Origin of the sequence: Streptomyces sp. NPDC047061 (genome assembly GCF_040643955.1) — a bacterium.
Lineage (GTDB): Bacteria > Actinomycetota > Actinomycetes > Streptomycetales > Streptomycetaceae > Streptomyces.
Genome location: NZ_JBEYVI010000019.1, coordinates 115344 through 171650, shown reverse-complemented (window position 1 = coordinate 171650; position 56307 = coordinate 115344). Strand labels below are relative to the sequence as shown.

Genomic DNA, 56307 nt, shown 5'->3' with positions numbered 1-56307 from the left:
CCTGCGCCAGCCAGGCCGCCCGCGGCAGCCAGCGGCACTGGGTGCAGTACTCGATCTCGACGCGTCGGCTCTCACTCACCCGGGCATCGTAACCGAACGTGATCACCCGGCGAGTTCACCGGCGAAGTGGCAGGCGGCCCGCTGTCCGGCCGGTGTGAGCACGAGCTGCGGGTCGGTCTCCGCGCAGACCGTGCGCTCCGGGTGCGCGAGCGGGCCGATCGGGCAGCGGGTGCGGAACCGGCAGCCGGAAGGCGGGTTCGCCGGGCTCGGCAGGTCGCCCCGCAGCACGATGCGCTCCCGCTCGGGTGCCGCGAGGTCCGCCGCCGGTGACGACGACAGCAGCGCGGCGGTGTACGGGTGCTGCGGGTTGCCGTAGACGTCGGCGACGTCGCCGTACTCGACGATCCTGCCGAGGTACATCACCGCCACCGTGTCGCTGAGGTGCCGTACCACCGACAGGTCGTGCGCGATGAACAGGTAGCCGAGGCCGAGTTCGCCCTGCAGCCGTTGCAGCAGGTTGATGATCTGGGCCTGGACCGACATGTCCAGTGCGGAGACCGGCTCGTCGAGGACGAGGGTGCGCGGGCGGCGGGCCAGGGCCCGGGCGATGCCGATCCGCTGGCGCTGACCGCCCGAGAAGGCGTGCGGATAGCGGTCGAGGTGCTCCGGGCGCAGCCCGACCTGCTCCACCAGCGCCCGCGCCTCCGCTTCGAGTTCCGCTCCGCCGATGCCCCGCAGGCCGAGGGCCTCGGTGAGGGACTGCCGGATGGTGCGGCGCGGGTTCAGGGAGGCGTAGGGGTCCTGGAACACGTATTGCACGGAGGAGCGGACCCGGGCTAGGTCCGCCTCGCGCATGGCGCTGACGTCGGTGCCGTCGACGAGGACCGATCCGCCGGCGACGGGGTTGATGCCGACGACACTCCTCGACAGCGTGGACTTGCCGCAGCCGCTCTCGCCGACCAGCCCCAGGGTGCGGCCCGCGTGCACGGTCAGGCTGACCGAGTCGACGGCGTAGACAGGGGGTTCTCGGTGGAACAGCCCGCGGCGCCGCGATCCGACGTCGACCCGCAGGTCGCGGATCTCCAGGACGGGTACGTCCGTCTCCGGGGCGACGGGGCGGGGTCCGGGGGCTGCCGGGTGCTGGGTGCGGGCCGCGGTGACGTCGACTCCGCGCTGGGACACGAAGCAAGCGGCCGTCTGGCCCGAGTTCCCGATCTGCAGGAGGTCGGGGGGCGCCTGGGTGCACGCGTCCTCGGCGAACGGGCAGCGCGGGGCGAACGCGCAGCCGGGCGGGAGGGCGGCCGGGTCGGGCGGGCTGCCGGGGATCGCGGGCAGCGGCGCGCCGTCGCGGGCGTCGTCGATGCGGGGCATGGCCGCGAGCAGGGCCGCCGTGTACGGGTGGCGGGGACGGGTGAAGACCTGCTCGACGGTGCCCTTCTCGACCGTGCGGCCGCTGTACATCACGACGACGTCCGTGCAGAGTTCGGCGACCACGCCCATGTCGTGGGTGATGATCGCGACGGCGATGCCGAGCTCGGTGCGCAGACGGGCGAGCAGCCGCAGGATCTGGGCCTGGATGGTGACGTCGAGGGCGGTGGTGGGCTCGTCGGCGATGAGCAGGGCCGGGTCGTTGGCGAGGGCGATCGCGATGACGACGCGCTGGCGCATGCCGCCGGAGAACTGGTGCGGATAGTGGCCGAGCTTGGTCCGGACGTCCGGGATGCCGACCTGTTCGAGGAGTTCGGCCGCCCGCCTGCGCGCCGTCTTCCTGTCGACGCCGTGGACGGTCATGGCCTCGACGATCTGGTCGCCGACCTTCATCGCCGGGTTGAGGGCGGCCTGCGGGTCCTGGAAGACCATCGCCACCCTGCTGCCGCGCCGCCGCCGCATCTCGCGTTCGGGCAGCGCGAGCAGGTCCTCGCCGTCGAACCGCACGCTGCCCGCGACGGTCTCGCCGGGCGGGCGCAGCATCCGCATGATCGAGCGGGCGGTGACCGACTTGCCGGAGCCGGACTCCCCCACGATGCCGAGGACGTCACCGGGGAAGATGTCGAAGCTGACGTCGTCGACGGCCTTGACGGCCCCGCTCCGCAGCCGGAACTCGGTGCCCAGGCCCTCGACGCGGAGCAGCGGGACGCGCTCGGCGGTGCCGGGTGCCGGTGGCTCGGTCACGTGTGGGTCGGTCGTCGGGGTCATCGGCGATTCACCGCCTCGTTGAGTGCGTCCGACATCAGGCTGACACCCACCGCCAGGAGGAGGAGCAGCAGGGCAGGGCCGATGATGTAGGTCGGGGACTGGGACACGAACCGCAGGCCGTTGTTGAGGAGCACGCCGAGCGACGGCGTCGGCGGCTGGACGCCGAGGCCCACGATGGACAGGCCGGCCTCGATGTAGACGCCGATGACCATCCAGACGGCGCCGTTGACGACGATGGCGTCCATGGCGTTGGGCAGGACGTGCCGGACGAGGAGCTGCCGGCGCGAGACGCCGAGCACCCGGGCGGCCAGCACGTACTCCCGGTTCTGCTGGGCGAGCCAGGCGCCGCGGGCCAGCCGCCCGGCGCTGGGCAGGCCGCCGATCAGGATGGTCAGGAACAGCGCGAACCAGCCGGCGCCGAGGACGGCCACCATGCAGACGCCGAGGATCAGCCCGGGGAAGCCGATGATCACGTCAAGCAGCCGCTGCACGCCCGCGCCGAGCCACTCCGAGAGCGCGCCCGAGAGCCCGAGCAGGGTGCCGATCGCCATGCTCAGCGGTACGGCGGTGAGGACGAGGCTCAGGTCGACACGGAGCCCGTAGACGCTGCGGGCGAAGATGTCCCGGCCGAACTCGTCGGTGCCGAAGAGGTGCCCGGCCGAGGGCCCGGCGAAGGTGTCCGCCCCCTGCTGGTCGAAGCCGCCCGGGAAGAGGACGGGCGCGAGCAGCGCGGCGAGCACCATCAGGACGAGGATCGCCAGCCCGATGACGCCCCGCGGGGTGCGGAACGCCGTCAGATAGCGGGCCAGTGTCGGGTTCAGCCTGCGCCGTACGGCCACGGGCGGCGACAGGGGTACGTCGGTCATGGTCAGTCTCCCAACCGGATCTTGGGGTCGAGCGCCGCGAGGACCAGCTCGGTGACGATCTGGCAGACCACCGCCACGCAGACCACGCCGAGGATCAGCACCTGCAGGACGGTGAAGTCGCGTGAGGTCACGCTGGAGACGGCGAGCTGGCCGAGGCCGTTGCGGTTGAACACCGACTCGATGACCACGGCTCCGGCGAGCAGGGTGCCGACCTCCAGGCCGATCGCGACGACCGCGGTGCCGAAGCTGTTGCGCAGCACGTGGCGCAGCGTGATCCGGGTCGGCGAGGCCCCCTTGGCGAGGGCCAGGTCGACGTAGTCCTCGTTGCGGACCCGGGCCATCTCCGTCTGGAGCAGCCGGGCCACGCTGCCGGCGGGCGACAGCGCGAGCGCCACCGCCGGCAGCACCAGGTACTGGATCCCGATCGCCGGATCGTGCACCACGCTGACCTCGCCGCTGACCGGCAGCCAGCGGTGGTACACGCCGAAGACGAGGATCAGGGCGAGCGCGATCAGGAACGACGGGGTGGCGACCAGGATGCTGTTGCCCAGGTCGAGGACGGTCCGGGCCCAGCGGTGCCGGGTCGAGCCGGCGAGCACCCCGAGCAGCGTCCCGACGGCGACGGCGAGCAGGGTGGCGAACACGGCCAGTTCGACCGTGCTCTCCAGCCGGTCGCCGATGAGGCTCGCGACGCTGCGGTTGAGGAGATAGGACCTGCCGAGGTCGCCGTGGAACAGGCCGGAGATCCAGTCCCAGTACTGCACCACGGGCGACCGGTCCAGGCCCAGCTGCCGGCGGACGGCCGCGATGTTCGCGGCCGTCGCGTCGGGTCCCGCGATGCTGACCGCGACGTCCCCCGGGGCGAGCCGGGGCAGGGCGAAGGCGACGACCGAGCTGGCGAACAGCACGAACACCACCGACGGCACCTTGCGCAACAGGAAGCGGATCATTTCGACAGCCACGTCGTTCCGAGCTCGATGAATCCCGCCTGGGTGGACCGGATCCCGCCCACGGACGTCGTCCGGACCGTCAGGGTCGGGCGTGTGACCAGCGGGACCGTGAACGCCTGGTCGAGCAGGTAGTCGTTGTAGTCGTGCGTCGCGGCCTTCTGGTCGGCGGTCGAGGTGGCCGCGGACACCTTCTGGACGAGCGCCGTGTACTGCGGGCTGCTGAACTTCAGCAGGTTGCCGTTCGCCAGGTACTCGGGCCGGCTGACCACCTGGGACGCGGGCGACTGGGCGTTGCTGCTCATCACCAGGAGTCCGGGGGCGCCCAGGTTCCGCGCGGCGATCTTCCCGTCGTACTCGGTCGGGCTGAGCAGGTCCGCCTTGGCGGTGATGCCGACGGCGGCGAGGTTGTTCTTGACGATCTGGAAGATGCCGGTGGACTCGGGGGTGTTCAGGGTGACGACGTCCAGCGTCGCGTTCTTCACGCCCGCCTGGGCGAGCAGCTTCTTGGCCTTGTCCGGCTGGTAGGTGTAGTGCTTCGCCTGGGTGGCGTCGTAGCCGACGCTGGAGGTCCGCCACGGCAGGTCGGTCGCCTGGGCCTGACCGCCCTCGACCTGCTGGACGATGCGGTCGCGGTCGATCGCGTACTGGATCGCCTGGCGCACGGTCCTGTCGTCGAACGGCTTCTGCGTGACGTCGAGGGCGAGCGAGATGGCCGATCCGCCGGAGGTCACCAGGGCGTAGCCGGACTGCTTGCTCAGGCTGCGGGCGTCGAGGGCGGCGACCCCCACGCCGTACTGGACGCGACCGCTGCGGATGGCCGAGACGATGGCGGTCGGGTCGGTGATGACGTTGATCTCGATCTTGTCGAGGTGGGTGTCCTTGGCGTCCCGGTACTTCGCGTACTTGGTGAGCACGACCTTGCCGCCGGGCGTCCAGGAGGTCCACTGGAAGCGGCCGGTGCCGTCGACGACCTTGCCGGCGGAGTTGCCGGCGTAGGTCGCGGGGTTGACGATCGGCATCGTCTCGAAGAGGTCGAAGATGTTCGGGGTCGCCTTCGAGAAGGTCAGTCTGAGCTCGTGGTCGCCCTCGGCCTTCATCGTCCTGATCTGGGCGGCGATCGGCTGGTTGGCCGCGCCCGTCGCCGGGTCCTGCACCTTCTTCAGTGTGAAGATCACGTCGTCCGCGGTCAGTTTGCGGCCGCTGTGGAACGTGACGTCGTCGCGGAGCGTGATGTCCATGCTCCTGGCGTCGGCGGAGAGCTGCCACGACTTGGCGAGGACGCCGGTCGGTTTGCCGGTCGAGGGGCTGATGAGCGTCAGCGTCTCGAAGACCTGGTACTCGGCGAGCAGGTTGCCGAACGAGGTCTTGAGGAAGCCGCCGGGGTCGACGTCGGTCGCCTGGGCGACGGCGAGGGTGCCGCCGTCGCTGACCGGGCCGGCGGTCGCGGAGCTCGCGGCGGTGGGCTGGGTGGCCGCGCTGCAGGCGGCGGAGGCGAGCAGCGCCGCGCCCACGGTGGCGCCTGCTGTCAGCCGGCGGAATCGGGCCGGCAGGGTGAGTGACATCGGTGCTCCTTGCGGGAGTGCGAGCCGGGGAGGGCTCGGATGAGGGTTGTTGCGTGCACCGTGGGGGGAGGGGGCGTGGTCGTACGGGTCAGCGGTCGGCGTGCATGTCGAGCGCGATCTTGCCCCAGGGGTGACCGGACTCGACCACGCGGAGGGCGGCCCCGGCGTCCTCGAACCCGAAGACCTCGCGGACCTGGGGGTCGAGCCGTCCCTCGGCCACCCGCCGGGCCAGTTCGGCGAGGGTTTCGGTCGAGCTCCGGCGGGACAGGGGGCGGGCTCCGAAGCGGGCCGCGGTCTCGGGGTCGGCGACCGTGAGGATGCGGTCGCCGGGCGGGAGCACCGTCGAGACGGTCTGCAGCGCCTCGCCGCCGACGAGGTCGAAGACGGTGTCGGCGCCCTTCGGCAGGGCCGACCGGAGCTGTTCGGCGAGGTCGGCGCCGTCGTAGGCGACCGGGGTGGCGCCGAGCGACTCGACGAACTCCCGTTTGGCCGCGGCGGCGGTGCCGGCGACGTCCACTCCGGCGGCCCGGGCGAGCTGTGCGGCGGCCGCGCCGACACCGCCGCCGATCCCGAGGATCAGGAGGGTCTCGCCGGGCTCGGGGGCGAGCTGGGCCAGGCCGTCGTGGGCGGTGCCGGCCGCCACCGGCAGCACGGCCGCGTCGGTCCAGGAGACGGCGGCGGGCTTGCGTGCCGTCTGGCTCGCGGTCAGCAGAGCGAAGTGCGCGTAGCCGCCGCAGCCGCGGGCGCTGGTGCCGAACACCGGGTCGCCGACCGCGAACCCGTCGACGCCCGGGCCGACTCCGACGACGACGCCCGCGGCCTCGCGGCCGAGGGCGGCCGGCAGGTCGAGGTGGAGGAAGGCACGGTGCATGCCGGCCCGGACCTTCCAGTCCACCGGGTTGACCCCGGCCGCGTACACCTCGACGAGGAGTTCGTCCGGCCCCGGCACGGGCATGGGCAGCTCCAGGAAGCGCTGCGTCTCCGGTCCGCCGTAGGCGGTGAAGCCATAGGCGGTGAAGCCCTGAGCGGTGAATCCATGGGCCGTGGGCACGGTGGGTCTCCTGACGGGTGTCGGGGTGTTCAGTGGGGCTGCCGGGCCCATTCGCCGCAGAGCCGGACGCTCTCCTCGGGCGTCGCCTGGGCGCCCTTGTCGACCTCGATGACGAGCCAGCCGTCGAAGGCGTCCGGCAGGGCGGCGAGGGTGGCGGGGATGTCCACGGAGGCGTGGCCGGGCTCCGCCCACAGGCCGGCGAGCACGGTCTGCTGGTAGGTCCAGCCCTCGGTCCGGCCGCGTTCGGCCACGTCGGCGTGGAAGTCCTTGACGTGCATCGCGGCGACCCGGTCCGCGTAGTCGCGGATCAGGCCGATGACGTCGGCGCCGGTCCAGCCGAGGTGGCCGATGTCCGGGCCGAAGGACAGCACGTCCGCCGGGATCGTGTCGAGGATGAAGCGGGTCTCCGCCTCGGTCTCCGCCCAGGTGCCGACGTGCGGGTGGAAGGCGGCGGCGACGCCGTTGGCCCGCGTGGTCTCCCCCATCCTGGCGAACACGTCCCGGACCCGCTCCAGCCGCTCGGGCGTGCCGTCCGCGCCCACCGCGGGACGGTGCACCCGCGGGGCCTGCTTGTTCATGCCGGTGGCCACGAAGACGGTGGGCAGGCCGAGTTCGGCCATCTGCGCGCTGATCCGGTCGGTCTTGTCGAGCAGTTCGCGCAGGCTCGCCTCGTCCTCGGGGAGCGGTCCTGAGATGTAGCCGGGCGCGGGCAGCAGACCGTGGTCGGCGAGGAGCCGGCCGTACTCGGCGGCGGTGAGGTCCGCCGGTACCTCGGCGTGCACGGAGCGGATGCCCACCTCCTGGATGACCTTGAGGCGGTCGGCGAGCGGCGGGGCGAGGGTGGGGTCGATCCAGCCGTCGTCGGTGGCGATCCACTGCAGCGGGTTGATCGCGATCTTCTCGGGGCTGATGGTCACGGGGGTCCTTTCGGGGGTGTGGCCGGCGTCAGGCGGAGTAGCGGGGTTCGGGGCGTTCGCAGGTGGTGTCCAGGTGCGCCGTCCGGCCGGACCGGGCGGCGTCCTCGACCGCGCAGAGCGCTTCGAGCACGTGCAGGGCGAAGGTGGCGTTGGCGCGGTGGGGGCCGCCCTCGACGGCGTTCGCGAGGTCGCGTACGCCGAGCCCGCGGCGGGCCTGTTCGCGGGTGCCGACGGCGCCGAAGAGCTCGACGGCCGGTTCCAGCACGGTCCAGTCGGCGTCGCCGTGCCGCCGCAGGCGTACGTCGCCGTCGAAGTGGTTGGGATTGGGCAGGGAGAGGGTGCCTTCGGTGCCGTAGATCTCCACGGCGGGCAGGTCGGTGTCCCAGACGTCGAAGCTCATCTGGGTGGTGCCGATGACGCCCGAGGCGAAAGTGAGGACGGCCGCGGCATGGGTGGGGACGGTGACCTCGATGGTGTCGACGGTCCGCTCGGGCGCGGTGACCGTCCGCCGGGGCGCGCCGATCCGGCTGGCGGCGGCCACCGACCGGACCGGGCCGAGGGCGTTGACGAGGATCGCGACGTAGTACGGGCCCATGTCCATCACCGGGCCACCGCCCTCCTGGAACAGGAAGGCCGGGTTCGGGTGCCAGGTCTCGGCCTTGCTGTGGCCGATGAAGGCGGAGGCGCCGATCGGATCGCCGATCGCCCCGGAGTCGACCGCCTTGCGGAGCGTCTGGCTCGCGCTGCCGAGGAAGGTGTCCGGTGCGGAACCGAGCAGGCGCCCCGTGCGGGCCGCCGCCGCCAGCGTGCCGCGGCCCTCCTCGACGGTGGTGGCCAGGGGCTTCTCGACGTAGACGTGCTTGCCGGCTTCGAGGGCGGTCACCACGGTGCGGGCGTGGTGCACGGGCGGTGTGAGGTTGACGAGGATGTCCACGGTGTCGTCCGCGTAGAGCTCGGCGTCGTCGCCCCAGGCCGGGACGGAGTGCTCCTCGGCCGCCTGTTTGGCACGGTCCACGTCGATGTCACCGACGCGGACGATCCGCAGCTCCGGGAAGCGGGCGAGGCCGGTGACGTACCGGCCGAAGATGTTGCCGCTGCCCAGGATGCCGATGCGATGCGTCTGCTTGGCCATGCCGTGGTTCCTCTCCGAAGGGCGATGGGGATGCGGGGGTGCGGCGCGGCGGAGGGCCGCGTCGGCAGGGTGCTCAATGGGTCCGGACCGGTGCTCCACGGGGACCGGTCCGGTGATCCGGTGGTCCGGGTCCGGTGGTCCGCGGTGGTACCGGCCGTTCAGGCCGGACCCGTTGGCCGGTTCCGGCGGGGTTGCCCGGTAGTGAACTGCCGTGCCGGGCGGGGAGACGAGGACCGCGGTCCGGTGAGCAGAACACCGGGAGTCACGTCATCGAATCGTGATAATTGCGGCTGACGGGGTGTTGGACAGCCCGTGTCGGGGCTCGTCGACGAAGGGTGTACGCCCGGTCGACCGACGGGTCGACAGGTGCGCGCGAGGAGGTGAAAGCCCAGGTCAAGTGGGCACCCGAGAGAGACTCCCGGGGTGTGTGACGGCCCCGCAGAGAACCACGGGGACGGTGTGCCGGCCTGCCGCCGGGAAGGGGTGGGCGCACACCCTGACACGGCCCTGCCGGCCGGAGCGCGGTCCATGGAGCGATCCGATCTCATTGCCTCGGATGCCTCCTCCGGATACTCTGAGCGATTTTTTCGAGCCGTCCGGAGGTCGTGGTCTGCGGTCGTCGAATCGGCCACGGCGTGAACGCCGGGTTGCCCCACACGATCGGTTGGTTCGCACAGAAGGGACAAGATGCCGCTTTTAATTTTCTGTGCGCACTAAAGCCGGTCGAATTCGGGCCGCCGTCCCGACCTGACCTGCCTGTTGACGCGCGGCCCCCGAGCACCGGATGGTGATCGGTGTAAGGAGGCGGGATCAAGACCGTGACCGTACATAAAGAGGCCGTCCCAGCTCACAAATACGGGCTGTATCCGCCGGTGCCGGCCGCTCTGCTGCCCGCCGTCCCCCTGGGGCTGCGCGCGGTCCTGGACCTCGTGGTCTCGGGCGAGGCGACCAGCAGGGCCGAGATCGCCCGGCGCACCGGACTGGCCCGCTCGACGGTCGGCCAGCACGTCGGCCATCTCGTCGGGCACGGCATCCTGGAGGAGATCGAGTCCGGCGAGTCGGTGCGCGGCCGGCCGCCGCGCGTGCTGACGCTCTCCCCGCGCGCGGGCACCGTCGCCGTCGCGGACATCGACACCTCCGGAGCACGGGTGGCGATCGCGGACCTCACGGGGCGGATGCTCGCCCAGGAGACCGTGCCCGTCCGTATCGAGGCCGGGCCGGACGTCGTGCTGGAGGCCGTGTCGGAGCGGATCCTCGGCCTGCTGGAAGAGGCCGGCCGCGACCCGCGCCGGGTCCGCGAGGTGGTGATCGCCCTGCCGGGTCCCGTCGACGTCGGGCGCGGCTGCGCCGTACGGCCGACGGGGATGCCCGGCTGGGACGGCCACCCCGCCGCCGCGCTGCTGGGCGCCCGCTTCCGTGCCCCCGCCCGGGTGGACAACGACGCCAATCTCATGGCCCTGGGCGAGGCGAGCCGACGGGAGGCCGACACCCCTCTGCTCTGTCTCAAGATCGGGGCCGGGATGGGAGCCGGGCTCGTCACCGCCTCCGGCGACATCTACCGGGGGGCGGACGGAGCCGAGGGCGATGTCGGCCACATCCCGGCCGTCGAGGGCAGCGACACCCTGTGCACCTGCGGCAACGTCGGCTGTGTACGCGCCGTCGCCTCGCACCGCGCCGTCCTGCGCGCCCTGGACATCCCGGAGACGACGGACGACGACCCCCGCCACGGCGAGCGCGAACTGGCCGAACGCATCGCCGACAGCGACCCGTTGGCGGTCCGCGCCCTGCGTGAGGCCGCCACGGCGATCGGCGAGGTCGCGGCCATGCTGGTCCTCATCTACAACCCGCGCACCCTGGTCCTCGGCGGCCCGCTCAACGACCTCAGCGACGACCTCCTGTCGGGTGTGCGGGCCGTCGTGTACCGCCGTGCCCTGCCCCTGACGACCCGGGCACTGGTCATCACCACGACCCTGCCCGACAGCACCTCGACGCTGCAGGGCGGCATCGTCCTCGCCCTGCGGGACGTGTTCAGCGAGCAGGGCATCGCCCGGCTGCTGGTGGACAACGCCGGGACGGACTGACGGCACGACTGCCTGACGGCGGCGGCCGGTCAGCCGAGGTGGACCGACCAGTCCTGCTCGGCCGCGGGCTTGCCGTGCAGGTCGGGAACCCGCTTCAGCCAGGCCGGCCGGCCCTGCTGGGTCCTGGCCGCACGGGTGGCCTCCTCGGCCGCGAGCTGGTCGCGGCCCGGGAAGTCGGTGGGCAGCCACTCGGCGGAGGCCCGCACCCGGGCCAGCAGGTAGCCGACGTAGGCCTCGCGCATCTCGTCGGGCGAGCCGAAGTCGGTGAGCCAGGCGTCCGGGACCTCGGCGAGGACGTCCCGGAGCAGTTTCTCGGTCACCCTGGGCGCGAGTTCGGCGTCGGCGGCCCGGGTGTCGGGGCCGTACCGGCCGAGGGCGTGATGGCGGAAGTCGTACGCCTTACCGGGGGCCGAGGTGTCCCAGCGGTGGTGGAAGACGAGGGCGGCGCCGTGGTCGATGAGCCACAGGCGCGGGGGCGCGATGCCCAGGGTCGGCCACACCATGAGGTTGGAACTGTGCACCGTGCGGTCGACGTTGACGGTGAGCGCGTCCAGCCAGACGATCCGGCCCGCCTCCAGCGGGTCCACCGGGAAGACCTCGGCGATCTGCGGGGTGAAGTCCTCGGCCCCGGGCAGGAAGTCCATCCCGAGGTTGACTCCGCCGCTGGCCGCGTGCAGGTCGCGTACCTCCTGGTGCGGTTCGTCCCCGGCGATCGCCGGGTCGAAGTGCACCAGGACCAGCTCGGGGAACCGCAGCCCGAGGGCCCGCGCCAGCTCCCCCACGATCACCTCGGCGACCAGCGCCTTGTGCCCCTGCGCGGACCCGGTGAACTTCACGACGTACGTCCCGAGGTCGTCGGCCTCGACGACAGCGGGCACGGAACCACCGGCCCTCAGGGGTGCGATGTAGCTGGTGGCGGTGACCTCTCTCAGCATCTTCCCAGGCCCCACGGATCACTTACCTTGCATTCAACGACTGGGGAGTCTCGATCGGCATCCTCGTCTCCCAGTCTCTCCGGCGGTCGTTCCATGACGGTACGGCCCTCACTGCCGGCCTCCGGCATGAAGTGAGCATAGTGACGGGACGTGACTGCCGAAGCCCGCACCCGGAGTCCTCGTCCGCTACGACGTGCCCGGTTACGACGCGCTCGGTTACGACGCGCTCGGTTCCGCCACCGGGCCCGTGCCGCGCAGTTGCCGGATCGTGCCGCCGAGTCTGTCGCGGAACCCCTCCAGCATCTGGGGCTGGGCGCTGACGATCCACTCGGTGCCGACCAGGTACTTGCCGCCGTAGCCGGAGGCGGAGTCCAGCCAGGTCTCCTTGAGTTCGTCGCTGGGGAAGGTGGTGATGAGGTAGTCGACCTTCCTGGTGTGGCACACGCCCTGGCGCAGTTCCGTCGCGTCGATGCGGATCTCGGGCGTGCAGCCGGTCAGGCCGGCGATCACCTCGACCTTCGCCGGGGCCACGACACCCTTCGCGGGGGCGTCCGACACGGAGACTCCCGACCGCTTGCGCTTGGTGTCGGCATCGTCGTCACCACCGCCGCAGGCCGCGGTCAACGGGACGATCGCCAGGCTCGCGGCCAGGGCTGCGCCGCGCATCAGGCGGCCGGTGTGCTGGGCTCGTGGCTGCTGTGGCACGTTGCCTCTCCGTTTCGGGGTGGTCCTGCCCGCGACCGGCGGTCGGCGGCCAGGCGTACGACAAGGGGTACGGGTGAGCATCAGGGGCCGTTCACCCCGTATGTCACGGTGAGCCCGTGGGGCGGCAGGGACCCCGCCCCACGGGCCGGACTCATGCCCGGGCGTCGGCGTCAGCATCGGCATCCAAGGCCGCACTACTTCTGCACAAGGGCTTCCTACGCTCCCGTGGCATCGTCCACCGAGCGCAGGGAGTCGTCCGTGACACTGATCGTCGCCGCCGCATCGCCGTTCCACGGCCATGTCCAGCCAGTCCTCACCGTCGCATCGGACCTGGTGCGGCGCGGGCACGAGGTCGTCGTGCTGACCGGGAGCCGGTTCGCCGAGGACGTACGGGCCGCCGGTGCCCTTCATGTGTCGTTGCCGCCCGCCGCGGACTTCGACGACCGGCAGCTGGACCTGTACTTCCCCGACCGTGCGGCCTTCCCGCCGGGACCGGCGCAGTTGGAGTACGACATGAAACACGTCTTCGGTGATCCGACCGCCGCCCAGTACCGTGCCCTGCGGACCCTGCTGGCCCGTCGGTTCCCGGCGTCCGTGGTCATCAGCGATCCGCTGTTCCTGGGGGCGACGGCCCTCAGCCTGTCCGCTCCGCCCGGCCGCCGGCCGGTCACCATCGGCCTCGGCATCACCATGCCGACCCTGCTGAGCGAGGACGCGCCGCCCATCGGGCTCGCGATGCCGCCCCTGGTCGGGGAGGGCGCGAAGAAGCGGCACCGGGCCATGAACGACCAGGTCAGGGAGGTCTTTTCCGGTGCCCAGCGGCATATCGAGGAGAACTTCGGGGAGAGCGGCACCGAGTTGCCCGGGTTCGTCCTCGACTGCCTGGTGACCGCGCCGGACCACTATCTCCAGCTGACCGTCCCGGAGTTCGAGTACCCGCGCGGCGACCTGCCGGCGTCCTTCCGGTTCGTCGGTCCGCTGCCGGCCGTGCCGCGCCCGCCGCGGCCGCTGCCGGACTGGTGGGCGGAGGTGGAGCACGCGGAACGGCCGGTGGTCGTGGTCACCCAGGGGTCGTTCGACAATCGCGATCTCGGCAGGCTCGTGCGGCCGGCCGTCGACGCCCTGGCCGGCGAGGACGTCCTCGTGGTGGCCGCGACGGGGCGCCCGGACGGTCCGGCCGTGGTCGAGGCCGCCGGAGCCGTACCGGCGAACGCGCGCATCGGCGGGTACGTGCCCTTCGACGCCCTCCTCCCCCACGCGTCCGTGCTGGTGACCAACGGTGGGTACGGCGGTGTGCACGAGGCGCTGCGGCACGGGGTACCGCTCGTCGTGGGCGGCGACGGAGAGGACAAGCCGGAGGTGGCGGCCCGCGTCCAGTGGAGCGGGGCCGGGGTCGATCTGCGCACCGGGGATCCCTCGCCTGCGGAGGTCCGCGACGCGGTGCTCGCCGTGCTCGCCGGACCCGGCCACCGCAAGCGCGCACAGGCCCTGCGGGCCGCGTTCGAGCGCCATGACGCGCTGGAAGCCGTCGCGGAGGTGGTCGAGGCGGCCTAGGGGCCGCTCCCCCACGGCGTCGGCCTCGTAACCGCCCCCCGACGACGGCCGCCCAGCCGCTTCCCACCGCCCGTCCCGCCGCGGACGCCCCGTGCCACGCCCGGAATGTCCAGCCCCGTGAGTGCCGACCCGCTGCTGCCTAGCATGAGGATCCGGCAGGGGGAGGACGGGGCGATGACACCGATGCCACTGCGGTTCGCGGTACTCGGGGAGTTACGGGTCTGGCGGGACGGGACCGAGGTGGCACCGGGACCGCCACTGCGCCGTACCCTCCTCGCCCTGCTGCTGGCCCGGGCGGGCTCCCCGGTGCCGTTGCCGGACATCGTCGACGCGCTGTGGGCGGACCGGCCTCCGGCGCGCGCGGTGAACATGGTGCACCGCCATGTGGGCGAGCTGCGGCGGATGCTGGAGCCGGGGCTGCCGCGGCGGGCCGAGGGCAGGCTGCTGCTGCGCGGCGGGGGAGGCTACCGGCTGCTGGCTCCGTCCGACTCCGTGGACCTGCTGCTGTTCCGCCGGCTCGTGGCGAGGGCCAGGGAGCACCGCGAGGTGCGGCAGGCCGTCGGGGTGTACGCCGACGCGCTCGCCCTGCGGCGCGGCCGGACCGCCGGATGTCCTGCGCAGGCGCCCGAGCATCCCGTCTTCACGGAGCTGGACCGCGAGTACGACGCCGTGGTGCGCGAAGCGGCCGAGGTGGCGCTGCGCGGTGGCCGTGCGGAGCACGTCCTGCCCGCCCTCTCCGAGAGCGCGGCCCGTCACCCGCTCGACGAGGGGCTCCAGGCCCTGCTCGTCCGCGCGCTCGCGGCCACCGGCCGCCGGGCCGAGGCGCTGGACGTGTTCCGTTCGACGGCCGGCCGGCTCGCGGACGAGCTCGGCGTCGATCCCGGCCCGGAACTGGTCGCCGCACAGCGGCGGGCGGTCGCCGGGCCGGAGCCCGGGGACTCCTCGTGGCGCGCGCAGGCCGAGCCGGCGATCCCGGAGCCGGCGGCCGTTCACCCCGGCAGCCCGGACCTCCCGTCCGTCGCACCTGCCCAACTGCCGCCCGCCCTCCCGGTCTTCGTCGGCCGAGCCGCGCAGCTGAACCGCCTGCGCGCCCTGCTTGACGAGGCCTCCGCCGAGGGCGGTGGAGCCGCGCCCGCGGTCGTGCTCAGCACCATCACCGGCCCGGCGGGCGTCGGCAAGACCGCGCTCGCCGTACGTCTGGCGCACGAGGCGGCCGATCGCTTCCCGGACGGGCAGTTGTACGTCGACCTGCGGGGTTTCGAGCCCGCCGGACGGCCCACGCGACCGCAGGACGCCCTGCGGGGATTCCTGGACGCCCTCGGCACCCCGGCCTGCCGGACACCCGAGGGGCTCGACGCCCGAGCCGCCCTGTACCGCAGCCTGACGGCGGGGCGCAGACTGCTCGTCCTGCTCGACAACGCGCGGGACGCCGCCCAGGTCCGGCCCCTGCTGCCCGGCACACCCGGCTGCCTGGTGCTCGTCACCAGCCGCAACCGGCTCGGCGGCCTGGTCTCCGCCGACGGCGCCCGCCCGCTCACCCTGGGCACGCTCACGCCGGCCGAGGCGCGCTCGGCGCTGGCCCTGCGGATCGGCGCCGCCAGGGTGGCGGCCGAGCCCCGGGCGACGGAGGAGATCGTCCGGCTCACGGCGCGGCTGCCCCTCGCGCTGGCCGTCGTCGCCGCCCGCGCCGCGGACCGGCCGACGTTCCCGCTGGCGACGCTGGCCGCACAGCTGCGGGCCGCGCACGGCGGGCTGGAGGCGTTCCGGGACGCCGACCCCGCGCTCGACGTGCGGGCGGTGTTCTCGTGGTCGTACGACGCGCTCGGGGCCGGCGCGGCCCGCATGTTCCGGCTGCTCTCCCTGCGTCCCGGGCCGGAGCTGACCGTCGAGGACGGCGCCGCCCTCGCGGGTGTGCCGGTCTCCCGGGCCCGGGCCCTGCTCGTCGAGCTGGCCGACGCGCACCTCGTCACCGAGCGCACGCCCGGCCGGTACACCTGCCACGGCCTGCTCCGCACGTACGCCGCCGAACTGGTCCGCGCCACCGAGAGCGAGGACGAACGCCGGGCGAGCCTGCGCCGGTTGCTCGACCACTCGCCCTGCGGGCTCATACGGCACCCGGTCACAAGCCAGGCACACTTCGTCCACTGCCCCCTGCCTACGCTCCCGCAACCACCCACACCCTTCCATCGGGAGCGAATCAAGTGACGTACACGGTGATCAACGGCAACCGGCTGTTCCACACCGACGAGGGGCCGGGCGCGGACGGCACCGGCGGCGAGACGCTGCTGCTGGTGCACGGCGGGACCTGCGACTCGCACGACTGGTCGGCGCAGATCGGGGCGTTCTCGGCACGGCACCGGGTGATCGCCCCGGACCTGCGCGGCCACGGCCGGTCCACCGGGCTGTCGGGCGGGATGCGCCCCCGTGAACTGGCCGCGGACCTCGCGGAGCTGCTCGACGGCATCGGCGCCGGTCCGGTGGTCGTCGTGGGGCACTCGATGGGTGCCGTGGTCGCCTCCGTCCTGGCCGTCGAGTACCCGTCGCTGGTGCGGGCCGTCGTCGCGGTCGAGCCCGGCTACGGGTTCGAGGCGGAGTTCGCGCCGCAGCTCGCCGCCGCCTTCCGCGTCCCCGACCCGGTCGGTACCGCCGCCGCGGTCCTGGGCGGGCTGGAGAACCCGGCCGCGACCGGCCCCGAGGCGGACGCGCTGCGGGTCTGGCACCGCCGGCGGATCCTCGCCATGGACCCGATGACCGTGCGGGACGTATTCCACGGCCTGTTCGACGAGGCGGCCGCCCCGCTGACCGTACGGCCCGGCGTCGAGAGCTACCTGGCTCGCCGGAGCTGCCCGGTGCTTTCGGTCTCGGCGGCCGCCTCGCTGAAGGCGAAGGGGATCGACGGGGACTGGGAGGCGGTCCTGAGCCCGCACCCCCACAGCGCGTCGGCCGTCCTCGAAGGGGTCGGGCACTGGCTGTTCCAGGAGCGGCCGGCCGAGTTCAACGCGCTGGTCCTGGGCTGGCTGGAAGGGCTGCCGACCGCCTGACAGCGGGCGGGCCGGGGCGCCGGGGGGGCGGAACACACGGGGATGCGGGACACGGTGACCACGAGGGTGACGATGCGGTTCGAGGTGCTGGGACCGGTGCGGGTCTGGCGCGACGGCCATGAGGTGGGGCTCGGCGCGGCCCAGCAACGGCTGCTGCTGGCCCAGTTGATGGCCCACGCGGGTCTGCCCGTCGCCATGGAGGAGTTGCAGCACGCCCTCTGGGGCGAGTCGCCGCCGGGCTCGCCCGCCAACGCGGTCTACCGGCACGTCGGTGTGCTGCGCCGGCTGCTGGAACCCGGGCTGCCGGTCCGCGCCCCGGGCCGGTGGCTGGCACGGGACGCCGGCGGGTACCGGCTGCACGCGACGCCCGAGACCCTGGACCTGCTGCGGTTCCGGGAACTCGTGCGGCGGGCACGGCAGAGCGGGACCCGGGACACGGAGGCGGCTGTACCGCTGCTGCTGGAGGCGCTGGACCTGCGCACCGGGCCGGTCGCCGGCGGCGTGCCGGTGGAGGCGCGGTCCCACCCCGCGTTCAACGCCCTGGAGCTCGAACACCTGGCGGTGGTGAAGGAGACGGCCGACGTGGCACTGGCCACGGCCCAGGCCGGGCGGCTGCTCGCCGTCCTGCACCGCGCCGCGGCCGAGCACGCGCTCGACGAACCGCTGCAGGCCCGCCTCGTGCGCGCGCTCGCGGCCACCGGGCAGCGGGCGGCGGCGCTCCGGACCTGGCAGCTCGTCCGGGCCCGGCTCGCCGACGAACTGGGCGTCGAGCCCGGCTCCGAACTGCGGGCCGCGCAGCAGGAGGTGCTGCGCGAGGACACCCGCACGAAGCCGTCCGAGCCGGACCGGGGCGCGCGAAGCGCATCCGAGCCGGGCCGCGGCGCGCGGAGCGCACCGGTCCGGCTGACCGTGGTGCCGGATGCTCCGGCGACCGTCGCCGCCCAGCCGGGCGCGCCCGGTCCGGCCACTCCGCGTCCGACAACTCCCCATCCGGCCGCCCCTTTCGTCCGGCCCGCCCAACTGCCCGCCGACCTCGCCGCGTTCGCGGGCCGGCGGTTCGAACTCGCGCACGTGGCGGAGCTGTCGGCGAGGGACGCGTCGGGCACCCGGATCGCCGTGATCAGCGGGATGGGCGGCATCGGCAAGACCACGCTGGCCGTGCGGTGGGCGCACCGCGCCGCCCACCGCTTCCCCGACGGGCAGCTGTACACCAACCTGCGGGGCTTCGACCCGGGCGGGGTCCCGGCGGATCCGGCGCAGGTGCTGCGCGGGTTCCTGGAGGCCCTCGGCGTACCCCCGCAGCGGACACCCGCCGGGGCGGACGCCCAGGCGGGTCTCTACCGCAGCCTCCTGGCCCGGCGCCGGGTGCTGATCCTGCTCGACAACGCGCGGGACGCCGAACAGGTGCGCCCCCTGCTGCCGGGCAGCCCCGGCTGTCTCGTGGTCGTCACCAGCCGCGACCGCCTCCTCGGCCTGGTCACGGCCGAGGCCGCGCTCCCCCTGGCCCTGGACCGGCTCTCGGCCGCCGAGGCCCGCGAGTCGCTGACCCGCCGCCTCGGCGCCGACCGCGTCCTGGCGGACCCGGGGGCCGTCGACGAGATCGTCACCCGCTGCGGGGGACTCCCCCTGGCCCTGGCAGTCGTCGCCACCCGGGCCGCCGCCCACCCGCACTTCCCGCTGGCCGCGATGGCGGACGAACTGCGGACGACCCGCGGCAGCCTCGACGCGTTCACCGACGCGGACCCGGCCGGGGACGTACGGGCGGTGTTCTCCTGGTCCTACCGTGCGCTCGGCCCCGCAGCGGCCCGCCTGCTGCGGCTGCTGTCCCTGCACCCGGGTCCCGACGTCACGCTGCCCGCGGCGGCGGCCGTCGCGGGCGACGACCCGGCCGCGGTCCGCTGCCTGCTCGCCGAGCTCACCCGCGCCCATCTGCTCACCGAGCACGCGCCCGGCCGGTACGCCTGCCACGACCTGCTGCGTACCTACGCGGCGGAACGCGCGGCGGAGCACGAGGATGCGGGCGAACGGGAAGCCGCCGTACGCCGTCTCCTCGACCACTACCTGCACACCGCGCACGCCGCCGGCGGCGTCTACTCGCCCTTCTGGCGGCTCGGTCCGCTGCCCGCCGCCGCGCCCGGGGCGGGGCCCGGGTCCTTCGCCGACGACACCCGGGCCCTGCGCTGGTTCACGGCCGAGGCACGGGTGCTCTCCGCCGTCGCCGAAAGGGCGGCCGCACGCGGGGACCACGCCCATGTCTGGGGCCTGGCCTGGGCGTTGGAGCGGTTCATGGACCGGCAGGGTCACTGGCACGACTCCGCGGCCCTGCAGCGGCTCGGCCTCGACGCGGCCGTCCGCGACGGCCACCGCACGGCCGAGGCCCATCTGCACCGCGGCCTGGCCCGGGCCTCGGCCCGCCTGGAACGGTACGACGACGCCCGCACCCACATCCGGCACTCCCTCGGCCTGTTCGCCGCACTCGGTGACCGGCTCGGCCTCGCCCACGCCCACCGCAGCCACGGCTGGCTCCTCGACCGCCTCGGCGACCACGACGGCGCCCTCGACGCGGCCGACCGGGCGCTCGCCCTCTACCGGGCCCTCGGCGACCGTGCCGCGGAGACCAGCGCCCTGCACGCGCTGGGCTGGACCCACGTCCTGCGGGGCGAACACCAGCGGGCCGCCGCCTACTTCGAGGAGGCGCTCGGCGGCCTCGCCGGACTCGACGGCACCCGGTACGGCGAGGCCGGGACCTGGGACAGCCTCGGTGTCGCCCGCCACCACCTCGGGGAGCACCGGCGGGCCGTCGCCGCGTACCAGTGCGCGCTGCGGCTCTACCGCGAGGTCGGCGACCTGTTCAGCGAGGCCGGCACACTCCGTCACCTCGGCGACACCTACCTCGCCACCGGCGACCCCGGCGCGGCCCGCACGGTCTGGGAGCGCGCGTTGCGGCTGCTGACCCGGACCGACCCGACCGCGGCCGACGAGATCCGTACGCGTCTGCTGGCCCTCGGGGACGAGGTGCCGGCGCCGCGGATCGCCCTCGTGTCCGCGTCCCCCGAGAACCTGGCCGGGACCGCCGGGACCCGACCCGAGTGACGTGCCCCTTGCGGGCCCGGGCGCCGTACCGGCCTCGGCGCAGTACCGGCCTCGGCCGGTCGCCGGCCGGCCCTAGTCGGCGGCCAGTTTCCGCAGCGCCCAGGACGCGACCGGCGTGGGCAGGGTGCGCAGCGTGCGGACCAGCGTCGCCGTGGGCCACGGGAAGTACGCCTGCGCCGGTTCGTTCTCCAGGGCCCGTACGACGTGCCGGGCCGCCCGCTCCGTACTGATCTGGAACGGCTTGGGCAGCCCGTCCCCGCTGATGCGGTCGGTGGCGACGAAGCCCGGGTGCAGGGAGGTGAACCTGATTCCCTGGGGCTCCAGTTCGACGCGTGCGGCGTCGATGAGCGTGCGGGCGGCCGCCTTCGCCGCCGAGTACGGCCCCTGACGGGGGAGGCCCATCAGCCCCGCCAGGGAATTGGTGTGCGCGATCAGGCCCCCGCCGGGCTGACCGCGCAGCTGGTGGATCAGCGGGACCAGGTAGTTGACCACGACGTCGTAGTTCAGCGCCATGATCCGTGACACGTCCGCGACGTCCACCCGGTCCATGCGCATGTCCGGTCCCTGGCCGGCGTTCAGGAGCGCGACGTCGACCGAGCCGTACTCCTCGACGGCGGCCGCCACCACGGCGGCGGCCGCCCGTGGGTCCAGTGCGTCCGCCGGGATGTCCAGGCAGGCGCTGCCCGCGGCCCGGATGTCCTTCGCCACGGTGGCGAGTTCGGCCTCGCGCCGTGCCGTGATCACGAATCGGTTGGCACCGCGGGCGAGCAGGCGTGCCACCTCCGCGCCGATCCCCGACGAGGCGCCGACTATCAGAACCGTCCGGTCGGTGATGCGTGCCATGCCGTTCCTCCACTCGGTGGTGTCAGCGTAGGCAGGGTAAGTGGACGGAATGTGCGGAGGCGCACCTGCTTGCGTGGTGCGGGGCAGGCCCGGGCCTGTGCCGGGTCGCGTGAGAGCATGAATGCATGCGCCTGACCGCCGATGGGACGACGCCGGTCTCGCGGTCCGTCCTGGCGAACGAGCTGAGGACGGACGACGGTTACGTCTTCGAGCTGAGGGACCCGCTGTTGCTGCTGGCGGGCGACCGGATCGCGTTCGAGGACACCGTGCCGGTCGTCACGCGGGCTTCCGGAGAGCGGGTGACGCCTGCCGGCGACTGGTCCACGCGCTGCTCGGTCGTCCGGCCGGCCGGATGACCACGCCTGCGACTGCTCTCGCCGTCGACCAGGACCGTGATCAGCTCGGGGGCCACGATCGACCCCCGCCGTGGCCGGACCGACTCCCTTGCAAACAGCCGACGTCGAGGGTCGCAGCCGCGCCCCGGAGCAGGCCTGCGGGCCGGTCCAGGACATCGCGCGCCGGCCGTGTCCCGCTGGCCCCTGCCTCGCCGAATCCCCCTGATCCGGGCGAGCGGACCGCACCCGGCGAGCGCCTCGCCGTCCGCACCGAGCGGCCGGTCACCGTCGCCTAGGTCTTTTTCGATACCGCCGGCACGCACCGCCATGCGAGGCCCGCGGCGGCCAGGTAGGCGAGCGCGCCGATGGCCATGCTGGTGCGCAGCCCGGTGGTGTAGTCGGTGGCGGTGGCGAGCAGGCTGCCGCCGAGCGCGACGCCGGTGGCGCTGCCGATCTGGCGGGTGGTGTTGAACAGGGCGGAGGCGGCGCCCGAGTACGCCGCGGGTGCCGCACCCATGACGGTGGCGGTCGAACCGGTGAGGGCGAAGGAGGTACCGAACCCCGCGGCCATCATCGGCGCCACCAGCACCGGGTAGGCGGGGTCGGCGCCCGCCGCGGCCCACCCGGCCAGGCCCAGGGCCGCGAGGAGCATGCCGGAGACCACCAGCGGACGATGGCCGGTGCGGCGGGCCAGCCGCCCGGACAGCACGGAGGCGAACATGGTCATCGCCACCGCCGGGAACAGCGCCAGCCCGGTGCCGAGGGCGCTGAAGCCGCGCCCGCGCTGGAACTCCAGGCTGGCGGTGAACACCATGCCGTAGAAGGCGAAGTTGAACAGCAGGCCGATGACGGCTCCACCGCTCATCGCACGAGACCGCAGCAGGCTCGGCGGAAGGACCGGAGAGCGGGCCAGCCGCTCGCGCACGGCGAACGCCGCGGCGGCCAGCACGGCCAGACCCACCCCGGCGAGCACGGCCGGATCGGACCAGCCCCGGCGTCCGGCCTCGTTGAGCGCCGCGGTCAGCAGCGCCGCGGCCGCCACCACCGCGCACTGCGCCGGCCAGTCCAGTGCCCGGTCGGCGCGCCGGGGCGAGCACGCCACATGGCGCAGCGTCAGCACCAGACAGGCCACACCGACGGGCAGGTTGACGAGGAACACCCAGCGCCAGCCCAGCGTGGAGACGAGCAGCCCGCCCAGCAGCGGACCGGCGGCGGCCGCGATGCCCGCCATCGATCCCCACAGTCCGAAGGCCCGCGAGCGGGCGGCCGGCGTCGGGTAGGCCTGCTGAAGCAGGGCCAGCGAACCGGGCACGATCAGCGCCGCGCCGAGCCCCTCCACCAGCCGGGCCACGACCAGGAACGGGGCGCTCACCGCGAGCGCGCACGCGGCCGAGGACAGCGTGAACACCGCCACGCCTGCGCAGAAGACCCGGCGGTTGCCCACCCGGTCCCCCAGTGCGCCACCGGTCAGCAGGAACCCGGCGAAGACCAGGGTGTACCCGTCGGTGATCCACTGGATCCCGGTGAGCGAGGCCGACAGCTCGCGGCCGATCACCGGCACGGCGACGTTGATGGCCGTCACGTCCAGGATCACCATGAAGTACCCGGCGCACACCGCCAGCAGCGGCGCCCAGGCCCGCCGCGCGGACTCCGGAGCCGGCTCGGGAGAGGACACCGGCTCACCACCACCGGCCGACTCCGCGAACGCCACGGCACCGACTCCATCCCGTTCAACGGCATATGAAATATGACGTATGGCAGCAGAAGCCACCATCATGCACATATGTGGAGCTGTTCGGGCCGTTTCGCGTGTGACGTCCCGTCGTGCCCGCCGTCGGTCCGGCCCGCGATGTCAGGCCAGGGGATTCGGCAGCGGCAGATAGCGCGCGTCGGCGCCGTCCGCGCCGGTCCAGCGCAGCAGCAGGTTCGTCTTGCCCGGGAGGGTCGGGGACGTCAGCAGGTCGGTGACCTCCGGGAGCTCATGCCGGGCCAGCTCCCGTCGCGCCGCGGGCCACGGATCGAACCCGGGGTGGTGCTCTGCGAGCGCGGCGGCCACCTCGGTCAGGTGGTTGACGACCAGGCAGTACACCAGCCGCTCCCACCCGGCGGCCCGCTCCACGTCGGCCAGCAGCTTGACCCCTTCGGCGTCCCGGTACAGCGCCTGCACCGGAACGCCGTCCCCGTCGACGGCAACCAGGGTGTTCTGCAGATGCGCCTCGATGACGACGCCGTGCTCGGCGAACGCGGTGAGGGCCGGGGGTACGACCGCCCGCAGATACGCCTCCCACCAGGCACCCGGGTCCAAAGCCGCGGCCAGCGGGTCGCCGTCGAAGCCCTCCACCAGGCCCGCGGCGAGCAACGGGGTGGCCCCCGGCAGCAGCGCCCCGCGCAGCCCGTCCCGGACCAGCACGGCGAGCTCCTCGAAGGCGAAGCGGGCGGTGCGGTAGCCGCGGTCGCCGAGCCAGCCGGCGGGCCCGCCCATCGCCGTGAACGCGGCGGTCGCGGCCGCGTTGGTGCGGCGCAGTCTCCGCAGGTCGTGGGCCCACAGGCGGCGGATGTCATTGGTGATCCGGACGTCCAGGCTGAACTTCAGGAAGAGATCCCGCTCCGGCTCGTACACCGTGCGGATCGCGGCCGTCGGCCAGGTAGTGAACCCGGTCCCGCCGAGGCGCAGCAGCCGCCCGTCCGCGAAGGCCGGGGCGAGGTCACTGGCGACCAGGTCCAGCTGCCAGGGGTGGGCGGGCAGCAGCCGGTAGCCCCGCGGTACGGCGCCCGAGGCGTCCAGGGCGTCCAGCGCGGCGGTGTCGCCCTCCTCCACCACCTGGTCCTCGCGGACCGCGAGCAGCACCAGCGGGAACCGGGCGTGCGCCTCGGGGGCGTACGGCAACCAGGCGGCGACCGGGCCGCCGCCGCGCGCCTTGGGGGCGGGGTGGTAGGGATGGCCGGTGATGAGGGACTGTTCCGAACGCAGATACGGGTCGTCGGGCGCCGTCGCCCGGGCGCGTGCCGTGAGCAGCGCGGCGACCGCGTCCCGGCTGTCGATCATCTCGGTCGGCAGGTCGCCGTTGGACAGCCCGGTGTGGCCGCGCAGTTCCTCGGCGACGAGTTTCACCAGCTCGGCGTGGCCGACGTGGTGCCAGGTGCCGTCCGCGTACACCTCGGGCGCGGCCGGCCGGCGTTCGCCGCGCACCCGCAGCAGCCGACCGCCGCCGGGCAGCCGGTAGACCCGCGACCGCCCTTCCCCGGCGTCCGGGAGCGGCTGGGCCACCTCCCGCAGCAGGCAGTTGAGCAGGGGTGCGGCAGCGTACGCGTCGGCGCGCTCGCCGACGGCGTCGCTGGAGGGCATGAGGTCCACTCGTTCCATTCGTTCTCTGCGTCTCGTTCTCTGCGTCCACAGAGTCCGATCGTGATCAGTATGTCGCTCGTCACCGGTCATCATGACCCCCGTACCCGTCACCGAGGAGCCCTCCCGTGCACCCTCCCTCCCCCATCGAGACCCGGCTCGCCGCGGAGCTGACCGAGGTGCGGCCGGATCTCGTCGACCGGTACGAGGCGGAGCTGCCCGGTGCGCGGGCGGCGGTGCTGACCCGGCTGTGGCGGGCGCTGGCCCACGAGCCGCTGCCGTGGGTGACGCGCCGGGTGCACGGGGCGCACAGCCTCGCCCTGCGGCTGGCCGACGGGCGGGCGCTGCACGGCCCGCGGGCGGACCCGTACGCCACCGACGGGTATGTGACCGCCGTGCGCCTGGACGGGGTGGCGTACGACGACCCGGCGCGGCTGACGACGGATCTGGGGTGGCCGCACTCGGGTGGGTTCGCGGCCGAACTCGGGCACAGTGCCGCGTCGCTGGCGCTCTCGCGGGCCGACCGGGAGTTTCCCTCGAAGGAGTGGCCGGACCGTGACTGGGAGTGGGAGCAGCGGGTCGTCGACGGGCACCCCTTCCACCCCAACTGCCGTTCCCGGCCCGGTTTCTCGGTGGCGGAGCAGCTCGCGTACGGGCCGGAGCACCGGCCGGCCGTACGGCTGGAGGCGGTCCCGGCCGCGGTCGGGGACTGCCTGCTGACCGGCGACTGGCCGGACGAACTCCGGGACGGCGGGCGGCTGTTGATCCCGGTGCATCCGTGGCAGAGCGCCCATGTCCTGAAGGGTGGCTCCGCCGGGCACTGGCGGGACGCGCATCCGCTGATGTCCCTGCGCACGCTCGCGCTCCCCGGCGGGCCGCATGTGAAGACCGCGCTCAGTGCCCGGCTGACCTCGTCCGTGCGGGACATCTCGGCGTACTCGGTCGGCACGGCGGCGACGTTGTCGTCGTTCGCGGCGGACCTGGCGGCCCGCACGGACGGCCTCCTGCACGTCACCCGCACCCTGGGCGCGGTGACCGCGGGCTCCCCCGACCTCGCGGCGCTGCTGCGCGAGTCGCCGGAGGTGTACTCGGCGCCCGGCGAGCGGGTCCTCCCGGTGGCCGCGCTGGCCACCACCGCCCTCCCCGGATCGCCGTCCTGGCTGGCCGAGTTCACCCGGCTCGCCCTCACGGTGGGGCTGCGGCTGCTGGACCTGGGCGTGGCCCTGGAGGCGCACGGCCAGAACCTCCTGGTGGTGCTCTCCGGGACCGGGGCACCCCTCCGGCTGGTCTACCGCGACCTGGCCGACATCCGCCTCAGCCCGGCCCGCCTCAGCCGTCACGGCATCACCCCGCCCGACCTGACGGGCCGCCTGGTCACGGACGACGAAACGATGCTGCGCCGCAAGCTGTTCGGCTCCCTGGTCGCGGGCGCGCTGGCGGGCACGGCGGGTTCGGGACCGGCCCTGGCGGCGGCCCTGCAGGCGGCCGTACGGCACCTGCCCGCCTCCCCCGACCTGACGGCCCTGCTCGAAGGCCCCCTGCCGGCCAAGGCGTTGACCCTGATGCGGCTGTCGCCGGAAGTGCCCGGGGACCAGTGGGCAGCACTGCCGAACCCGCTCGCCGACGTGCGGTGAACGCAGACGCCACGTGAACGCAGACGCCCAGTGAGCGCCGCCGCCCGGTGAATGCGGTCGCCCGCCGACCGCCCGACCCCGGCGGGTGAGCGCACCGGCCCGCCCGCCGCACTCCGTTGGCCTGCCGGTCACTCCGGTTTCGGGCTCCGGACCCCGTTTTGGAGCCCGGCACCATTGATCAATAGGATCCGCCGATGATCAGAACACATCGGCCGGCGGCAGGGATCTGCGCCCTGCTCGCCGCCCTGGCGGCCGGGATCGCGTTCCCCGGCCAAGCGGTCGCCGACGAGACCACACAGGCCGCCCCCAAGGTGGAACTCGTGCTGGACGTCAGCGGCTCCATGCGGACGGCGGACATCGACGGCGGGACGCGGATGGCCGCGGCCAAGCAGGCGTTCAACGAGGTGCTGGACGCCACCCCCGAGGGGGTCCAGCTCGGCATCCGCACACTGGGCGCCGACTACCGCGGCAACGACCGCAAGGAGGGCTGCAAGGACACCGCGCAGCTGTACCCGGTCGGCACGCTGGACCGCACCGAGGCGAAGACCGCCGTCGCCACGCTCTCGCCGACCGGGTGGACCCCGATCGGCCCCGCGCTGCTCAAGGCGGCCGACGACCTCCAGGGCGGTGACGGGACCCGCCGTATCGTCCTGATCAGCGACGGCGAGGACACCTGCCAGCCGCTGGACCCGTGCGAGGTGGCCCGCGAGATCGCCGCCAAGGGCGTCGGGCTGACCATCGACACGCTCGGCCTCGTCCCGGACGCCAAGACCCGCGACCAGCTCAGCTGCATCGCGGACGCGACCGGCGGCACGTACACCTCCGTCCAGCACAAGGAGGAACTGACCGACCGGGTGGGCCAGTTGGTGGACCGGGCGGCGGACCCCGTGGTCACGCCGGTGGCCACCGAGGGGACGGACCAGTGCTCGTCCGCGCCCACGTTGAAGTCGGGGCTGTACACCGACCGTGAGGAGTTCGGGCAGCAGCGCTGGTACAAGGTCGACGTCAACCCCGGCCAGGAGCTGCGGGCTTCGGTGAGCGTCGCGGCCGACCGGGCCGTCAACGCCGACTACGGGGTGCTGCTGCGCGCGGTGACCGTGCACGGGCGGGAGATCGTCCGCGGCGAGGCGTCGGGCCTCGGCCGTACGGACGTCATCTCGACCGGGCTGCGGTACCCGAAGGCCGAGAGCGACGACGAGGACACCACCCCGGAGACCGTCTGCCTCCAGGTGACCAACTCCTTCTCCGCCGCGGCCGGGGTGAAGACCAGCCCCGGTCTGCCGGTCGAGCTGACGGTCGACGTGGTGGACGGGCCGTCGAAGGCGAGCGACGTGGCCTCCTTCGGTCTCGGCCGCGGCTGGTGGCTGCTCGGCGCACTGGTGCTGACCGGCTTCCTCGCGGGTCTGGTGTGGGGCTGGGTGTCCCGCTGGCGGGTCGCGGTCTGGAGGACCAACTGATGTCGATCACACGTGTGTTGAGCACCGCCCTGCTGGCGGTGGGCCTCGCGGCGGGTCCCGCGGTCGCCGACTCCTCGCCCTCGCCGAGCGCCTCTTCGGACAGCGACGCGCCCACCCAGGCGGGCACGTCCTTCCGTACGGCGACCGAGATCGACCAGGGTCAGCAGGCGACGGCCAGCGGTTCCACCGGCGACTACCTGTACTGGTCCTTCCCGGCCGACGCCGGCCAGCGTCCGGACGTCAAGGCGAGGGTGAAACTGCCCGACTCGCACGCGGCGCAGACCTGGCAGATAGACGTGTACGACGGGCTGCGGCGCCGGCAGGCCTGCCAGTACGGCGCGCAGACCCGCACGGCCGCGCAGGGCACCGCGACGGTGGAGCTGGCCTGTGTGATGCGCACCGTCCGGGCCTGGTCGGAGCCGTGGGCCGACGACCCGCTGCCCGGCACGTACTACATCCGGCTGACGGTGGTGAACCTGACCTCGGCGGACCTCGGCCAGCCGGTGGGCGCCGAGGTGAAGGTGGACTCCAAGGACATCGGCGGCTCGGCGGCGGTGGACGGCTCGCTGGCCAAGCCGCTGGTGCCGGGGATCGCCATCAAGTCCGACTCGGACGAGGACAGTTCCTCGTCGACGAAGTCGGCGGTGCTGTCCTCCATCGAGCCCGACGACGGCTGGTCCTCCGGCTGGTGGACCGACCGCTGGGTGTGGACCGGGATCGGCGGGGTGCTGGCCGCGCTGGCGGGCATCGGCGGGTACGCGCTGACGCGGGGGGCGGGGCGGCCGTCACGAGTGCCGCCGGGCATGTGATCCGATTCCGACCCTGATGACTGGGCCCCGTTCGCGGCGGCCCAGTCGTCGTCTCAGGCCTCTCGCAGCTCCTTGGCCAGGGCGCCGTCCCCGGTCACCGTCACCCGGCCGGTCCGTACCGCCTCCGGCAGGCCCAGTTCGCCGCGGGCCAGGGCCGTACCCGTCCCGGTGTCGAGGACGAGTCGTGCGTCGGGCTCCGCCGGGGCGGGGCCGTCGCCGTACACCGGGCCGCCCTCGGCGCCGACGTGGAGGTGGAAGTGCCCCTCTCCCAGCCGGACTTCGACGAGCCCCTCGCCCTCCAGGCCCGCCAGGCCCCGCAGCAGCGGCAGCGCGAACCAGTGGGCGCGTACCGCGTCGGTCGGCCGGCGCTCGCCCAGTTCGGGTTCGCCCCACTTCCCCAGCGCCTGCAGCACTGGGAGCAACTCCCGCCCGCGCTCGGTGAGTTCGTAGACGTACGCCGCGGCCGGCGGGGGCAGCCGGCGCCGGGTGGCGACCCCGTCACGCTCCATGTCCTTCAACCGGGAGGCCAGGACGTCCGTGCTGACCCCCGGCAGATCCGCGTGCAGGTCCGTGTAGCGGCGGGGACCGGCGAGCAGCTCCCGGACGATCAGCAGGGTCCAGCGGTCGCCGACGACGTCGAGGGCGCGGGCTGCGGAACAGTACTGGTCGTAGCTTCGGCGAGGTGACATGCGACGCAGTCTAGACAAGATGTTGGACTTTCCAAGCTCATACTTGGTAAAACCAAGCAACACGAGTTTCCGGAGGGGCGCATGGAGTTCCGGCAGTCCAACAAGCTCAGCGAGGTCTGTTACGAGATCCGCGGACCGGTGATCGAGCACGCCAACGCGCTGGAGGAGGCGGGCCACAGCGTGCTGCGCCTGAACACCGGCAACCCCGCGCTGTTCGGCTTCGAGGCGCCGGAGGAGATCCTCCAGGACATGATCCGGATGCTCCCGCAGGCACACGGCTACACGGACTCGCGCGGCATCCTCTCCGCCCGCCGGGCCGTGGCGGGGCGCTACCAGACGCTCGGCCTGGAGGTCGGCGTCGACGACGTCTTCCTCGGCAACGGCGTCTCCGAGCTGGTGTCCATGGCCGTCCAGGCCCTCGTCGAGGACGGCGACGAGATCCTCGTCCCGGCCCCCGACTTCCCCCTCTGGACCGCCGTGACCACCCTCGCCGGCGGCAAGGCGGTGCACTACCTCTGCGACGAACAGGCCGACTGGTACCCGGACCTGGCCGACATGGAGTCGAAGATCACGGACCGCACCAAGGCCGTGGTCATCATCAACCCGAACAACCCGACCGGCGCGGTGTACCCCAAGGAGATCCTGGAGGGCATCCTCGACCTGGCCCGCCGGCACGGCCTGATGGTCTTCGCGGACGAGATCTACGACCAGATCCTGTACGACGACGCCGTCCACCACTCGGTCGCCGCCCTCGCCCCCGACCTGGTGGTCCTGACCTTCTGCGGCCTGTCGAAGACGTACCGGGTGGCCGGCTTCCGCTCGGGCTGGATGGTCGTCACCGGCCCGAAGCAGCACGCCAGGGACTACCTGGAGGGCCTCACCATGCTGGCCTCCATGCGGCTGTGCGCCAACGCCCCCGCCCAGTACGCCATCCAGGCCGCGCTCGGCGGCCGCCAGTCCATCCGCGAACTCGTCACCCCCGGCGGCAGGCTGTACGAGCAGCGCATCGTGGCCTGGGAGAAGCTCAACGAGATCCCCGGCGTCTCGTGCGTCAAGCCGAAGGGCGCCCTCTACGCCTTCGCGCGCATCGACCCCAAGGTGCACCCGATCCACGACGACGAGAAGTTCGTCCTGGACCTGCTGCTCCAGGAGAAGATCCAGGTCGTCCAGGGCACCGGCTTCAACTGGCCCGCCCCCGACCACTTCCGCATCCTGACCCTCCCCCACGCGGAGACCCTGGAGACCGCGATCGGACGGATCGGACGGTTCCTCAGCGGCTATCGGCAGTAGGGGACCAGCAGTGGACCGCGGGGGCCGTCCGGGTAGGTCCTCCCCATGACCCAGCCCATGACGCAGCGGCCGCTGCTCCTCCTCGACGTCGACGGCCCCCTGAACCCCTTCCGGGCCCGGTTCCTGCGGCACCGCGGGTACGTGACCCGCAGGCTGCACCCCGCCAACTGGTCTGCCCGCCAGCGGCCCGGCTCCCGCAGGCTGCGCCGGGGGCTGCGGGTACGGCTGCATCCGGAGCACGGGGCCCGGCTGCTCGCACTGCCGTACGAGCTGGCCTGGGCCACCACCTGGATGCACGAGGCCAACGAGATGATCGGGCCGGTCGTCGGGCTGCCCGAGCTGCCCGTCATCGAGTGGCCGGAGCTGTTCGCGAAGGATCCGGACGGCCTGTACTGGAAGACGCGGACCGTCGTGGCGTGGGCGGCCGGGCGGCCGTTCGTGTGGGTGGACGACTTGGTCACCGAACTCGACGTCCGCCATGTCGCCGAGCACCACGACGGCCCCGCACTGCTCCTTCCGGTGGACCCACGGCACGGCCTGCGGGCGCGTGAGTTCGCCGAACTGGAACGCTGGGCTCATAGCCTCTGACGTATGGCTGATGTCTTTCTCGTCCGGCACGGTGAGACCGAGTGGTCGCGGTCCGGACGGCATACCGGGTGGACCGACGTGCCGCTCACCGAGCACGGCAGGGACGAGGCGCGGCGGCTGGTGCCGCTGATCCGCTCGCACCGCATCGGTGCCGCCTTCGTCAGCCCGCTCCGGCGGGCCCGCGAGACCGCCGAGCTGATCGGGGTGCCCGACGCCCGGGTCGACGCCGACCTGCGGGAGTGGGACTACGGCGGCTACGAGGGCGTGACCACCGTGGAGATCCAGCGCACCCGGCCCGGCTGGTTCCTGTTCACGGACGGGGTGGCGCCCGGTCCGCCGGAGCATCCCGGGGAGAGCCCGGAGCAGGTCGGGAAGCGGGCCGACCGGATGCTGGCCAAGGTCGAGGCGGCCCTCGCCGACACGGAGGGAGTCGTACTGCTCGTCGCCCACGGGCACTTCCTGCGCGTCCTGACCGCCCGCCGCCTCGGCCTGCCGCCGTCCGCCGGCGCCCTCTTCCAGCTGGCGACCGGGACGCTGTGCCGGCTGGGCACGGAGCACGAGCGGCCGGTGATCGCGGGCTGGAACATCCGGCCCGGCGGATAGCGGGACCGCGTTGTCGGTGCCCGGCCGTAACCTTCGGAGAAGGGATCAGGACCGCGCTCGACGCCGGGGAGGTGTGCACCGTGACCCGACCGCCCACCGCCGCGCAGCGGCGGGTCATCGACGCCGCCGACCCGGTCACCGGACGGCTGCGCGGCACGGAGGCGCAACTGGCGGCGCTGGTCGGGCGCGGGCTCGCCTTCCGGCACCCGCGCCCGCCGCACGACCACTTCCTGACACCGGCCGGGCACCGGATACGGGAGGCTCCGGAGCCCTCGACCACGACGGAACCCCGGGCCACAACGGATGCCGAGCCGACCGGGGGCTTCGCCGCGCGGGTCGGCGGGGAGGACGCGGCCGACGCCGGGCCCGCCCGCGCCCGCGAGGTCCACAGCGCCTGGCAGGGGCTGCTCGAACTGCGCCGGATGACCAATCCCGACGGCGCCACGGACCGGCCGTGCGGCTGGGAGCGTACGCATCTGGTGCGGGCCGCCGCACTCGCCCTGGAGGCGGCCGGGCAGCCGCCCGAGGGGCCGGACACCCCCGGGTACCGGGTGCGGGCCACCCCGCAGCCGGAGGCGGTCGCGGTGTACGCGCCGGCCGGCGAGCCGCTGCGGGCGTGCGCGGCCGCCCTGGAGCGGGCGGGCTGGCAGGCCGGTGAATACACCGAGCCCCGGAGCAGACAGCGCTATCTGCTGGCATCGCCGCGCCGGGTGTGACCCTCGTGTCAGGATGCCGTCAAAGGATCAGTGTGTCGTACACGAGAAGGGGCAGTCGTGAGCGAACCGTATTCCGTCCGCGTCACAGTCCGTGGCTACGAGACCGATGTGCAGGGCCATGTGAACCAGGCGGTGTACATCAACTACGCCGAGCACGCCCGCTGGTCGCTGCTCCAGGCGGCCGGGGTCACGCAGGCCGAGCTGATCGGGCGGGGCGTGGGCCCGGTGGGACTGGAGACGACCATCCGTTACAAACGGGAGCTGCTCGCCGGTGACGAGGTCGACGTGACCTGCGCGTTCGAGTGGAGCGGCGGCAAGACGTTCCGGGTGGTCCAGAAGATCACCAAGGCGGACGGCACGCTGGCCGCCGAGGTCGACGCGGTCGGCGGGCTGCTGGACCTGAAGGCCCGGAAGCTGGTCGCCGACCCGCGTGAGGTCTTCAAGGAACTCACCTCGGACCCGGAGCTGTTCGGGTTCTGAGAGCCGGCGGGCCCGTCGGTTCCGATCCGTCTACGCGTCGAGCAGTTCGGGCTGGTGCTCGGCGTCGTAGGCCGCCCGCGCCTCCGCGATGTACCCGCGGTTGCGCTCGGCCCAGTCGGTCAGCCGCAGCAGGGTCTCGTGCAACTCCAGCGCCACCGGGGTGAGTGCGTACTCCACCCGTGGCGGCACGGTCGGGTACACGGTGCGGGTCACCAGCCCGTCGCGCTCCAGGTTGCGCAGGGTGAGGGTCAGCATCCGGCGGCTGATGCCCTCGATGCCGCGCTCCAGTTCGGTGAAGCGGATGGGCCCGTGCGAGGCCGCGACCAGGATCTGGACGCTCCATTTGCCGGCCACCCTGTCAAGAACCTCACGGACCGGGCAGGCGTGCGCGTTCACGACCTGGACGGTTACATCGGTGTTCCTCCGGGACATCCGACTGCCTCCTTACGCCGACTCCCATGGTCACCCACGATGTCCTCCGTTACAAGTCGTGCACCAAGGGACCGATACCCGGCTCCGCCGGAGAACACGGAGGCCACAGCGCCATGACGGCTGCCACCACGTCACCGACGCGCACACGGCATCGAACGTACCCCCGCCGGGCAGCTCTCGCCATCCTGTGCGCGGGGGCCCTCATGACGATTCTGGACGGCACCATCGTGACCGTCGCGCTGCCCGCGATCCAGACCGACCTGGGCTTCTCCGGGGCGGGGCTCGCCTGGGTGGTGAACGCGTATCTGATCCCGTTCGGCGGACTGCTTCTCCTGGTGGGCCGAATGGGTGATCTGCTGGGCCGCAAGCGGATGTTCACGGCCGGGCTCGCCGTGTTCACCGTGGCCTCCGTGCTGTGCGGGCTGGCCACCGGCCAGGGGCTGCTGATCGCCGCGCGGGCCGTACAGGGCGTCGGCGGGGCGATGGCCTCGGCGGTCGTGCTCGGCATGCTGGTCGCGCTCTTTCCCGAGCCGCGCGAACAGGCCCGTGCCATCGCGGTGTTCAGCGCGGTCGGGTCGCTGGGCGCCACGCTGGGCACGTTCCTCGGCGGGGCGCTGACCCAGGCGCTGAGCTGGCACTGGATCTTCCTGATCAATCTGCCGATCGGCGTCGTCGCCTGGGCGGCGGCGGTCCGGGTGCTGTCCCCGGAGCGCGGCGCCGGGCTCCGCGACGGCGCCGACTACCCGGGCGCGGCGCTGGTCACCGGTGCGCTGATGCTCACCGTGTACGTCGTCGTGGGCTCCGCCGACCGCGGCACGGCCATGACCCTGCTGCTGACGGCGCTCACCGTCGCCCTGTTCACGGCGTTCACCGTCCGCCAGACGCGCGCCCGACGCCCGCTGCTGCGCCCCCGCCTGTTCCGCTCCCGGACGCTGACCGGCGCGAACGCCGTGCAGGTCCTGATGATCGCGACGATGTACGGCTTCCAGTTCATCGGCGCGCTCTACCTCCAACGGGTCCTGGGTTTCGACGAGTTGGCCACCGGCCTGGCCTTCCTCCCGGCGCCGGTGGCGATCGGGGTGCTGATGACGACCCTCTCCGCGCGGGCGATCGGCCGCTTCGGGGCGTACCGGGTACTGCTCGCCGGGCTGGTGCTGATCAGCGGCGGCATGGCGCTGCTGAGCCGGGCCCCCGCCGACGGCTCGTACGCCGCCGATGTGCTGCCGCCCATGCTGCTGATGGCGGCCGGGTTCGCGGCCGCCATGCCCCCGCTGACCGGTCTCGCCATGTCGGGCGCCGCCGAGGAGGACGCCGGGCTTGCCTCGGGGCTGTTCAACACCACGCAGGTGGTGGGCGGTTCGCTGGGGCTCGCGGTGCTGAGCACGCTGGCGGCGAGCCGCACCGGCGGACTGCTCGACCGGGGCGCGGAGCTGGTCCCGGCCACCGCGGAGGGCTACCGGCTGGCGTTTCGGGTGGCGACCGGGCTCGCGGTGGCCGCCCTGGTGCCGGCGGGGGCGGTACTGCGGCCGCGGAGCCGGTGAGGCGCGGTCTAAACTCCGCGCACACCAAGCCCCGTCGGTCTCAACCCGTCGCCCAGGGCCGCCCGTCGATCTCAGTCCACCTCGAAGAGCCCCTTGTTGTCCGCCGCCCAGGTCCGGAAGGTCCGGGCCGGCCGGCCCAGCACCTCGGCCACGTCCTCGGTGAGCACCGCGTTGCCCCCGGCGCGGACGAACGCCAGGCCGGTCAGGACACCGTCCGCCCGGGTCCCGTCCATGCCCCAGGCCACGCGGAGGAAGTCACGGGTCTCGTCCGGGGACAGGTCCCTGGTCGGGACCGGGCGGTCCAGGACCTCGGCGAGCACGGCGGCCTGGCCGGGGACGGTGATCGCCTCGGGACCGGTCAGGGTGTACGTCTTCCCCGCGTGCCCGGTGTCCAGCAGGGCCCGCACGGCCACCTCGGCGATGTCACGAGGGTCGATCACCCCCGACGCGCCGTCCCCGGTCATGTTGGGCACCGGCTCGCCCGTGCGCAGGGCCTGGAGCCAGGTCAGCGTGTTGGACGCGAACGAGGACGGCCGCAGCACCGTCCAGGCGAGCCCGCTGTCCCGCACGGCCCGCTCGCCGGCCACGTGCCACGACCCGGACGGTCCGCTGGCCGGGTCGCCGGTGGCGATGGCGGAGAGCTTCACGAGCCGGTCGGCGCCCGCGGCCCGCGCCGCGGCGACCAGCGCCGCGTCCTGCCCCTCGTCGGGGCCGGGCGGCCGCAGCAGGAACACGGCCGTCGCCCCGGCCAGCGCGGCGTCCAGGGCGGCCGGTTCGCCGTACGCCCCGCGGACCGCCTCCACGCCGGCGGGCAGCCGTGCCTTCGCCGGGTCGCGGGTGAGGGCGCGCACCTTCGCTCCGCGCCCGGCCAGTTGTCGTACGACGTCACGTCCGATGGTGCCCGTGGCACCCGTCACCAGGATCATGTGGTCCACGGTGGGCCCGCCGGGGCGCCCCGCTCTTGGAAATTCCGGCACGCCCGGCCCGGCCGGGCGCCGGCACCGGGCCGTTACGGTGGAAGGGTGCCGATGACCATCGCCGAGCCGCTGCCGACCACGCCCGAGGCGCTGCGCCCGTGGGTCGAGGAGGTGCGGACCATGTCCTTCACCGACCCGCCCGAGGGGACGTTCGTGCAGTTGCCGGACGCGGGGACCAAGGTGGTGCTGCGGGTGACCGGGGACGGGCGGCGTGACGTGCTGGCCGTCGGGCCGCGGGTGCGGGCGGCCTACCACGAGGGGAAGGCCCATATCGCGTGTGCGGAGCTGCGCCTCGCGCCGGGAACCGCCCGGGCGCTGCTGGGTGTTCCGGCCGCCGGGCTGGTCGGCCGGGTGGTGCCGCTGGACGCCCTGCCGGGTGGGGTGGCCCGCCGGTTCGCGCGTGAGGTGCGGTGGCTGGATCCGCGGGAGGCGCTGCCCCGCATCGCCGAGGTGCTGCCCGGGCTGCTGGCGGAGCAGGCGGACCCGGCCCGGACGGCACTGCTGCGGGCGGGCGCGGCCGCGCTGTCGGTGCGGATGGACCGGACGCCCGCGCAGGTGCGGGACGTGGCCCGGGAACTGGCCGTGAGCGAACGCCAGTTGCGGAACCTGTTCAGCGACGGCGTCGGGGTCTCCCCGAAGCACTACGCCCGTATCGAGCGCGTCCGCACGGTCGCCGCCCGGGCGGGCAGCGCCGGCTGGTCCGAACTGGCCGCCGCCACCGGCTACTTCGACCAGTCGCACATGACGACCGACTTCCGTGCCCTGATGGGCGTACCGCCCCGCTCCTACTTCAGGGGCCGGCTGCCCGCGACGACCCCCTGCCAGGCGATCCGGCAGCCCTGAACCCGGACGCGCGGTCACGGTCCCAGGTACCGGGCGTGACGCCCCGTTCCCGTAGTACCGCCTTGCGCACCTTGCCGGTCTCGGTGAGCGGCAGCTCCCCGACCGCCTCGATGTAGCGGGGAACGGCGAACGCGGGCAGTTCGCGGGCGCAGTGCCGGGCCAGGTCCGCCGGGTCCGGCAGGCAGCCGGGCCGCAGGACCACGGCCACCATCACCTCGTCCTCGGCCAGTTCGGAGGCGACCGGGAAGGCGGCGGCCGTGACGACCGCGGGGTGCGAGCGGACGGCCGCCTCCACCTCGTACGAGGAGATGTTCTCGCCGCGCCGCCGGATGACGTCCTTGATGCGGTCGACGAACCGGAACCAGCCGTCGGGCTCGCGGACCACGCGGTCGCCGGTCCGGCGCCAGGAGTCCGGGGCCGGTTCGGGGTCGCCCAGGTAGCCGGTGGCGAAGGCGAAGGGGCGGTGGCTGCGGACGAGGAGTTCACCCGGGGTGCCGTCGGGTACGGGGACGAGGTCCGCGTCGACCACTCGGGCCCCGAAGCCCGGCCGGACGGTGCCCATGTAACCGGGCCGGTGGTGCTCGGGGGTGGAGCCGATGACGAGGTTGGTCTCCGTGGAGCCGAAGCCGTCGACGAGCGTGACGCCGAACCGCTCGCGGAAGGGCTCCCAGAGCGGGCCGGGCGTGGCCGGGGAGAGGCCGCGGCGCACCCGGTGCGCGCGGTCGTCCGGGCCGGGCGGCCGGGCGAGCAACATGGGGACCATCGCGCCGAGCAGGTGGACGGCGGTGGCACCGGCGTCGGCCGCCTGCCGCCAGAACCGCGAGGCGGAGAAACGCTCGCCGATCACGACGCACGCGCCCACCGTCATCGCCTGGGCCAGGGTGTTCAGGGCGTTGGTGTGGAAGAGCGGGAGGCAGGTGAACAGCACGTCGTCACAGGTGAGGCGCAGGGCGTCCGAGACCGTACGGCCCCACCACACGAACTGGGCCTGGGGGCAGCGGACGCCGCGGGGCGGGCCCGTGGTGCCGGAGGTGAAGAGGACGGCGGCGGTGTCCTGCGGGCGGACGGGGGCAGGGGGCAGCGGCGTGGCGCCGTCGGGGTGCGGAGGCAGGCCGATGACCTCGCCGGGGCGTGGGGCCTGGGCAGCGCCCGCCGTCCACACCGTCCCCCGGTACCCGGCCTCGGCCGCCCGCCCCGCCGACTCGGGCTCGGCGTACAGGAACCGGGGCCGCGCCTCCCGCAGCGCGTGCTCCAGCGACCGGCCGCGCAGTGCGGTGTTCAGCGGTACCGCGACCGCGCCCAGCCAGGCGCAGCCGAGGAACAGGTCCACGAGTTCGACCCGGTTTCCCAGCAGCGCCGCCACCCGGTCGCCCGGCCCGCAGCCCCGGGCCGCCAGCGCCCCGGCCGTACGGGCCGCCGCCTCGCGGGTCTCGGCGTACGTCCGTGCCGTCCCGCCGACGCGCAGGAACGGGCGGTCGCCGTACCGCTCGGCGGCCGCCTCGACGAGTTCCGGCACGGTCAGGCCGGTGGCGATCACTTCGACGTCCCGGTGTCGTTCATCGCAACACCCCTGCGTCATAAAGGTATTGGATCCGTTCCGGGGAGTATCCCGCCACCTCGCGCAGCACCTCCTCGGTGTCGGCGCCGAGCAGCGGTGCGGGGCTGCGGACCGAGCCGGGGGTCCGGGTGAGCCGGATCGGCGGGCCTTCGTGGAGGAAGGCGCCGGCGGCGGGATGCGCCCTGCGGACGTAGAAGCCGCGCGCCCTCAACTGCGGGTCGTGTTCGACCAGTTGCCGCCCGTCCTGCACGGCCCCTGCGGGCACCCCCTGCTGTTGCAGCAACTCGCCGGCCAGGTCGGCGGGAAGCGTACGCGTCCACGTGCCGATCGCCTCGTCCACGAGGGCGCTGTGCCGCCTGCGGCCGGCGGCCGTCGCCCCCTCGGAGACCAGGTCGGGGCGTCCGATCACCCGGCACAGCGCCGCCCACTCCTCGTCCGAACGGACGCTGACGGCAAGCCAGTTGTCCGCGCCCAGACACCGGTACACGCCCTGCGGGCTCCACACCGGATGCGTGTTGCCGATCGGGGACCGCGCGGAGGTGAGCAGGCTGGTGCCCATGTGGGCCGCGATCGCCTCCAGTTGGGAGAGGTCGATGTGCTGCCCGCGGCCGGTCCGTTCCCGGTGCTCCAGCGCGACGAGGGTGGCCAGCGCCGCCTGGAGTCCGGCCACGATGTCGCCGTGGCCGTAGATGACCCCGACCACGTCGCCGGGCCCCCAGCCGGTGAGGCCGGTGAGCCCCGAACTCGCCGAGACGGTGTCGGCGTACGACACCCAGCCCGCCCGGGGACCGGTGTGGCCCATGCCGGACATGCTGACGTAGACGAGCCGGGGGTTGATCTCGCGCAGGGTGTCCCAGCCGAGGCCGAGCCTGGTCATGACGGTGGCGCTGAAGTTCTCGACGAGGACGTCCGAGGACGCGACGAGGTCACGCAGCACGGCGACGCCGTCGTCGGTGCGGGTGTCGAGGGCGAGGCTGCGCTTGTTGCGGTTGACCTCGTTGAAGTAGCCGTTGGTGTCCGGGTCGGTGTGGGGGCCGCGGGAGAGGTGCATGAAGGGCGCGAACCGGGTGGGGTCCGGGCGGCCGGCCGACTCCACCTTGACGACGTCGGCACCGTGGTCGGCGAGGACCTTGGTGCAGTAGGGGCCCGCGAGGACCCAGGTCAGGTCGAGGACGCGGACGCCGTCGAGGGCGGGACGGGCGGAGTCGCCCTCCCGCACGGACACCGGGCGCCGCTCGGCGAGCAGGCTCTGGTCGGCGCCCGCCACCGGGACGGTGAGAGAGGTGATCCGGTGCCCCTCGGGGAACGCGAACGGGAATCCGAGATCGGTGCGGCCGTCGACCTCGGTGAAGAAGCCGCGCGCGACGAGCTGGGGGTTGTCCGGCAGTTCGGCCGGTACGTCGACGGCGGCCCAGGGCAGCTTGCGGTCCTGGGCGCGCTCCGCGAACCGCGCCTTCGGCCAGGTGCCCGCGAAGTCCTGGACGACCTTGAAGACGTGCTCCTGGTACTTCTTCCGCTCGACCGGGTCCTGCCACCGGGGCTCGGTGAGGTCCGCCTGCGCGCCCTGCTCGCACAGCCAGTCGAGCAGCGCGTCCCACATCCGCGGGCTGCCGCCGAGTCCCCCGCCCAGGTGGCCGTCGGCGGCCCGGAACAGCCCGTGCGGGACCAGCGGGTGCACCCGCCCGGGGCGGGACGGCACCCGGTCCTCGTGCAGGTAGGCGAGGGTGCCGGCCTCCAGGGCTGCGGCGACGCAGGCCTGCGCGGAGACGTCGGCGAGCTGTCCGGGGCCGCGCCGGCGCGCCCGCAGTCCCAGCAGGGCGGCGATCGCCGCGTTGACGCCCGCGAGGTGTTCCGCCTGGTTCTCCGGCAGGTGCAGGGGCGGGCCGTCGGGGTCGCCGACCTGGGCGAGCATCCCGCCGAGGGCGGCCACGACGAGATCGGTGCCCTGCCAGTGGCTGCGCGGGCCGACCAGCCCGAAGGGGGTCACCCGGACATGGACCAGGTGGTCGAGGCCGCTGGTGTCGGCGCCGTCGGAGGTGCCGTCCGGTGTGCCGTCGAGGAGGATGTCGGCGCCCGCGAGCAGGCGGCGCAGCTCATCCGGCCCCGAGACGGTCACCGAGCGCTTCCCGGCGTGCCAGTGGGCGAAGCCGACCGGGTCCTCCCGCCGGCCGGGATGGCCCTCGGCGGGTTCGACCAGGACGACCTCGTAGCCGACACCGACCAGCAGCCGGCCGGCGAAGCGGGTGAAGGGGCTGGTCAGTTCGACGACCCGCGGGGTTGCTGCTGCGCTCACCTGTCCTCCTGTCGTCCTGTGTTCGGGTCAGCCGTGCCGCTGGTTCAGGAAGCCGTCGACCACGCTGTGGAAGTCGTACGGCCGCTCCTCCTGGAGGTGGTGGGAGGCCTCGTGCATCACGTGCAGGTTCCCCCTGGGGATCATGCGGGCGAGCATCAGCGGGTAGTCGGGGGTGAGGAAGGCGTCCTGCATGCCCCACATGAACAGCACGGGGGCCTGGATGGAGCCGAGTTCGGCGGTCAGGTCCTGCCAGTCGCCGCGCGGGTTGTCGGAGGCGCCGGCCAGTGCGGTCTCCTCGGGGTCGAGGCTCTGCTCGTAGCGCAGCCGTACCGTGCCCTCCGGGATCGCCTCGGGGTCGTACCACTCCAGGCGGGCCATCAGCTCGCGCATCTTGGTGAGGGACGGGCCGTCGCCGCCGTAGTAGACGTCCCGGGCGTTGCGGCCGCGGCGGCCGCCCTCCGGGAGCGGGGCGAGCGGGCCGTAGAAGACCGGCATGCTGCCGGTGACCACCAACGACCGGACGCGCTCGGGGTACTTGGCGGCCAGGTTCAGCGCGATGGTGCCGCCCCAGGAGTTGCAGACGAAGTCGGCCCGGTCGATCTCCAGGGTGTCCATCAGGGCCACGGTCTTCGCCGCGTGGTAGTCCCACATGGGGCCCTCGATGACGGGCTTCGCCGACCTGCCGTACTGCAGGATGTCGACCAGCAGACAGCGGCGGTCGGCGGCGAACAGCGGGGCGACCTGTCCGAAGTCCGACCAGCCGGTGCAGCCGGGGCCGCCGCCGTGCAGGAAGATCGTGGGGCTGCCCGTGCCCAGCTCGATGTAGTGGTACTTGACGCCGTCCGCCTCCGCGTAGGCGCCCTGCGGGGGCGCCTGGATGTCCATGAGATCCATGAGCGGATCGTGCCGGGCGGCCCGGGCGGGTCCAAGCGGGGCGGTCCGCTGAGTGGTCCGGGTCTGTGGCCGCAGGGGTGCCGGCCTCCCTAAGGTCCCGGCATGCTGGATGTCGCTGAGGAAAGAGCCCAGGCGGCGATGGGCCACTGGGAGGCTCGCTCGCTGGGGGTCGTACGGGCCGAGGCGGCGGCCGAGTTCGCACGGGCCGCCGGGGACACCGCGCCCGCACTGGTGGATCCCGCGGACCCCGCCTTCGTGGTGCACCCGATGTACCTCGTCAGCCTGCTGCGGCCCGAACCGGGCGCGGAGCCCGGCGAGTTGAGGCCGGACGGCATGTACCGCGACGAGGTGCCGGGCACCGACGGGCTGGACGTCCGGCTCATGGCCGGCGGCCAGGCGGTGCGCTGGGTCGGGGAGGTACGGGTCGGCGACCGTGTCGAAGTACGCCGTGCGGTCACGGCCGTCGACCGGAAACGGCCGGATCTGCTCCTGATCACCGTCGAGAAGACGTACGCCGCCGAACGCGGCCCCCTCGTCGAGGTCACGCTCATCGAGGTCACGGAGAGGTTCATCGTGCGATGACGGAGGCGGCGACGACAGCGGCGGCGGAAGCTACGGCTGTGGAGACTGCGGAAGCGGAGGCCGCGGCGGTGGAACTCGTGCCCGACGAGGTCATGTTGCTGCGCTTCGGTGCGGTCACCCGCAACACGCACCGCATCCACTACGACCCCGGCTTCGCCCGGTCGGAGGGCCTGGCCGGGCCGGTCGTCATGGCGCAGCTGCACGGCTGTCTGCTGCACCGGGCGGCCGCGGCCCACGCCGGGCCCACCGGACAGGTGCGTGAGGTCTCGTGGCAGAACCGGGCACCCGCCCACCCGGGCGACCGGCTCACGGTGACCGCCTCCGTACGGGGCGTGGACCCGGCCAGCGGTGAGATCACCCTCGATCTCGTCGAACACCGGGGTGACGGTGTCGTCTGCTGCCAGGGCCACGCCGTGGTCGTCCGCCGGGAACAGTCACCGGACTGACCCGCCCGGCGGCCTGCCGGCGGGAGGCTGGTCGACTGGTCTGCTGGTCTGCTCAGGAGAAGTCCAGCACCACCTTCCCCACCGCCTCCCCCGTCCGCAGCCGCTCCACCGCCTCGGCCAGCCGCTCCGGCCGGTGCCGTTCGACCGGCAACTCCAGCTCGCCGGCCGCCAGTTCGCCCAGCATCCGGTCGACGTCGGCGGCCACCTCCCGGCCCCGGGTCATCAGGTTCACCGGCAGCAGCGAGACGTCGGCGAGCAGGAAGTCCGCGAGGTCGACGGTGAGTTCACGGCCCGCGGTGTACCCGACCAGGGCGACCCGGCCGCGCGGCCGGACCAGGCCCAAGGCGGCTCGCAGCACCGGCCCGCCCACGGTGTCGACGACCGCGTCCACCGGCCCGCCCACCGCATCCGCCGTCAACTCCCCCGCGAGGACAGCCTTCGCGGCTGCCGGGACCCGGTCGAGCTTGGCAGGCCGCCCGACCACGCCGATCACCTCGGCCCCGGCCCGCGCCGCGACCTGCACGGCCAGCGATCCGACCGCGCCCGCGGCGCCGGTGACCAGCACCCGCTCGCCGGGCCGCACGCCCGCCACCGTGTGCACCGCCGCCCAGGCGGTACCGGCCGGGGTGAAGAACCCGCAGGCGAGCGCGGGATCCGTGCCCTCCGGCACCGGGATCGCGGCGGCGTCCGGCACCAAAGCGTGGCCCTGCCAGCAGCCGTCCCTGCGCAGTCCGAGCCCCTTGCCGTTGATCCTGACCAGGCTGCCCACCGGGTGGCTGTCGGAGGCGAGCACGTGCCCGGCCCCGTTGGTGCCGGGCACGGCGGGCAGGTCCGGCAGGATGCCGAACTTCCCGTCCACGACGTTGAGATCGAGGTGGCCGACCTGTGCCGCCAGCATCCGCACGAGGGTGTGGCCCGGCTGGGCTTCCGGCACGGGCCTCTCCCGGAGCCGGGGCAGGACGCCGAACTCTTCGAGGACCAGGGCGCTCGACGTGCCGCTCACATTGCCGCTCACAGTTTCACTCCGTATCGACGCAGGACCCGGGAGGCCGCGATCCGCAGCACGCGGTCGAAGACGAACCCGAGGATGCCCAGGGTGATGATCCCGACGAACACCCAGTCGATGCGTCCGTAGTTGCGGGAGGTCCAGATCAGGGAGCCGAGGCCGACCTGGGCGGCGACGATCTCGGCGGAGACGATGGTCAGGAAGCTGTTGCCCATGGCCAGCCGCGCCCCGGTGACGATGTACGGCACCGTCGAGGGCAGTATCACGCCACGCAGGATCTGCCCCCGGCTCGCGCCCAGGCTCGCCGCCGCGCGCAGCTTGGACTCGCCGACCGACATCACCCCGGCGCTGGTGTTGAGGATGACGATGAAGACGGCCGTGTAGAAGATCAGCACCACCTTCGAGGACTCGCCGATGCCCAGCCAGACCACGGCCAGCGTGACGAAGGCGACCGGCGGGATGAACCGGAAGAACTCGATGTACGGCTCGAGGAGCTGGCGTACGACCTTGCTCTGGCCGACGAGCAGCCCGGCCGGTACGCCCACCAGCAGCCCGAGGCCCCAGCCGATCAGGATGCGGCGGCTGGAGGCGATGATCGAGTTGGTGAGGGTGCCGTCCTTCGCGAGGTCGCCGGCGGCGGTGAGGGTCTCGTGCGGGGACGCCACGAGCGAGGGGCCGTAGTGCACGGCCAGGAGCTGCCAGACGCCGAGGCCGACGAGAACGGAGACGGTGTAGAGGCCGGCGGAGCGCAGCCCGAGGACCGCCCTGCGCTCGGCGCGCGGTTTCGGCGGGGCGGTGGCGGTCACGGTGGTCACTGTGGTCACGACGTCTCCTCCACGTCCCGTTCCTGATCGAGTCCCTCGTCGAGGCCCTGGTCGGGTCCCTCGTCGAGGCCCTGGCTGCGCAGGGCCTTGCGGACCTCTTCGCCGATGTCCTGGCGCAGGCTGCGGCGCAGGTCGAGGGCGGCCGGGTCGTCCTCGTCCCGGGGCCGGGACAGGTCGACCGGGTAGACGGACTTGACCGAGGCCGCCGGGCCCGCCGTCATGACGACGACCCGGTCCGCCAGCAGGATCGCCTCCTCGATGTCGTGGGTGACGAACACGACCGTGCAGCCCGAGGCCTGCCAGATGCGGGCCATCTCCTCCTGCATGACCTGCCGGGTCTGCGCGTCGAGCGCGCCGAACGGCTCGTCCATCAGCACGATGCGGGGCTGGTTCGCCAGCACCCGCGCGATCTGCACCCGCTGCCGCATACCGCCGGAGAGCTGCCCGGGGAACCGGTCGGCGCAGTGCCGCAGCCCGACCAACCCCAGGTACTCGTCGGCCAGTTCGTGCTGCTCGGCGCGGGAGCGGCCGCGCATCCGGGGCCCGAAGGCCACGTTCTGCCGGACGGTCAGCCAGTCGAAGAGCGCCTCACTGCTCTGGAACACCATCCCGAGGTCCGGGTCGGGTCCGGTGACCGGCTGCCCGTCGACGGTCAGCCCGCCCTCGGACGGCCGGACGAATCCCGCCAGCGCCGACAGCAGCGTGGACTTGCCGCAGCCGCTCGGCCCGAGCAGACACAGGAACTCACCGGCGGCGATGTCCAGCGTGATGCCGTCCACGGCGTGGAAGGAGCCGAACCGGATCCCGACGCCGTCGACGCGGACGGCAGCGCCGTGCCCGCCCGCCCGGTCGTCGGCGCCCTCGGTCCGGGCGGGCGCCGGGCCCGTCTGGATGGCCTTCGTCATCGCTCACGATCCCTTCGTGTCGAACGGGAGTCGAACGGGAGGAGGCTGCTGCTGTCGGCCTGTGGCTCCATGGGCACCTCGGGGGGTTGGCGGGGAAGCTGCCTGGGGCGGTACCGGGGGGGCGGGGAATTCGCGCACCGTAGAACGTGCCGGGAGGCGCGCGCATGGCCGGTGGTCCGCTGAGCGGGACGCCCGCCCCGGCGGGCCCGCGGCGCGCCGGCGGTCTGCTCAGCGGAACGGTTTCGTAGGCCGCCACCTGCCGTGAGCCGAAGCTCGTCTCCACGCACCGACGGCAGCAGGAGGTCACGCACGATGACGACGGGTGAAGGCCCGAAGAACAGAAGCCGGACCGCGCCCGGCCGGCAGGACTGGTCTTCCTGGCCGCACTACGACGGCGCCGCCCAGGGCTTCCGCGGCTACTGGTACCCGGTCACCTGGTCCAGCCACCTGACCGGCAAGCCGCAGCCGTACACGGTCTGCGGCGAGAAGATCACCCTCATCCGGGACGGCGGCACGGCGTACGCCCTGCACAACCGCTGCCCGCACCGCGGGGTGCCGCTCTCCGAGGGCGACCAGCAGTTCCCCGGCACGGTCAGCTGCCCCTACCACGGCTGGACGTTCGACCTGCCCACCGGAAAGCTCAGCGCGGTCATCACCGACGGGCCCGGCTGCCGGCTGACCGGCAAGGTGGGCGTACGGACGTACGCGGTCGAGGAGCGCCTCGGCATGGTGTGGGTGTACATCCCGCTCGCCGACGAGGAGCCCCACCCCATCGACGAGCAGCTCCCCGAGGAGCTCGTCTCCAACCCCTTCGTGATGGGCGGCCGGATCGAGCCGCGCGGCGGCAACTGGCGGTTCGCCTGCGAGAACGGCTTCGACGAGGGCCACGCCAAGTACCTGCACCGCACGGCCCTGTGGCGGCTGTTCAAGCCGATGCCGACCTGGAACATCACCAGGATCGTGCCCCGCGGCCGCTGGATCTACCGGGTCCAGGACGAGGTCCACTGGGAGGCCGACTTCCCCGGCGTGGGCCGCTGGTCCAACAAGCGCTGGTGGAAGATGCAGCCGCCGAAGGAGACCTTCAACATCGGCAACACCGGCAAGGCGGACAGCATCAACCCGACGATCGAGGCCCAGGACTTCCCCGGCTTCGCGTCCCTGTCCATGCCGGGTGTGCTGCGGATCGTCTACCCGAACTTCATCCACTACGAGTTCTACGTCCCGGTGGACGCCGACCACCACAACTACGTCGGCGTGATGGTCAACTTCACCGAGGGCTGGTCGACCCTGCGCTTCTACGCCAAGTACCTGGGCGCCATCCGCTGGCTGTTCCACGGCCAGTTCTCCGGCCAGGACGCCTGGATGGTCGACGTCACCGACGCGCCTCCGGAGAAGCTCTACCGCCCCGACGTGTCACTGACCTCCTGGCGGAACCTCAGCGAGGAGGAGTACGGCAAGAAGCTGGCCGGGACGGGCACGGCCGGACCCGCAGCACCCGCAGATAAGGAGGCGTGAGCATGCGCCGCACCCTGTTCACCCTGCTGGCCGGAGCCGCCCTCGCGATCGGGTTGCCGCTGGCCAGGCGACGCTTCGAGCGCAGCACCATGACCCAGGTCCACAGGATCAACCAATGAACGCCGTGGCCGGCCTCGACGAGCGGCGCGCCGGCTGGACCACGGAGGCCTGGCGGCACGTCACCGCCGATCGGCTGCGTGAGCTGGTCGTGGGGCTGGTGGACATCGCGAGCCCTACGGGGGACGAGGGGCCGCTGGCGCGGCACATCGCCGGCACCATGTCACATACCATTAAAGATTCAACCGTCCAGCCCCTCGACGACCGCCAGGCCAACGCCTGGTCCCGCCTCAAGGGCGACGGCACCGGCCCCGACCTCATGCTCTACGCCCCCATCGACACCCTCACCGTGGGCGACGAGCGCGAGGATCTCCCCTGGATCGGCCCGGAGCTGCGGGAGGACATGCGACCGCGGGCGACCGTGTACGACGACCTGGTCACCGGCCTGGGCGCCTCCAACCCCAAGGGCCACGCGGCCTGCGTGATGATGGCCGCCGAGGCGATCGCGCGCGCCGGTGTCCCGCTCACCGGCGACCTGGTCGCGGCGTTCGGCGCGGGCGGCATGCCCACCAACGCCCGGCCCGGCAACCCCAGGCTCAACACGGGGCAGGGCGTCGGCTGTTCGTTCCTCCTGGAGCAGGGCGTGTGGACCGACTACGCGGTCATCGCCAAGCCCGGCTGGACGGTCTCCTGGGACGAGGTCGGCCTGGTCTGGTTCGAGGTGACCGTCCGCGGCACCCACACCTACGTGGGCTCGCGCCACCGGCTGCCGTACGACAACGCCGTCGCCCGCGCCGGGGAGGTCGCCCGGCACCTGGAGGAGTGGTTCGCCGAGTACGCCGAGCGGCACACCGGCGGCACGGTCGCCCCGCAGGGCGTCGTCGCCTCCGTGCGCGGCGGCTGGCCCCGCATGGCCGCGGTCACCCCGGCCTCCTGCACCCTGATGGTGGACCTGCGGATCGCGCCCGGCACGACCCCGATGCAGGCCAAGCGGGAGTTCCTGGCGGCCCTCGGCAAACTGCCCGGAGACGTCACCGCGGAGATGGTCCTCGCCGTACCCGGCACCCGGACCGACCCGGACAGCTGGATCCGCCGCTCCGCGACCGCCGCCTGGGAGGCCTTCGAGGGCCGCGAGCACGAGGTGATCCGCGGCAACAGCGGCGCCACCGACGCGAACATCCTGCGCGCCCGCGGCATCCCGACGGTGCGCGTCGGCATGCCGAAGGTTCCCCAGGCCGAGGCGCCCTTCGAGATCGACTTCGCGCGCGGGATGAACACCGTCTCCGTGCGGGCGATGGAGAAGCTGACCCGCCACCTGATCCGTACGGCGGTCGACACCGTCACCCGCCCCCGCACAGAGATCCCCGGAGACCCGGCATGACCGAGATCGTCCTGGGTGTCGGCGCGTCGCACAGCACGCTGATGAACACCCACTGGGACCAGACCTTCCACAAGGACCGCGCCGAACGCTTCCGCGACGCCCTCGCCGAGGCGCGCGACCGGCTCGCCGCCGCCCGCCCGGACACGGTGGTGCTGGTCGGCTCCAACCACTTCCGCGGCTTCTGGCTGGACCTCATCCCGAGCTTCACCCTCGGTGTGGGCGAGTGCATCGCGAGCGGCGAGTCGGGCACCCCGAAGGGCCCGCAGCGGGTCGACGTCCCGCTGGCCCGGCACCTCGCCGGCTCCCTCGTCGAGGACCACGGTTTCGACATCGCCTTCTCCGCCCGGCTGCAGATCGACCACGGCCAGTCGCACGCGATCCAGTACCTCCTCGACGGACTCGACGTGGAGATCGTCCCGCTCGTCGTCAACGTCTTCGCGCCGCCGCTGCCGACCCTGGAGCGCTGCGAGCGACTGGGCCGGGCCATCAGGGAGACGCTCCTCTCCTTCCCGGCGGACCGGCGGGTCGCCGTCATCGGCTCCGGCGGCCTCTCGCACCGGCTGCCCTGGCCGGACTGGCGGGCACCGGACGGCGACGACGAGGAGTTCATGGTCGACGCCTGGCTCAACGGCCGGGAGAACTGGCAGGACTACGACGTCCGGCGCCGCGAGATCATCCGGGCCGCGGAGGCCGCGCTCACCCCGGAGTTCGACGAGGAGTTCCTCACCCTCCTGGAGCGCGGCGAATCCCGCCGCCTGACCGGCCTCACCACCGAGGACCTGGAGAAGCGGGCCGGCAACGGCGCCCAGGAGATCCGCACCTGGCTGCTGATGGCAGCCGCCCTCGGCCACGTCCCCGGACACCGGCTGGCCTACGAGCAGCTGCCCGAGTGGCTCACCGCCATGGCCGTCGCCGTCCTCGACCCCGCGTCCCCCGCGCGCCCCGCTTCCCCGGCGTCCCCCGCGTCCCCCGAAAGGCAGTCATGAGCATCTGGACCGAACTGACCGGCACCGACCACCGTCTCGCCTACGTCGACGCCGGCGGTATCCGCACCCGCGCGCTGCAGGCCGGGCCCGAGGACGGCGAGCACGTCGTGTTCCTGCACGGCACCACCGGCCACCTGGAGGCCTTCGTCAGGAACATCCCGGTGCACGCCGCGGCCGGGTACCGCGTCCACGCCGTCGACATGCTCGGCCACGGCTACACCGACAAGCCGGACCGGCCCGGTGAGATCCCCGCCTACGTCGAGCACCTGCTCGCCTACCTGGACGCCGTGGGCGCCGAGCGGGCGCACCTGGTCGGCGAGTCGCTGGGCGGCTGGGTGGCGTCCTGGGCGGCGAGCGAGCACCCGGACCGGGTCGCCTCGCTCCAGCTGCTGTGCATGGGCGGCACGAAGATCAACCCGCAGGTGATGGAGCGGCTGAAGACCGCGACCAGGGCGGCGGCCCTGGAGGACGACATCTCCCTCACCCGGGACCGGCTGCGGCTGCTGTGGGCCGAGTGGGACGAGGACCTGGGCGAGGAGCTGACCCGGGTCCGGTACGAGATCTACCACCAGCCCGAATTCCAGCAGAATCTCGACAACCTGCTGGCCCTCCAGGAGGTCGACCGGCGCGAGCGCAACCTGCTGCGGCCGGACCGGATGGCCCGGATCAAGGCCCCCACGCTTGTGGTGTGGGCGAACAAGAACCCGTTCGGGGACGTCCCGGAGGGCGAGGCCATCGCCGCCGCGATCCCCGGGGCCCGGCTGGAGGTCTTCACCGAGTGCGGGCACTGGCCGCAGCATGAGAAGGCGGAGCTGTACAACCCGCTCAGCCTGGGGTTCCTCGGCGAGGCCGGCTGACGATACGGCCCGCTAACGGTACGGCGAATTTACCCCTGGCCTCTGGCCTGATCACGGGACGCATGGTTCCGTTTCCCGCATGACGCAGGACTGACTTCCGCATGGCAACGGATCGACCAGGAGGTTCCGCCCATGACCGTCACCACGGTCGGCCGCGCCGACACCACGCCAGCCGAACCCGCACCCGCCGTCCCGCGCGGTTCCGTCATCCCCCGGGCCGAGGCTCCCGGCCAGGACGCCATGAACTCGGTCCTGGGCAAGGTCAGGCCGATCCTGGAGGCGTTCACCGCCGAGGACGACGCGCTCTCCCTGGCCGAGCTGGTGCGCCGGACCGGGGTGGCCAAGGCGACCGTGCACCGGCTCGCCCAGGAGCTGGTCGTCTGGGGGCTGCTGGAGCGCTCGGGCTGCGACTACCGGCTGGGGCTCAAGCTCTTCGAGATCGGGCAGCGGGTGCACCGGCAGCGGATCCTGCGCGAGGTGGCCCAGCCGTACATGGAGGATCTCCTGCTGGCCACCCAGGAGACCATCCACTTCGCCATCCACGACAGCCTGGACGTCATCTACCTGGAGAAGATCTTCCCGCACCGCGGCCTGAGCGAGGAGTCCCGGGTCGCGGGTCGGCTGCCGCTGTACTGCACCGCGACCGGCAAGGCGATCCTGGCGTTCTCCCCCGCCTCCCTGTTCGCGGAGGTGGTCCGGAGCGGGATGAAGCCGCTGACCCGGCACACGGTGACCTCGCCGGGGCGGCTGCGCGCCCAGCTGGAGCGGGTCCGGGCCGACGGCGTGGCGACCGAGGCGGAGGAGATCAGGCTGGGCTACGCGAGCATGGCGGTGCCCGTCTTCAGCCCCCAGTCCACGCTGGTGGGGGCGCTGTCCATCACCGCGCCCACCTACCGGATGGACGGCCCCGGCCATGCCGTGGCGCTGCGCACGGCTGCCCTGGGCATCGCCAGGTCGCTGCGGTGAGCGCCGTACTGGACGAGGTCCTGGCGCGGGCCCGCGGGCTCGTCGGGGAGTGGGAGAGCGAGGACTGCGGGGTGCTCGCCGTGAAGGACTTCTGCCGGTACGCGGCGGCCCTGAACGACGTCGGCTATCTCCGCCGGGCCCGGGCCCAGGAGGCCGCCGGGGACGAGGTCGTGGCCCCCGCGCTGTTCCTCGCCGGGACGATGAGCTGGCAGGACGGCCCCGCCGAGCACGAGCTGCGTCCGGACGGGCTGGCCGTCCGGGAGTCGCCGTGCACCGCGGGACTGCCGGTCCGCCAGGTGCACGGGGGCCAGACGGTGCGGCTGCGGCAGACCCCGGTCGCCGGTACCCGGGTGACCGCCGCGCGGGCGGTCACCTCCGCGGACCGGCGGCAGGGGCGGACCGGCGACTTCGTGCTGCTCGGCGTCACCACCCGGTTCACCGCGCAGGACGGCGCCGAACTGATGGCGATGGACGAGACGATCGTCGTACTGGAGGGACCGTGAGCGGCGCGCCCGCGGCCGGGCAGGTCTGTTCGCCGCGTTCCTACACCCACACCCCCGTGCAGCTGTTCCGGTTCAGCGCCGTGTCGTGGAACTCCCACCGCATCCACTACGACGCCGGGTACGCCGCCTCCGAGGGGTTTCCCGGGGTCGTCGTCCAGTCCACGCTGCACGGCGAGACCCTCAGCCGGCACGCCCTGGACTGGGCCGGGCCGGGGGCCGAGCTGGCGTCGGTGAGCTGGCGCAACCGGGCCACCGCCGTGGCCGGGGAGCCGCTGACCTGGACGGGGACGGTCCGGGCGGCCGAGCCCTGTGACGGGGGTACGCGCGTGACGCTGGACGTCGCCGTGGTGAAGGGCGACGGCGTCCCCTGTGTCACAGGGCTCGTGGAACTCACCTGGCGTGCTGGTCGTACCAGCCCTTGAGCAGGGTGGTGCCGAGGTCGGGGGACTTCTTGACCAGCTTCTGTGCGAGCAGGAAGTCGACGATCTTCTGTGACGAGGTGACGTCGGCGCCGTCGAGGCCGCGGGCGGAGAAGGTGATCTCCGGGAGTACCTTCTCGGTGTCCGCGACGGGCAGTTTCACCTGCTTGTTCGTGGCCTCGGCGGCCGCCGCGGGGTCGGAGGTGACCAGCTTGTCCGCCTGGGCGACGGCCTTGAAGACCTTGCCGGCGGTGTCCTCGTTGTCCTTGAGCCAGTCCTGGTCGGCCAGCAGCCACTGCACGTAGCGCACCCCGAAGTCGCCGATGCGGGCGGTGATGTGGCCGCCGGACGCGGCGCCCTTGGCCGCCCAGGGCTCGTACAGCACGTACCCGTCGATCGAGCCGCGCTCCAGCATGCCGGGCATCTCCGGGGCCGAACTCTGCAGGATCTTCACGGACTTCGGGTCGATGCCGTTGTGCAGCAGGTACTGGTGGGTGGCGTACAGGCCGAGCCCGCCGATCGACGCCATGGTCCTGATCTGCCCGGGCTCGGTGATCCCGTCGCGGAGGACGACCTTGAGGTAGCGGTCGGAGGACTGGAAGACGCCGAGGGCGCGCAGGCCGGGGTCGTTGACCATGAGGGGCAGGGCGGTGGAGTCGGCGTTGGCCGCGATCTGCGCGGTGCCCGCGGTCACGGCCTGGGACGCGGCGGGTCCGCCCTCCGTCTTCACCAGCTCGACGTCGACGCCCGCCTTCCTGAACAGCCCGCGTTCCTCCGCGAGATAGAAGGGGGCGTACGAGGCGTCCACGCCGAGGGCGACCCGTACCGTCGGCAGCCCCGCCGCCGACACCCCCGCCGAGTCCGTCGTGCCTGCCGAGCAGGCCGTGGCCAGGAGCAGGACCAGTGCCGCGCCGACGGCACCTCTCCCGCCCGATGTCCTACCGATCGCGTCCGTGTGCATCTCGCCCTCCCGGGGTCGTGGTGCATGGGTGGGAGGACGGTCCCAGCGCCGGGCGGGGAGGTGTGAGCGAAGCGTCCTGCTGACCGGAACGGCCGGGGCGGGCGCGGCGTCCCGCTCACCGGGACGATGCGGCGCCGTCGCACAGGCGCGGGCCCGGCGTCCTGCTCACCGGAACGAACCCGTAGGGCGGTACCGGGCCCCGCTCCTACGCTCCCGGGTCATGAGTGTTCTCACCGACGTGCCGACGAGCACGGACGCACCCGGCGCGATCGAGACGGACATCCTGATCGTCGGCGCCGGTCCGGCCGGCCTGTACGGCGCCTACTACGCCGGCTTCCGCGGACTGCGGGTCGCCGTCATGGACGTCCTGCCGCAGCTGGGCGGCCAGATCAGCGCGATGTACCCGGAGAAGCCCATCCACGACATCGCCGGGTTCCCCGCGGTGCGCGGCCGGGACCTGGTGGCGAACCTGGTGGCGCAGGCGGAGCCGTACGGCCCCCGCTACCTGCTCGGCCACCGGGCCGTCGAGCTGACGCACGGGCCCGACCTGCTGCCGGTCGTGCGCAGCGACCGGGGGGCCGTGGTCCGGGCCGGGGCGGTCGTCGTGACCGGCGGGGTGGGCACCTTCACGCCCCGGCCGCTGCCGGCCGGCGAGGACTTCCTGGGCCGCGGCCAGGTGTACTTCGTGCCGGACCCCGTCGAGCACACCGGGCAGGACGTGGTGGTCGTCGGCGGCGGTGACAGCGCCTTCGACTGGGCCGCCGTCCTCGCCCCGATCGCCCGGTCCGTACGGCTCGTGCACCGCACCGCCCGCTTCCGCGCCCACCACGCGAGTGTGCAGAAGGTCCGCGACCTCGGCATCGAGATCATCACCGACACCGAGGTCGGCGCCCTGCACGGCACCGCGCGCGTCGAGCGGGTGGAGCTGCGGCACCGCGTCACCAGGGCGACCCTGGAGGTTCCGGCGGACACCGTGATCGCGGCCCTCGGCTTCATCGCCGACCTGGGCCCGCTGCAGCACTGGGGCCTCGGCCTGAACGCGCGCCGGATCGGCGTGGACACCCGGATGGCCACCAACCTGCCCCGGGTCTTCGCCGCCGGCGACATCACCGACTACCCGGGCAAGGTGCGCCTGATCGCGGTGGGCTTCGGCGAGGTCGCCACCGCCGTGAACAACGCGGCCACCGTCATCGACCCCGAGGCCGCGCTGTTCCCCGGGCACTCGACCGAGAACCCCGGGCATCCCGCCCAGAAGGAGAACTGACATGGCCTACGTCATCGGCCCGGCCTGCGTCGACATCATGGACCGCTCCTGCATGGAGGAGTGCCCCGTCGACTGCATCTACGAGGGCGAACGCAAGCTCTACATCAACCCCGTCGAGTGCATCGACTGCGGTGCCTGCGAGACGGCCTGCCCCGAGCAGGCGATCACCGTGGACCGGCTCGCCGACCCCGAGTTCCGGGCCGACAACCGGCGGTTCTTCGAGGAGACCCTGCCGGGGCGGGCAGCGCCGCTGGGGACGCCGGGCGGTGCGAACGGGCTCGGCCCGGTGGGCGTCGACACCCCGCTGGTACAGGCCCGTTGATGAGGGTCGGGATCCGCGTCCCGCCCTGCGACCGCGCCGACCGCGTGCTGGAGACCGTACGGCGGGCGGAGCAACTCGGCTTCGACGACGTCTGGTTCCCGGACTCCCAGCTGCTGTGGCGGGACGTGTTCACCACGCTCACCGCCGCCGCCCTGGGTACCGAACGCATCGGTCTCGGCACCGCCGTCACCAACCTGGCGACCCGCCACCCGGCGGTGGTGGCCTCCGCCGCCCGCAGCGTCGCCGAACTGGCGCCCGGCCGCTTCACCCTGGGCCTCGGCGTCGGCAACAGCTCGGTCGGCCCCGTCGGACTGCCGCAGAGCACCTCGGCGGCGATGCGCGAGGGCATCCGCCTGCTGCGCGCCCTCCTCTCCGGCGAGGAGTGGGAGTTCCCGGGCGGGGTCCGCTCACGCCTGCGCGACCCGGGCCCCGGTGTCCCCCTGTACCTGGCCGCCAGCGGGCCGAGGAACCTGCGGCTGGCCGGGGAGATCGCCGACGGGGTGATCCTGCTCAGCGGGGTCTCCCCGCGGACCCTCGCCCAGGCCGCCGCCCGGGTGGAGGAGGGAGCCGCCGCCCGCGCGGCCCGGCCGCCGCTCACCGTCTCCGCGTTCTGTGCCGTCACCGACGACGTCGAGGCCGCGGCCCGGCAGCTCAAGCCGATCTGCGCCTCGATCGCCCAGAACGGCGGGGCGCCCTTCCTGGCCCTCGCGGGCATCGGCGTCCACGTGCCGGAGAAGGTCGAGGGCGTGTACCCCGACCTGGTCCACGCGGAGGACTGGAAGGCCGCCGTCGACATCTGCTCGGCCTGGATCAGCGACGACAACGCGCTGCGGTTCGCCGAGGTGTTCTGCCTGTTCGGAACGGCCGACGAGATCGCCGCCCGGCTCCGCGCCCTGGAGGCGGGCGGGGTCGCCGGTGTGTTCCTCCAGCACGTCGGCTCCTACGACCCGCCCACCGACCTGATCGAGGCCGTGGGCAGCGCTGTACTGCCCCGAATCAAGTGAGAGCTCAAGTGAGAGCTTCAGTGAGGGAGAAGACCGTGCGAAAAGGCTATGTGCCCAGCAGGTTCGGCCAGTTGCACTACGCCGAGTGCGGCGCGGGCGAACCCGTTCTGATGCTGCATCAGACCCCGCGCTCCTGGACCGAGTACCTGGAGGTGCTGCCACTCGTCGGCGCGGGCTACCGCGCGATCGCGATGGACACCCTCGGCTTCGGGGCCTCCGCCAAGCCCGAGGGGCCGCACTCCATCGAGCGGTTCGCCGACGCGGCCGAGGACCTGGCCGACGAACTCGGCCTGGACCGCTTCCATCTCGTCGGCCACCACACCGGCGGGGTGATCGCGGTGGAGCTGGCCGCCCGTCTCCAGGACCGGGTGGCCAGTCTCGTGCTGTCCGCCACCCCGTTCATCGACGACGAGAAGCGCCGGACGGCCGCCGAGCGCAAGCCCGTCGACCATGTGGACCCGGTGCCCGACGGCTCCCACCTCCTCGACCTGTGGAACCACCGGCGCGGCTTCTACGAGGTCGGCCAGGAGGCCGCGCTCACCCGTTTCATGGTCGACGCGCTGACCGTCCTGGACCGCGTCGAGGACGGTCATGTCGCCGTCCGTACCTACGAGATGGACCGCCGGCTGCCGGACATCACCGCCCGCACGCTCGCCGTGTGCGCCCCCGGCGACCACTACTCGCTGCCGTCCCTGGAGAAGTTCGCGGCGGCTCTCGGCTGCGAGACCCGGGTGCTGTCCGGCGGACATGTGCCACTCCCCGAGCAGTTGCCCGGGGAGCTCGCGCAGGTCGTACGGGACTGGGCGGCGGCCGGGTAATCCGGTCACTTGAGGCCGATGTGCGCGCCGGGACCCAGCGGCAGGTCGAAGCCGTAGAAGACGCCCAGGATCGCCAGCCACAC

Annotated in this window: 54 protein-coding genes (2 of these 54 running past the window's edge); 30 read left to right on the top strand and 24 right to left on the bottom strand. The window is 73.3% G+C overall.

Annotated elements, in window-relative coordinates; translation table 11 throughout:
• The 8 genes from ABZ887_RS26310 to ABZ887_RS26275 form a co-directional block, all read right to left on the bottom strand.
• A protein-coding gene (locus ABZ887_RS26310) for a SelT/SelW/SelH family protein (protein ID WP_361293664.1) crosses the window boundary here: on the bottom strand, window positions 1–79 show its 5' portion. 209 nt of this gene lie to the left of the window's left edge; the window shows 79 of its 288 coding nt (coding positions 1–79); its start codon is at window positions 77–79; its stop codon lies off the left edge, out of view.
• Window positions 80–102: 23 nt separating this feature from the next.
• Window positions 103–2172 carry an ABC transporter ATP-binding protein gene (locus tag ABZ887_RS26305; RefSeq protein ID WP_361293660.1) on the bottom strand — a complete coding sequence of 690 codons (2070 nt, stop codon included), beginning with the start codon at window positions 2170–2172 and terminating at the stop codon, window positions 103–105.
• Window positions 2173–2192: 20 nt separating this feature from the next.
• A complete protein-coding gene (locus ABZ887_RS26300; RefSeq protein WP_361293657.1) occupies window positions 2193–3062 on the bottom strand; it encodes an ABC transporter permease in 870 nt (289 codons plus the stop codon).
• 2 nt (window positions 3063–3064) lie between these two features.
• Complete coding sequence (locus ABZ887_RS26295; protein ID WP_361293654.1) at window positions 3065–4024, bottom strand: ABC transporter permease; 960 nt, start codon at window positions 4022–4024, stop codon at window positions 3065–3067.
• Window positions 4009–5574, bottom strand: coding sequence for an ABC transporter substrate-binding protein (locus ABZ887_RS26290; protein WP_361293651.1), 1566 nt, complete (start codon window positions 5572–5574; stop codon window positions 4009–4011). The genes ABZ887_RS26295 and ABZ887_RS26290 overlap by 16 nt, the downstream gene beginning before the upstream one ends.
• 88 nt (window positions 5575–5662) lie before the next feature.
• Window positions 5663–6625 (bottom strand): NADP-dependent oxidoreductase, encoded by a 963-nt coding sequence (locus ABZ887_RS26285; protein ID WP_361293648.1) that lies wholly within the window; start codon window positions 6623–6625, stop codon window positions 5663–5665.
• A 29-nt stretch (window positions 6626–6654) separates the two neighbouring features.
• A complete protein-coding gene (locus ABZ887_RS26280; protein WP_361293645.1) occupies window positions 6655–7542 on the bottom strand; it encodes a sugar phosphate isomerase/epimerase in 888 nt (295 codons plus the stop codon).
• Between the two features lie 28 nt (window positions 7543–7570).
• Window positions 7571–8674 carry a Gfo/Idh/MocA family oxidoreductase gene (locus ABZ887_RS26275; protein WP_361293642.1) on the bottom strand — a complete coding sequence of 368 codons (1104 nt, stop codon included), beginning with the start codon at window positions 8672–8674 and terminating at the stop codon, window positions 7571–7573.
• A gap of 818 nt (window positions 8675–9492) precedes the next feature.
• On the opposite strand from ABZ887_RS26275, the gene ABZ887_RS26270 reads away from it, so the two are divergent.
• Window positions 9493–10755 (top strand): ROK family transcriptional regulator, encoded by a 1263-nt coding sequence (locus tag ABZ887_RS26270; protein WP_361293639.1) that lies wholly within the window; start codon window positions 9493–9495, stop codon window positions 10753–10755.
• A 29-nt stretch (window positions 10756–10784) separates the two neighbouring features.
• On the opposite strand, the gene ABZ887_RS26265 is transcribed toward ABZ887_RS26270, so the two are convergent.
• A complete protein-coding gene (locus ABZ887_RS26265) occupies window positions 10785–11690 on the bottom strand; it encodes a HipA family kinase (protein WP_361293726.1) in 906 nt (301 codons plus the stop codon).
• Window positions 11691–11906: 216 nt separating this feature from the next.
• Window positions 11907–12356, bottom strand: coding sequence for a hypothetical protein (locus tag ABZ887_RS26260; RefSeq protein WP_361293723.1), 450 nt, complete (start codon window positions 12354–12356; stop codon window positions 11907–11909).
• A 297-nt stretch (window positions 12357–12653) separates the two neighbouring features.
• Here ABZ887_RS26260 and ABZ887_RS26255 point away from each other — a divergent pair, with 297 nt between their 5' ends.
• The 4 genes from ABZ887_RS26255 to ABZ887_RS26240 all read left to right on the top strand — a co-directional run bounded on the left by ABZ887_RS26255 (window position 12654) and on the right by ABZ887_RS26240 (window position 20083).
• Complete coding sequence (locus ABZ887_RS26255; protein ID WP_361293636.1) at window positions 12654–13949, top strand: glycosyltransferase; 1296 nt, start codon at window positions 12654–12656, stop codon at window positions 13947–13949.
• Between the two features lie 174 nt (window positions 13950–14123).
• Window positions 14124–16154 (top strand): BTAD domain-containing putative transcriptional regulator, encoded by a 2031-nt coding sequence (locus tag ABZ887_RS26250; protein WP_361293633.1) that lies wholly within the window; start codon window positions 14124–14126, stop codon window positions 16152–16154.
• Window positions 16151–16990, top strand: a complete 840-nt coding sequence (locus ABZ887_RS26245) for an alpha/beta hydrolase (RefSeq protein ID WP_361293630.1) — start codon at window positions 16151–16153, stop codon at window positions 16988–16990. Before ABZ887_RS26250 ends, ABZ887_RS26245 begins: the two co-directional genes overlap by 4 nt.
• 54 nt (window positions 16991–17044) lie before the next feature.
• Window positions 17045–20083: a BTAD domain-containing putative transcriptional regulator gene (locus ABZ887_RS26240; RefSeq protein WP_361293627.1), complete on the top strand. Its 3039-nt coding sequence runs from the start codon at window positions 17045–17047 to the stop codon at window positions 20081–20083.
• A 72-nt stretch (window positions 20084–20155) separates the two neighbouring features.
• Here the strand turns inward: ABZ887_RS26240 and ABZ887_RS26235 are convergent, their stop codons facing one another.
• Window positions 20156–20926, bottom strand: coding sequence for an SDR family NAD(P)-dependent oxidoreductase (locus tag ABZ887_RS26235; protein ID WP_361293624.1), 771 nt, complete (start codon window positions 20924–20926; stop codon window positions 20156–20158).
• 125 nt (window positions 20927–21051) lie between these two features.
• On the opposite strand from ABZ887_RS26235, the gene ABZ887_RS26230 reads away from it, so the two are divergent.
• Window positions 21052–21282 (top strand): hypothetical protein, encoded by a 231-nt coding sequence (locus ABZ887_RS26230; protein ID WP_361293621.1) that lies wholly within the window; start codon window positions 21052–21054, stop codon window positions 21280–21282.
• 271 nt (window positions 21283–21553) lie between these two features.
• On the opposite strand, the gene ABZ887_RS26225 is transcribed toward ABZ887_RS26230, so the two are convergent.
• The gene (locus ABZ887_RS26225; protein ID WP_361293618.1) at window positions 21554–22972 is read right to left on the bottom strand and encodes an MFS transporter; all 1419 of its coding nucleotides are present in this window, start codon (window positions 22970–22972) and stop codon (window positions 21554–21556) included.
• 141 nt (window positions 22973–23113) lie between these two features.
• Window positions 23114–24625 (bottom strand): IucA/IucC family protein, encoded by a 1512-nt coding sequence (locus ABZ887_RS26220; RefSeq protein ID WP_361293615.1) that lies wholly within the window; start codon window positions 24623–24625, stop codon window positions 23114–23116.
• 107 nt (window positions 24626–24732) lie between these two features.
• On the opposite strand from ABZ887_RS26220, the gene ABZ887_RS26215 reads away from it, so the two are divergent.
• The 3 genes from ABZ887_RS26215 to ABZ887_RS26205 all read left to right on the top strand — a co-directional run bounded on the left by ABZ887_RS26215 (window position 24733) and on the right by ABZ887_RS26205 (window position 28504).
• Entirely contained in the window at window positions 24733–26238 is a 1506-nt protein-coding gene (locus ABZ887_RS26215; protein ID WP_361293612.1) for an IucA/IucC family siderophore biosynthesis protein, read from the top strand.
• Between the two features lie 194 nt (window positions 26239–26432).
• On the top strand, window positions 26433–27695 hold the full coding sequence (locus ABZ887_RS26210) for a VWA domain-containing protein (RefSeq protein ID WP_361293609.1): 1263 nt from the start codon (window positions 26433–26435) through the stop codon (window positions 27693–27695).
• The gene (locus ABZ887_RS26205; RefSeq protein ID WP_361293606.1) at window positions 27695–28504 is read left to right on the top strand and encodes a hypothetical protein; all 810 of its coding nucleotides are present in this window, start codon (window positions 27695–27697) and stop codon (window positions 28502–28504) included. The genes ABZ887_RS26210 and ABZ887_RS26205 overlap by 1 nt, the downstream gene beginning before the upstream one ends.
• A gap of 53 nt (window positions 28505–28557) precedes the next feature.
• On the opposite strand, the gene ABZ887_RS26200 is transcribed toward ABZ887_RS26205, so the two are convergent.
• A complete protein-coding gene (locus ABZ887_RS26200) occupies window positions 28558–29193 on the bottom strand; it encodes a winged helix-turn-helix transcriptional regulator (RefSeq protein WP_361293603.1) in 636 nt (211 codons plus the stop codon).
• Window positions 29194–29274: 81 nt separating this feature from the next.
• On the opposite strand from ABZ887_RS26200, the gene ABZ887_RS26195 reads away from it, so the two are divergent.
• The 5 genes from ABZ887_RS26195 to ABZ887_RS26175 all read left to right on the top strand — a co-directional run bounded on the left by ABZ887_RS26195 (window position 29275) and on the right by ABZ887_RS26175 (window position 32870).
• Window positions 29275–30483 carry a pyridoxal phosphate-dependent aminotransferase gene (locus ABZ887_RS26195; RefSeq protein ID WP_361293600.1) on the top strand — a complete coding sequence of 403 codons (1209 nt, stop codon included), beginning with the start codon at window positions 29275–29277 and terminating at the stop codon, window positions 30481–30483.
• 57 nt (window positions 30484–30540) lie between these two features.
• Window positions 30541–31071 carry a hypothetical protein gene (locus ABZ887_RS26190; RefSeq protein ID WP_361293720.1) on the top strand — a complete coding sequence of 177 codons (531 nt, stop codon included), beginning with the start codon at window positions 30541–30543 and terminating at the stop codon, window positions 31069–31071.
• Window positions 31072–31074: 3 nt separating this feature from the next.
• A complete protein-coding gene (locus tag ABZ887_RS26185; RefSeq protein WP_361293597.1) occupies window positions 31075–31674 on the top strand; it encodes a histidine phosphatase family protein in 600 nt (199 codons plus the stop codon).
• An 80-nt stretch (window positions 31675–31754) separates the two neighbouring features.
• Window positions 31755–32390 (top strand): hypothetical protein, encoded by a 636-nt coding sequence (locus ABZ887_RS26180; RefSeq protein WP_361293594.1) that lies wholly within the window; start codon window positions 31755–31757, stop codon window positions 32388–32390.
• Between the two features lie 57 nt (window positions 32391–32447).
• Complete coding sequence (locus ABZ887_RS26175; RefSeq protein ID WP_361293591.1) at window positions 32448–32870, top strand: acyl-CoA thioesterase; 423 nt, start codon at window positions 32448–32450, stop codon at window positions 32868–32870.
• A gap of 30 nt (window positions 32871–32900) precedes the next feature.
• Here ABZ887_RS26175 and ABZ887_RS26170 read toward each other — a convergent pair whose 3' ends face one another.
• A complete protein-coding gene (locus ABZ887_RS26170) occupies window positions 32901–33302 on the bottom strand; it encodes a helix-turn-helix domain-containing protein (protein WP_361293588.1) in 402 nt (133 codons plus the stop codon).
• A 203-nt stretch (window positions 33303–33505) separates the two neighbouring features.
• Between ABZ887_RS26170 and ABZ887_RS26165 the strand changes: the two genes are divergently transcribed.
• Window positions 33506–34843, top strand: a complete 1338-nt coding sequence (locus ABZ887_RS26165) for an MFS transporter (protein ID WP_361293584.1) — start codon at window positions 33506–33508, stop codon at window positions 34841–34843.
• 71 nt (window positions 34844–34914) lie between these two features.
• Here the strand turns inward: ABZ887_RS26165 and ABZ887_RS26160 are convergent, their stop codons facing one another.
• A complete protein-coding gene (locus tag ABZ887_RS26160) occupies window positions 34915–35778 on the bottom strand; it encodes an NAD(P)H-binding protein (protein WP_361293581.1) in 864 nt (287 codons plus the stop codon).
• 93 nt (window positions 35779–35871) lie between these two features.
• On the opposite strand from ABZ887_RS26160, the gene ABZ887_RS26155 reads away from it, so the two are divergent.
• On the top strand, window positions 35872–36663 hold the full coding sequence (locus ABZ887_RS26155; RefSeq protein WP_361293717.1) for a helix-turn-helix domain-containing protein: 792 nt from the start codon (window positions 35872–35874) through the stop codon (window positions 36661–36663).
• Here the strand turns inward: ABZ887_RS26155 and ABZ887_RS26150 are convergent.
• The 3 genes from ABZ887_RS26150 to ABZ887_RS26140 are packed head-to-tail and all read right to left on the bottom strand — an operon-like array spanning window position 36611 to window position 41408.
• Window positions 36611–38200 (bottom strand): AMP-binding protein, encoded by a 1590-nt coding sequence (locus ABZ887_RS26150; RefSeq protein ID WP_361293578.1) that lies wholly within the window; start codon window positions 38198–38200, stop codon window positions 36611–36613. The genes ABZ887_RS26155 and ABZ887_RS26150 overlap by 53 nt on opposite strands.
• A 19-nt stretch (window positions 38201–38219) precedes the next feature.
• On the bottom strand, window positions 38220–40514 hold the full coding sequence (locus ABZ887_RS26145; protein WP_361293575.1) for a CoA transferase: 2295 nt from the start codon (window positions 40512–40514) through the stop codon (window positions 38220–38222).
• A gap of 27 nt (window positions 40515–40541) precedes the next feature.
• A complete protein-coding gene (locus tag ABZ887_RS26140; RefSeq protein WP_361293572.1) occupies window positions 40542–41408 on the bottom strand; it encodes an alpha/beta hydrolase in 867 nt (288 codons plus the stop codon).
• Between the two features lie 102 nt (window positions 41409–41510).
• On the opposite strand from ABZ887_RS26140, the gene ABZ887_RS26135 reads away from it, so the two are divergent.
• Both ABZ887_RS26135 and ABZ887_RS26130 read left to right on the top strand, forming a co-directional pair.
• Entirely contained in the window at window positions 41511–41990 is a 480-nt protein-coding gene (locus ABZ887_RS26135; RefSeq protein WP_361293569.1) for a MaoC family dehydratase N-terminal domain-containing protein, read from the top strand.
• Window positions 41991–42028: 38 nt separating this feature from the next.
• On the top strand, window positions 42029–42436 hold the full coding sequence (locus ABZ887_RS26130) for an acyl dehydratase (protein WP_361293566.1): 408 nt from the start codon (window positions 42029–42031) through the stop codon (window positions 42434–42436).
• Window positions 42437–42488: 52 nt separating this feature from the next.
• On the opposite strand, the gene ABZ887_RS26125 is transcribed toward ABZ887_RS26130, so the two are convergent.
• Genes ABZ887_RS26125 through ABZ887_RS26115 form a run of 3 tightly spaced genes read right to left on the bottom strand, consistent with a single transcriptional unit; the run spans window position 42489 to window position 45171 of the window.
• Entirely contained in the window at window positions 42489–43451 is a 963-nt protein-coding gene (locus tag ABZ887_RS26125; RefSeq protein WP_361293563.1) for a zinc-binding alcohol dehydrogenase family protein, read from the bottom strand.
• Window positions 43448–44266 (bottom strand): ABC transporter permease, encoded by an 819-nt coding sequence (locus tag ABZ887_RS26120; protein WP_361293560.1) that lies wholly within the window; start codon window positions 44264–44266, stop codon window positions 43448–43450. Before ABZ887_RS26120 ends, ABZ887_RS26125 begins: the two co-directional genes overlap by 4 nt.
• The gene (locus tag ABZ887_RS26115) at window positions 44263–45171 is read right to left on the bottom strand and encodes an ABC transporter ATP-binding protein (RefSeq protein WP_361293557.1); all 909 of its coding nucleotides are present in this window, start codon (window positions 45169–45171) and stop codon (window positions 44263–44265) included. The genes ABZ887_RS26120 and ABZ887_RS26115 overlap by 4 nt, the downstream gene beginning before the upstream one ends.
• 312 nt (window positions 45172–45483) lie before the next feature.
• On the opposite strand from ABZ887_RS26115, the gene ABZ887_RS26110 reads away from it, so the two are divergent.
• From ABZ887_RS26110 to ABZ887_RS26075, 8 genes are all read left to right on the top strand, one after another.
• Window positions 45484–46686 carry a Rieske 2Fe-2S domain-containing protein gene (locus tag ABZ887_RS26110; protein WP_361293554.1) on the top strand — a complete coding sequence of 401 codons (1203 nt, stop codon included), beginning with the start codon at window positions 45484–45486 and terminating at the stop codon, window positions 46684–46686.
• The gene (locus ABZ887_RS26105; protein ID WP_361293551.1) at window positions 46683–46805 is read left to right on the top strand and encodes a hypothetical protein; all 123 of its coding nucleotides are present in this window, start codon (window positions 46683–46685) and stop codon (window positions 46803–46805) included. Before ABZ887_RS26110 ends, ABZ887_RS26105 begins: the two co-directional genes overlap by 4 nt.
• Window positions 46802–48124 carry a deacylase gene (locus ABZ887_RS26100; protein WP_361293548.1) on the top strand — a complete coding sequence of 441 codons (1323 nt, stop codon included), beginning with the start codon at window positions 46802–46804 and terminating at the stop codon, window positions 48122–48124. The genes ABZ887_RS26105 and ABZ887_RS26100 overlap by 4 nt, the downstream gene beginning before the upstream one ends.
• Window positions 48121–49110: a catechol 1,2-dioxygenase gene (locus tag ABZ887_RS26095; protein WP_361293545.1), complete on the top strand. Its 990-nt coding sequence runs from the start codon at window positions 48121–48123 to the stop codon at window positions 49108–49110. Before ABZ887_RS26100 ends, ABZ887_RS26095 begins: the two co-directional genes overlap by 4 nt.
• The gene (locus ABZ887_RS26090; protein ID WP_361293542.1) at window positions 49107–49967 is read left to right on the top strand and encodes an alpha/beta fold hydrolase; all 861 of its coding nucleotides are present in this window, start codon (window positions 49107–49109) and stop codon (window positions 49965–49967) included. Before ABZ887_RS26095 ends, ABZ887_RS26090 begins: the two co-directional genes overlap by 4 nt.
• Window positions 49968–50099: 132 nt before the next feature.
• Window positions 50100–50933 (top strand): IclR family transcriptional regulator, encoded by an 834-nt coding sequence (locus ABZ887_RS26085; RefSeq protein ID WP_361293539.1) that lies wholly within the window; start codon window positions 50100–50102, stop codon window positions 50931–50933.
• Complete coding sequence (locus ABZ887_RS26080) at window positions 50930–51436, top strand: MaoC family dehydratase N-terminal domain-containing protein (protein WP_361293536.1); 507 nt, start codon at window positions 50930–50932, stop codon at window positions 51434–51436. The genes ABZ887_RS26085 and ABZ887_RS26080 overlap by 4 nt, the downstream gene beginning before the upstream one ends.
• The gene (locus ABZ887_RS26075; protein ID WP_361293533.1) at window positions 51433–51858 is read left to right on the top strand and encodes an acyl dehydratase; all 426 of its coding nucleotides are present in this window, start codon (window positions 51433–51435) and stop codon (window positions 51856–51858) included. Before ABZ887_RS26080 ends, ABZ887_RS26075 begins: the two co-directional genes overlap by 4 nt.
• Here the strand turns inward: ABZ887_RS26075 and ABZ887_RS26070 are convergent.
• A complete protein-coding gene (locus tag ABZ887_RS26070) occupies window positions 51827–52816 on the bottom strand; it encodes an ABC transporter substrate-binding protein (RefSeq protein WP_361293530.1) in 990 nt (329 codons plus the stop codon). The two genes, ABZ887_RS26075 and ABZ887_RS26070, sit on opposite strands and share 32 nt — an antisense overlap.
• Window positions 52817–53036: 220 nt before the next feature.
• Between ABZ887_RS26070 and ABZ887_RS26065 the strand changes: the two genes are divergently transcribed.
• Genes ABZ887_RS26065 through ABZ887_RS26050 form a run of 4 tightly spaced genes read left to right on the top strand, consistent with a single transcriptional unit; the run spans window position 53037 to window position 56224 of the window.
• On the top strand, window positions 53037–54080 hold the full coding sequence (locus tag ABZ887_RS26065) for an NAD(P)/FAD-dependent oxidoreductase (protein WP_361293527.1): 1044 nt from the start codon (window positions 53037–53039) through the stop codon (window positions 54078–54080).
• Window position 54081: 1 nt separating this feature from the next.
• On the top strand, window positions 54082–54402 hold the full coding sequence (gene fdxA / locus ABZ887_RS26060; RefSeq protein WP_361293524.1) for a ferredoxin: 321 nt from the start codon (window positions 54082–54084) through the stop codon (window positions 54400–54402).
• A complete protein-coding gene (locus ABZ887_RS26055; RefSeq protein ID WP_361293521.1) occupies window positions 54402–55406 on the top strand; it encodes an LLM class flavin-dependent oxidoreductase in 1005 nt (334 codons plus the stop codon). Before fdxA ends, ABZ887_RS26055 begins: the two co-directional genes overlap by 1 nt.
• A 35-nt stretch (window positions 55407–55441) precedes the next feature.
• Window positions 55442–56224 (top strand): alpha/beta hydrolase, encoded by a 783-nt coding sequence (locus tag ABZ887_RS26050; protein WP_361293518.1) that lies wholly within the window; start codon window positions 55442–55444, stop codon window positions 56222–56224.
• Between the two features lie 5 nt (window positions 56225–56229).
• Here the strand turns inward: ABZ887_RS26050 and ABZ887_RS26045 are convergent, their stop codons facing one another.
• Window positions 56230–56307: the 3' portion of an AbgT family transporter gene (locus ABZ887_RS26045; protein WP_361293515.1), read on the bottom strand. 1494 nt of this gene lie beyond the right edge of the window; only the last 78 of its 1572 coding nucleotides appear in the window; its start codon lies off the right edge, out of view; its stop codon occupies window positions 56230–56232.

Coding starts and splice junctions, on each gene's coding strand:
- ABZ887_RS26300 (WP_361293657.1), bottom strand. CDS start 3,062: ATGACCGACGTACCCCTGTCGCCGCCCGTGGCCGTACGGCGCAGGCTG.
- ABZ887_RS26290 (WP_361293651.1), bottom strand. CDS start 5,574: ATGTCACTCACCCTGCCGGCCCGATTCCGCCGGCTGACAGCAGGCGCC.
- ABZ887_RS26275 (WP_361293642.1), bottom strand. CDS start 8,674: ATGGCCAAGCAGACGCATCGCATCGGCATCCTGGGCAGCGGCAACATC.
- ABZ887_RS26265 (WP_361293726.1), bottom strand. CDS start 11,690: ATGCTGAGAGAGGTCACCGCCACCAGCTACATCGCACCCCTGAGGGCC.
- ABZ887_RS26260 (WP_361293723.1), bottom strand. CDS start 12,356: ATGCGCGGCGCAGCCCTGGCCGCGAGCCTGGCGATCGTCCCGTTGACC.
- ABZ887_RS26250 (WP_361293633.1), top strand. CDS start 14,124: ATGACACCGATGCCACTGCGGTTCGCGGTACTCGGGGAGTTACGGGTC.
- ABZ887_RS26235 (WP_361293624.1), bottom strand. CDS start 20,926: ATGGCACGCATCACCGACCGGACGGTTCTGATAGTCGGCGCCTCGTCG.
- ABZ887_RS26230 (WP_361293621.1), top strand. CDS start 21,052: ATGCGCCTGACCGCCGATGGGACGACGCCGGTCTCGCGGTCCGTCCTG.
- ABZ887_RS26220 (WP_361293615.1), bottom strand. CDS start 24,625: ATGGAACGAGTGGACCTCATGCCCTCCAGCGACGCCGTCGGCGAGCGC.
- ABZ887_RS26210 (WP_361293609.1), top strand. CDS start 26,433: ATGATCAGAACACATCGGCCGGCGGCAGGGATCTGCGCCCTGCTCGCC.
- ABZ887_RS26205 (WP_361293606.1), top strand. CDS start 27,695: ATGTCGATCACACGTGTGTTGAGCACCGCCCTGCTGGCGGTGGGCCTC.
- ABZ887_RS26200 (WP_361293603.1), bottom strand. CDS start 29,193: ATGTCACCTCGCCGAAGCTACGACCAGTACTGTTCCGCAGCCCGCGCC.
- ABZ887_RS26195 (WP_361293600.1), top strand. CDS start 29,275: ATGGAGTTCCGGCAGTCCAACAAGCTCAGCGAGGTCTGTTACGAGATC.
- ABZ887_RS26190 (WP_361293720.1), top strand. CDS start 30,541: ATGACGCAGCGGCCGCTGCTCCTCCTCGACGTCGACGGCCCCCTGAAC.
- ABZ887_RS26185 (WP_361293597.1), top strand. CDS start 31,075: ATGGCTGATGTCTTTCTCGTCCGGCACGGTGAGACCGAGTGGTCGCGG.
- ABZ887_RS26170 (WP_361293588.1), bottom strand. CDS start 33,302: ATGTCCCGGAGGAACACCGATGTAACCGTCCAGGTCGTGAACGCGCAC.
- ABZ887_RS26165 (WP_361293584.1), top strand. CDS start 33,506: ATGACGATTCTGGACGGCACCATCGTGACCGTCGCGCTGCCCGCGATC.
- ABZ887_RS26155 (WP_361293717.1), top strand. CDS start 35,872: ATGACCATCGCCGAGCCGCTGCCGACCACGCCCGAGGCGCTGCGCCCG.
- ABZ887_RS26140 (WP_361293572.1), bottom strand. CDS start 41,408: ATGGATCTCATGGACATCCAGGCGCCCCCGCAGGGCGCCTACGCGGAG.
- ABZ887_RS26135 (WP_361293569.1), top strand. CDS start 41,511: ATGCTGGATGTCGCTGAGGAAAGAGCCCAGGCGGCGATGGGCCACTGG.
- ABZ887_RS26115 (WP_361293557.1), bottom strand. CDS start 45,171: ATGACGAAGGCCATCCAGACGGGCCCGGCGCCCGCCCGGACCGAGGGC.
- ABZ887_RS26110 (WP_361293554.1), top strand. CDS start 45,484: ATGACGACGGGTGAAGGCCCGAAGAACAGAAGCCGGACCGCGCCCGGC.
- ABZ887_RS26100 (WP_361293548.1), top strand. CDS start 46,802: ATGAACGCCGTGGCCGGCCTCGACGAGCGGCGCGCCGGCTGGACCACG.
- ABZ887_RS26095 (WP_361293545.1), top strand. CDS start 48,121: ATGACCGAGATCGTCCTGGGTGTCGGCGCGTCGCACAGCACGCTGATG.
- ABZ887_RS26090 (WP_361293542.1), top strand. CDS start 49,107: ATGAGCATCTGGACCGAACTGACCGGCACCGACCACCGTCTCGCCTAC.
- ABZ887_RS26085 (WP_361293539.1), top strand. CDS start 50,100: ATGACCGTCACCACGGTCGGCCGCGCCGACACCACGCCAGCCGAACCC.
- ABZ887_RS26070 (WP_361293530.1), bottom strand. CDS start 52,816: ATGCACACGGACGCGATCGGTAGGACATCGGGCGGGAGAGGTGCCGTC.
- ABZ887_RS26065 (WP_361293527.1), top strand. CDS start 53,037: ATGAGTGTTCTCACCGACGTGCCGACGAGCACGGACGCACCCGGCGCG.
- fdxA (WP_361293524.1), top strand. CDS start 54,082: ATGGCCTACGTCATCGGCCCGGCCTGCGTCGACATCATGGACCGCTCC.
- ABZ887_RS26055 (WP_361293521.1), top strand. CDS start 54,402: ATGAGGGTCGGGATCCGCGTCCCGCCCTGCGACCGCGCCGACCGCGTG.